Raw genomic sequence first — 57,671 nt, forward strand, 5'->3', positions numbered from 1 at the left:
CCATCATGATGCCTGTGATGCCCGTCTCGCCTGCAGCCAGTCGTCCGGCAATGTCCTCGACGACGCAGGCTTCCACGTTTTCGTCCTTGCCGGAATTGCCGTGCGCGGCATCGATGATCAGTCCATGCTCACTCGGACCTGATGCCTTGGAGTCATGCAACTCATGCATGGCCGATTTCACGGACTCAGAATCGTAGTTCGGACCGTGCGATGATCCACGCAGAATCAGATGGCAGTTGGGATTTCCCTTTGTCTCCGCAGCGATGACATGCCCGTCGATGTTGATGGAAAGGAAATGATGCTCCGCTGAGGCGGAATAGCAGGAATCCGCGGCGGCCTTCACATTGCCATCCGTTGAATTCTTGAAGCCTATGGGCATGGACAGCCCGCTCGCCAATTCGCGATGCACCTGACTTTCGGTATTTCGCGCACCGATCGCACCCCAACTGATTGCATCCGACAGGTATTGCGGCGTGATCGGATCAAGCCATTCAGTCGCAGCGGGGACCCCCTTCGAGACCACGTCAAGCAGAACCTTTCGCGCCATCCACATGCCCTTGCGGATATCGAAGGTGCCATCCAGATCAGGATCGTTGATCAATCCCTTCCATCCCACCGTGGTTCGTGGCTTCTCGAAATACACCCGCATCACAATCAGCAGACGGTCCTTGAGCTCACTATGCACCTTCGCCAGCCTTGAGGCGTATTCGGCTGCCGCTTTCGGATCATGAATCGAGCAGGGACCGACGATGACCAACAGCCTGTCGTCAACTCCGTTGAGCACGTCGCGAATCTCTTGCCTGGAACGAAGAACAAAGCGTGCCTCTGCCTGACCGAGTGGCAGCTCCTTGATGAATGCCCGTGGCGCTGGAATCGGATCGAGCTGACGTATGTTGATATCAACCGTTTCAGGGAACACCGCTTGGCGGCTCAATCGTGACTGCTCATCCTCAGAGCTATCGGGCCCGCGCAATTCTGCCATGTTCTCCTCCACAATACCTTGCTGCCGCTATACCGCCCGTCAAGCCTAGCGGACCATACACATTTTCGACGAATTTACGTCTATATTCTGGATATCGCAAACGATATTACGAGTTTTGCGGCAATTGAAAGTATAAGGGTCGAAGATTGGCTTTCCACCGTAGAGGAATACACCAAAAATTCGCTTGTATACTTCCAGATTGCCGCAAAACTCACAATTTGGATTTCCTGCACCCGATTATTGGGCCAAAGCACCCATCGGATCCCATGCCGGAAGCTTGATCGCCGGCTTCCTGAGCGCCTCCTGATACTCCGCAGGCAACATCGACTTTGGAACCGCTATCTCATACACGAATTCCGAGAACCATGGGTCATCCATCGTGAAATAGCCCTTGTCTGCAATCTTGCAGCCCCAGGAATTCTCAACGCGCCAACGACGCGTGGTCGTTCCGTCCTCGGCAACATCGACTCCGACGAAGGCCATGGCGTGGTTCATGGCGGAGTCGCCAAAGCGTACACGTTCCTCCTTGTCAAGGTCGAAGTCGAAGTCATAGACGCGTCCATATTCGAAGAGATCCGTCGCCCACGCGCCGTTCTTGCGATCCATCATCGGATGGCAGTCAGCGCCGAACCATACCGGGATGCCCTCCTCTGAGAGGATCTTGCGGGCGGCTTGCTTCATGAAATCGACGGAGACATTCAGATATTCGGTCGGATCGGCGCCAACGACATTGCCAAGATGCTCGATGGCGATCTTCTGACCCTTGGGATGCTCACTGCGAGGGTCGTCCACAAGACAGACGTAATCCTCGAGACCTGCATCGACGTAGCGCTTCCAGAACTCCTGAGGGGTGATCTCACCCGCACGGTGGAAGTTATCGTCCTTGTCGGTCCATTCCCAATCGAAGCTGGTTGGCGGCGTCCCCAGATTGATGGTGAGCAGACGGTGCCCTGCCTCGAGGGTGGTCGCCACAATCTCGTCAATGCTGTCGTTGCTCTCATACATATGGGCAACAGCCTGCCGCAGAATCGCGCGAAGATGCACATTCATCTCTGATGTGCTCTTTGACGATGCGGTCTCAGGGAAAAGATCCTTTGGTACCGCGCCGTACTTCTTGTATACATTCATGGCCATCGTCCATTGGCCGCCATCGCCCATGACTTCCTTGAGCAGGTGCTGCATCAACCTCGAATCGCTGGCCTCCCCGGCGCGAATCAGCTCAGCGGCATCCTGCAGGAAGTAGTTGATGCGTTCGAGCTTGTCATAGTACATCGCGTAATTCTGTGAAAATTCGAATTCCTTGAGATTCATCGACCTCTTGGCGATGAATCGCGCGACATTCAACGAGCTGAACAGCCAGCAACGTCCCGAACGCTCCTGCGAGGTGACTGAGCCGTTATCCACCGTGACCGAAAAGCGGCGCTGCAGCAGTCGTGACCGGTCATAGTTGCGGGCCACCTCACTGATTCCTGCATTCGTCACCGCATTCATGGCAACGCGGTTTGAGGCATTCCCATCAAAATCCTCGCGCATCCGTGCAAGCTGTTCTTGTCCAAGTGCCTGTAGATTCTCACCCATTACTCATACCCCTCTGCAATCCACGCCATTGATGCGTTTATCGACTTCTCCTATGCAATATCGCACTGTACTATTCGCCACAGAACTCTTGCTCGTGAGCGCAATCGCACGACCATTCCCAAGGTGTGTCCAGGCAGATCACCGCAGCCAGGCAGTGCAATGGATGTGCCCCTGCGAAGCCTTGCTCGCAGGGGCACATCCATGAAGTGCAATCAGCCTATGGTTTCATAGCATATTAACGATTGCTGCCTTGGACGGCCGGCATCGAATCGCTTGTGTTGTCGGCTTGTGCCTGGTCATTTCCGGGCTGACCCTGCGAAAGGGCCGACGATGGGACTGAAGGATCTGCTTCGCCATCCTGGTTGTCGGCACCGGTCGAAGATTTCGCAGAGGACTCGGATGACGACTGCGCATGCTCCTCCGAGAAATCGAAAGCGCCGAAGGACTTGGCAAAGATGGAGCGAAGATCATCGACACGAGCGGTTATGGTGGCTTCACGGTGCTGCAGCTTGGAGATGCTGGTCTTGAGACCCTTCAGCTCCTGCTCAGCCGCATGACGGCGATTCTCCACTTCGACCTGGGCATCCGCTGAAGCCTTGGTAAGAATCTGATCCGCCTGACGCTCAGCTTCCTCACGCTTGTGTGCAGCATAGGAATCGGCCTCTTCGCGAGCGCTCTTGGCCTGTCCAAGGAGCTCCTGCGTTTCCTTCTCGGTCTGGGCGCGACGCTCTTCAAGGTTCTTCAGCAATTCATTGACCTTTGCCGTGGCCTGATCCTGCTGCTGTGAGATGTCCTTGCGAATCTGCTGCACCTCAGCCGAAACCTTGGACAGTGTCTCCGCGCGGCTGACGACAGCCTCATCCGTGATCTGCTGAGCCTTGACATGAGCCGCATCGGTGATTTCACCGGCCTTGCGCTTCGCTTCGGTAAGATTTCGGGATACCTGCTCTCGAACGTCGGCAAGCTTCTTGTTGGCCTCCGCAAGAGCCTTCTGAATCTGATCGTTGGCTTCGCTCTTCAACTGGGTGATCTCCTGGTCGGCGACCTGACGCTGGTGCGCGGTTTCCTTGGTCGCCTCTGCTCGCATGGCAGCGATGTCACGCTCCTGCGAAGCCCTCTCGGCAGCCATGCGCTTCTCATGCTCCTCGCGCGAATTGCGCAATTCCAGTTCGACTGCCTGGCGCTGCTCGGACACCTTCTTGCTTGCCGTTGACTGAAGCTGATCTGCCTGCTGACTCGCGGTCGCCGTGACGGTTTGCGCCTTGTCCCTTGCCGAATCCAGCAGCGACTTCGCCTTTGACTCCGCCTCATCGAGGACGCGCTTGGCATCGATGTGAGCATTGTTGATGGTGGTATCGGACTGCTCCTGGGCCGATGTCCTGATCGTGTTGGCATCCTGCTTTGCGCGATTCAGCAGCTCAGTGCTGGTCTGTTCCGCCGAAGCCAGAAGCTGCTGGGCATTTGCGCCCAGCGATGCGAACGAATCCTTCGATACCGTTGACTTTCGAGCCTTTTCATCCTGAAGTTCCGCTTCGAGTTTCAAGACCCTCGTATCATAGGCCTTGATCTGCTCGCGTAGACGGACGATGTTCTGACGCATGTCAGAAAGCGCTCCATCAACCTTATCCTTGTCATAACCGCGCAATACAACGGGGAAACTATCGACCATCGAAACTCCTATTCAACGTAAACCGGCTCTGTACGTCAACCTCACCTCTTACGACTCTATATCCAATCGTGATGGAAAAGTCTGAGTGTCAATTATTTCACACACTCTCAGCGCAACATTCATCATATTCACAGATACATCTCAGACAATTACCACATCTCGGGCAGCTGGTTCACGATAATACCGTAGCGTCTCCTTCACCACGTCACGCCCTGCGGCAATCTGCTGTTCAAGCGGCAGACCGTAGAGGTTGTCGCCATGCTCGTTCACGAGTGGGAAACTCACGAACCCCGAGAGCACTTTCGCCTGATGCGATGTCCAGTTCAGGAGATGGTAGAACAATGAATTGCATACATACGTTCCAGCATCGGAACTCAGCGTGGCGGGGATGCCATGGGTCGAGAAGTCCTCGAGTATCGACCTCAGTGGCAGCCTCGTCCAATACGCTGCGGGGCCATCCTCGACGATTGGAATCTTTCTCGGCTCCACGTTGTCGGCATCCGGACGGGCTGCATCCATGAGATTCGTCGCGCAGCGCTCCAATGCAATGCCTCTTGCGGCATGCTTCAGTCCTGTGGCAATGACGATGTCGGGTCGATATCTGTCAATTCCCGCCTTCAACGTCGGCCACGCCTTCGTGAAGCTCACGGGAAGGAGCACGCTGTGAATGTCGATCGCACAATCGAAACCGACAGCCGCATCAAGGTCTGCATCAAGTTCTGTCGTTGGATTCGTCTCATCTTTCGATCCAAATCTCAATCCTTGAGATTCCAAAGCCTCAGGAACTTCGCGCGAAGGGTTGACGTCAACGCCCTCATACCGGTCAAATCCGGATACAATAACAGAAAATCGCTCCATGCACCCAGTGTAGACACAGTCCGTGCGCCTAACCACGGTTTCTTGAAGATTATGCCTTCGAGTCATCGTTCATCCAGACTCCAAGGCAATGCACCCCCAGGGACGCGACCTGCACCATGGAGGAAAACGATCCGAGTGAAGACTGCGAAGACTGCCTAGTCGCGCTGCTCGATAAGTGCAAGCATGCGACCTTCATGCGATTTGCCAGCGAGCGCTGAGCGGCGATGAGAATACCAGAGCGGATTCTCCAGCGTGCACAGACCATGACGCATGTCGGCGACTCGCTTCGAAAGGGAACTCGGCCCCTCCCCGTCATTGGAGCACAGATCGTCAAGCTCCTGATCATGCTCCAGATACTGCGTCGCGGCATTCACCCGAGACAGCGAAGACACAAGATCGTTCACTCCGGCATCGTGAAGCGCCATGGTTGCCGCACCAGCTATGTCGATGCCGCGTCCGCCAAAGCGGGTTTTCGTCGCCGTCCCGGGGAATTGCGCGTCGAACTCGGATGCAATCCCATCTCCGACCTCATAGCAGTCACCGCAGATGCACGGTCCAAGCGTTGCGACGATGTCTTCGACCTGCGCGCCGCGCGCCTTCATCCTTGCTACGGTCGCAGCGATGATTCCGCGCTGCAATCCCTTTCTACCGCAGTGCGCGGCAGCTATGATGCGGTGGCGCGGATCGGCCAGAAGGACTGGCAGACAGTCGGCTGCAAACATGCCAAGAGCCAGATCGAACTGCCCGGAGACCTGACCGTCCGCCTCGATGACCATGCCTGCGATGCCCTGCACGGATGCGTCCGCCTGATCGGGCGTCTCCCCGTCTCCGCCGACCGTGCCGCTGGCATCGAAGCCGAACTCAGCATTGCGCTCGCATGCCTCGTCAATGTCAATCGCATGACCGGAATGCACCTGGCTGACCAACGACAGCGGAGCATGCAGCGAAAGTGACAGCGCCTTGCGATTGGCAAGCACATGCTCTGGATCGTCGCCACCCTTGCCACCCAGATTGAGCTGAGCGAAGTCTCCGGATGAGACACCGCCAAGCCTCGTGGTATATGTCACGCGAATTCCGGGAGCCAGATCGATCGGTATGGTCACCGGAATGGGGTTGCCCGCCTCATCATGATCGTCGATGCGCGTATCGTCAAGGATCCGAGCCGATGCGTCCATTTCAGTGTGAGGGTTGAAGGATGATTCCTGCATTATTCATCTCCTTGCGCGCCTGTTCACCCAATTCCTGGCTCACGGGGACAGTCAGGTCGGTGAAGACGCGCACTCGTAGGCCATATTTTTGAGCATCGAGCGCGGTTTCCTTCACACAATGCGATTCCGCGATGCCCACGACATCGACGTCGGTCACGCCGCGCCGATCGAGCTCACCGTTCAATGTGTGCCCTGCCTTGCTCTGCTGGGCGAATTCCTCACGCGATGGTATCTGCGGACCGCCAAGGTCCTCGATGCCCTGAAAGCCTGAATACGCGGCCTCGTACTGGCCTTTCTTGAAATGATGTTCGATGCCGAGCGCGGCGATCAGCGGATGAAGATTTGCATTCGTGGTTCCTGCGACACCATGTCTCGGCCATGTATCGACAAAATCGGGCGTGTCCGAGAAATGGCTGCCCGGCTCTATGTGCCAGTCCTGCGTCGTGGCGATATAGCAGTAATCGTCGCGGTGAGCGCTCACAAAGTCGTGGATTGACTGCGCGACGGCATTGCCTCCCTCGACGCCGAGTTCACCCCCCTCACAGAAGGTTGGCTGCACATCGACGACGATCAGCGCCCGATGGCCTTGCGCTCCTTGATGCTGTTCATGGTGCAATAATGCGCCGAATGGTTCTTCCACAGTCATTGATCCTCCTGCCCGTGAGAAGCATCGCATGGTTTGCCAGCTTGCTATTGGCATAGCCTAGCAGCCCTGCATTGCAAAAGCCGCGGTTTCTTCTCAGCCGAGAATGGCAAGCTCATCATCGCTGAGCTCAAGCTGCCCGGCATGCAGCGAGTCAACGATGGTTTCTGGACGGTGAGCGCCGGGAATCACGAACATGTGATCGCCCTTGCTCAGTTCCCACGCGAGCACGACCTGCTGATAGCTGACACCGTGAGCCTTGGCGACCTTCTTGAACGGATCGAACATGCTCTCGTCCCTGGTCTTGCGGAAACCGCCGAGCGGACTCCAGCATACGAATGCGAGCCCGAGCTTTTCGGCATGCTCCAAGGTATCTTGGGTGCCGCGGCTGATGGGCGAATATTGGTTCTGCACAGCCACCAGCCTGTCTCCCAGGATTGTCCGTGCAAGGTCGATCTGCTCGATGTCCACATTGGAGATGCCTGCCGCCCTTGCCACGCCATCATCGATCAGCTGCCTGATTGCCTGGATGGACTCGCCATAGGGCACTTTTGGATCTGGACGGTGGAAATACAACAGATCGATGCTGTCTCTTCCCAGGGCCTGCGCTGACTGTCTGCCATTGCGCATCAAGGTTTCCGGACGCCCATCGACATCCCACGTCGGTCTGCCCTCGGTGAAGTTCCTGAAATGACCGACCTTGGTCGCCACCAGAACATCTTCACGCGGGCCACTCCAGGACTGCAGCGCCTGGCGCACGAGCTTTTCGCCGGTTTCCTCCTCGCCGCCAGATTCGTAATAGGCCCAGGCGGTATCTATGTGACGGCATCCCGCATCAAGCGCAGCATGAATGGTCTCTATCGCCCGTTCATGGCTGGGTTTGCCCTCGATCGTCAGCGGCATTTCCCCAAAACCAATGGCAGTGGTCCTGAACTGCCCGATTGTTCTGTGCAGTAGTTCCATCAGGAACCCCTTTCGACTCGACGATGGTCACTCCCACCCTACACGCTGCCGAAGTCGTTGAAGGCAGCCTATCTGCCGCCGAAGGAACCGCCTCCTGAACCACCGCCACCGCCCGCGAATCCACCACCGGAGAATCCGCCGCCGGAGGATGATGAAGGGGCAGCAGCATGAATCGTTGAACTGATTGATGAGAAGCTGGATGTCAGCTGGCTTCCGATGTCGCCGATGCCAGGGTTGAAGTCTGCTCCCGCTGGCATCCCCGGAGCCGCTTCGCCAAAACTGCCCGCCATATAGCCATAGGTCATGAATGTCCACGGTCTGAACGACCAATAGAGCATCGAGCCGGAAGCGTTCGAATCAAGCCATTGAGGGTCGCTCAGCTTCGGATTGGCACGCGCGAGCTGCTGCAATGCTTCGTTGCTGATGCCGAATGCCGCGGCATAGACGAGGTAACGGTCCCACAGAGCGAGGTCATCGACCCCACGGTCTTCGAAGGAGCTGAAATCGAGCAGGTATCGCTGCAGTCCCTGGATCTGACCGGCATATTCCTGACCGGTGTCATTGAGCACCGTGACCTTGCCATACATGACCGCGAAGATGGAGCACACGAGGAGCAAGAAGCCGCATAGGCTGGCGATGACGAAGGTTCCCCCACCAAGCGTCATTCCGGCTGCAAGCGTGCCGACCAGCGCGACGACGATGCCCAAGATTCCCAGGCCAATCGAACTTGAACGCGTCTGCGTGGCCCCGAGCAAAGCGAATTCTCCACTCACCGCATTGGTGAACTTCGCCTGTTCCGTATAGCCCGACTCCCACTTCTTGAAGCTTCGCTGCATCTGCTTCAGGTCGAATACCGGTGAATCGAGTCGTTGCGCCGCGCATTCCAAGAGGTGCAATGCAGCATCTTCCGATGAGCTGAGCTTAAGAGAGTCGCGATCATGCGAGCAGACTGGATGAATGACAATCGTCGATGTCGAAGCAAGATCTTTTTGGAGGCGTTTGTCGCCGCTCGAAACCGCACTCGAAATCTGCACTGAATCTGCCTGCGTCAAATCAATGGTGCCATACGCGGCGACCGAGCCTGGATAAATTGAAATGGCATGCTTGGATGCGAGCGACAGCACGCTTGCCGCCATTTGCCGCGAGGCCTTGTCCGAGGTTTTCCTGAGGACGATGTCATGCATGCCTGCTGCCGAGGCTGGGCTCATGTTCGGCGGTTCGCGCCAGTACTCCACATCGCCGTGATAGCGCGAGGCTCCATAGGTCTTGAAAGCGGCACGCACAGCGAAAATGCTGAGAATGATTGCAACGATGCCGCCAATGATCCAGGCGATTATCGTGAGTCTTGCCTTCGACCTCGCTGCGTCTCTTGCTTTCGTCTCCTGCTGGGTCTCATCATCGATGATGCTGTGCTTGGCATTGGAGCTGCTCGTTCGCGCAACGCCGCTGCTGGCCGAGGAATCGAACATCGCGACCAGATCGAGATGCTCGCCTGCACTCACATCCTGCGCCGTGAACTGCAAGGTGCCATCGCTTTTTCGCGATGTCTCGGATTGACCCGCGTAATGCAGCCATGCCCAGGAATTCTTCGATGAAACGCCCTCAGGGAAGCTGACGGTTGCATTGACCGTGCCGATTGGAATCTGATTGGCGTCGCCGAAAGGCTCCCACTGGAAGTTGGTCACATCCGGGTGAGCAGTCGAAACGCCGTGGAACGTCATCGTGATGTCAAAGACCATCGCCTTGGCAGAATCGGTTTCAGGAATGTTCCACCCGATCTCAACAGGATATTTGGAATCCTTGTCTGCACTTGAGGCATCATATTGTGTTGGATTGTCGGAATCGGAGACATTGGCGATATACCAATGATTTGCCTCGGTTGAATCCCAGTTGCTCGTAGAAGAGACATCATCGGGAGGAATGGGCTTGGTCTGCTTGTATGTGGTGCCGTCCGTGACATTGCGAACCGAAACGTCGGAAATCGAAGTCAGATTTTTCGGATTGATCGTATATTGCTGATACATCTGACGCCATGGCCTGGTATCGCCATCGTCATCTTCGCGCTCGTTCAGCTTCATGGACACGCGCTGCTCAATTTTCAGATCGCCGTTCTTCAGCACCTGCGTCTTGTAATCGAGCGAATTATATGAGAGAGGTGCTTCGTTGAGACTCGACACACCAATCCCCAGGAGCAGGGCGACTGCCACAGCCGCGATGATTATCGCCGCTCCAAGGCATAGAATGAACCGTCTCACATTCCACTCACGCTTCGAAGCCGGTGCTTCACCGGAGTCCGTGTGCAGAGATCGTTGAGTTGGTTGCATCACATGTTTCCCTTCGTGTGCGCAATATGGAGCAGCGTCGCTGCGGCAACGCGCAGATTTCACCGAATTTCCCAGAATTTCGAATTTCCCAGTGCGCAGTAATGCGCCATAATGCGCCGCAGTAAGCCGTTTGCTGGGCTTCGCTCGATCATAGGTGTGCGTGTGAATCGTTACGGCACTGCGCCAGGCATTCGAATACGAGCTGCCTGGGTGTCAGAACTTGACCTGCGGCACCGATCGATCCTGTTCGGCCACTGCAAAGAATTGCGCTTCCTTGAAGTGGAACATGCCCGCGATGATGTTGCTCGGCACCGACTGAATCTTGATGTTGAACTTCTGCACGACATCGTTATAGAACTGCCGCGCATAGGCGATTTTCTGCTCCAGCTGGCTCAGCTGATTCTGCAGGTCCATGAAGTTCTGATTCGCCTGCAATTGCGGGTATGCCTCGGCAGTCGCACGCAGATTCACCAGAGCATTGCTCAGCTGGTTCTCGGCCTGCGCGCGCTGCTCCGGATCGCCATGCTGCGCCGCTTCGACTGCCCCGGCCCTGGCTTCGGTGACCTTCTGAAACACTTGAGACTCGTGAGTCGCATAGCCCTTCACGGTCTCGACAAGGTTTGGCACCAGATCGGCGCGCTGCTTGAGCTGAACATCAATCTGGGCCCAGCCATTGGCAACGCGGTTTCGCAAGGCAATCAGGCCGTTATATACCCCAATCCCCCACAACACCAGCACGACGACAATAACGACTATCACGAGTACAGCGATAAGTAATCCGTTCATATCGTCCATTGTCTCATGGACCGCGAATCTTTCGACTGCAGCGCACGCTAGCATGGTGTGCAGGATACATCACGAAGGGACATACGCATATGGAAGATAACGGCATCCGCTCGGCAAGGGAACTGAACAAGCATCAGGTCAAGCAGCTTCGTGCGCTTGGCAATCACCTGAATCCGCTCATCATCATCGGCAAGAGCAACCTCACCGAGACGAGCATCAGGCAGGCGGACGAAACCCTGGAAAATCGTGAGCTCATCAAATGTTCGGTGCTGAACGGCTCAGACTTGACAGCCCGCGATGCCGCTGCCGAGCTTTCAGAAAAGCTAGGGGCCTCTGTGGTCCAGGTCATCGGCAACCGCTTCGTCATATACCGTGAAAGCCATCGCGATGACATCGAAAGAATAAAGCTCGTTCGTTGAAGATCTGCGTTGATCTTCGATTCTCAAGATTCTCAAGATTCTCGAGAGGGACCGCAAATTCCAAGCAGCTGAAATCCCGATGAGGCATCGGTGGCTGCGAAGGATGCGCCTGCAGCCCCAGCAGCCCCAGCAACGAAGCTCGCCACTCTCCGGCCGAGATATAGAACTGCCATGCAGCCCCGGGTCTTCCCTGGGTGCATGGCAGTCGTCTATTCAGCGATTAATGGACTCGTCCGCACATCAGTCCTCGAATGGCTCGAAATCCTTGCGAACTCTGCGGCGTGGTCGCTCAGTGCGCTCTTCGCGGTCTGCACGATACTCGTCATAGTGCTCGTCTGGAGCATAGTGAGGGACTTCGCGGCGTCCACGGTAGCCACCGCGACGGTCGTTGCGATCGTTGCGATCGCCACGATCATGCCGACGGTCATTGTGTTCGCTACGATCCGAACGGTCATCATGGCGGTCCCTGCGGTCGTATCCGCGATCGCCACGATCGCCACGATCGCCACGATCGGAGCGGTCAGAACGATCATCACGGTCATCGCGACGACGACGTGGGCGGTCATCGTTGCTGTAGCGTGAACGATATCCACCACGATCGCCACGGTCGCCACGACGATCGCTACGGTCAGAACGGCGGTCACCGCGATCGCCGTGTGACTGGCTGGCGCTCTCCTGGTTCTCGAATCCTGGGATGGCAAGCGAAATCTTGCCGCGGTCGTCAACGCCCTGAACGATGACCTCGACCGTGTCACCTTCCTTCAGCACGTCTTCGACGGCGTCGACGCGCTCACCGTTGGTGAGATTGCGAATCTGCGAGATGTGAAGCAGGCCATCGGTTCCTGGCGTCAGGTTGACGAAGGCGCCAAAGCTTGTGGTCTTCACGACCTTGCCGTTGAAGGTCTCTCCGGCTTCTGGAACGTGCGGATTGGCGATCTGATCGATCATTTCCTTGGCCTTGGCCGCGGCTTCGCCACCCTCGGAGGAGATATAGACCGTGCCGTCGTCCTCGATGGTGACGTCAGCTCCGGTGTCCTCCTGAATCTGGTTGATCATCTTGCCCTTCGGACCGATGACCTCGCCGATCTTCTCGACTGGAACGGTGGTGCTGATGATGCGAGGTGCGTATGGGCTCATCTCGGCCGGGCTGTCGATGCACTCATTGATGACCTCAAGGATGGTCGTGCGCGCTTCCTTGGCCTGCTGCAGGGCGGCTGCAAGAATGTCGGCAGGAATGCCGTCAAGCTTTGTGTCAAGCTGCAATGCGGTGATGAACTCGGAGGTTCCGGCAACCTTGAAGTCCATGTCGCCGAAGGCATCTTCCGCACCCAGGATATCGGTGAGGGTCTTGAAGATGTGCTTGCCATCGACATCACCGGAAACCAATCCCATGGCGATGCCGGCAACAGGAGCCTTCAGTGGAACGCCGGCTGCGAGCAGCGACAGCGTCGAAGCGCAGACGGAACCCATCGATGTCGATCCGTTGGAGCCGATGGCCTCGGATACCTGACGAATGGCATAGGGGAACTCTTCACGCGAGGGCAGCACGGGAACCAGTGCGCGCTCCGCAAGGGCGCCGTGACCGATCTCGCGGCGCTTCGGCGAACCGACGCGGCCGGTCTCACCGGTCGAATATGGAGGCATCTCGTAATTGTGCATGTAGCGCTTCGAGGTTGGGCCGGAAAGCGCGTCGACCTGCTGCTCCATCTTGAGCATGTTCAGCGTGCTGACCCCAAGAATCTGGGTCTCGCCACGCTGGAAGAGAGCCGATCCGTGAACGCGAGGAACGATGTCGACCTCGGCGGACAGGGTCCTGATGTCGCGAAGACCGCGGCCATCGATGCGGTAATCCTGCGTAAGGATGCGCTGACGAACGATCTGGCGCTGCAGTTCCTTGAATGCGTTGCCAAGTTCCTTGTCCTTCTCGGCATCCTCCATATCGGTGAATTCCGAAGCAAGGGCAGCGCGGACGCCCTCCTTGATCTCATGAATTCTATCCTGACGCGGAAGCTTGTCGGCGATGGAGAGCGCCTGATCCAAATCACCATGGGCGATTTGGTCGATGCGGTTGTACAGATCCTCAGTGTATTCAGGGAACAGAGGGAATTCCTTCGTCTCCTTGGCGACCTTGGACTTCAGCTCGTTCTGGGCTTCGCAGATTGCCTTGATGAAGGGCTTGGCCGCCTCAAGGCCCTGCGCGACGACATCCTCATCGGGCTTGATCTGGCCCTCGTCATAGATGAGCTTCCAGGCGTTCTTGCCTGCACCTGCCTCGATCATGGCGATGGCTACATCACCGTTGTCGATGACGCGACCTGCAACGACGATTTCGAACACTGCACGCTCACGCTCGCTCCAGCGTGGGAAGGCGACCCACTGGCCATCGATCAAAGCCAGGCGGACGCCGGAAACCGGTCCTTCGAAAGGCAGACCGGAAATCATCGTGGAAGCAGATGCGGCGTTGAGCGCGATCATGTCGTATGAGTCTTCAGGATTGACGGCCAATACGGTCTCGACTACCTGAACCTCGTTGCGCAGCGTGTGCGGGAACAGCGGGCGCAGAGGACGGTCAATGATTCGGCAGGCCAGAATGGCCTCCGAGGATGGACGGCCTTCACGGCGGAAGAACGAACCGGGAATCTTTCCGGCTGCGTACATCTTTTCTTCCACATCAACGGTGAGTGGGAAGAAATCGTAATTCTCCTTGGGGCTTGAACCAGCTGTCGTGGTTGAAAGCACCATCGAATCATCATCAAGATAGGCTGCCACTGCACCGTCGGCCTGCTGGGCGAGACGGCCAGTTTCAAAGCGCAACGTGCGCGTGCCAAATGAGCCATTATCAATAGCCGCTTCTGCGGCTTGTATTTCGGGACCCTCCACGGGTTCCTCCTTCACTATTTTTTTCATCAATTCGCTAGACAATCTAGCTAACAACCTAGCGCCATCTAGCGCTTCATCCATCTTGTGCATCCCGGACGCGGTATACCTGACCGCGCGCTCCTTGCTGGAGATACCTGCTGTGTCTGCATTATTCGTCATACCCTGAACCGTCTGGCCTTTTTCAAGCCATCGCGACTCATCCGTCTAACCACCTGCCGTGCTCAGCATCTACCGTATTCACATGTTCCGAATGCCGGTATGCAAAAGCGCCCGAGCTATATGCTCGGGCGGAAGTATTCAATTATCGACGCAATCCCAGACGGCCGATCAACGAACGGTAACGTTCGATGTCAACACGCTGGAGGTAATCGAGCAGACGACGACGGTCGCCAACCATGAGAAGCAGGCCACGACGTGAATGGTGGTCGTGCTTATGCTCCTTCAGGTGCTCGGTCAGGTCGCTGATGCGCTTGGTCAGCAACGCGATTTGAACCTCGGGAGAACCCGTATCACCTTCATGCGTCGCGTACTTGGTGACGATCTCTTGCTTTTCCTGTGCCGTAAGTGCCACGGCTCCTCCTTGATATTGCTGCGCGGTGCTGCGACCCAATGTCGAAGCGCTCTCTTTCCGCGGGCGGAACACGCCAAGACAAGAGTATACACTTACCCTGCTATTTCACCGCTTCATCTTTTCGCAGACTTACACGATGGTCAGAAGACCACCGAAGAGGACGATTCCCAACGCGACCAACTCAATGACGAAGAACAGAGCCATGGCGGACCAGCTGTGCGTGAGTGCATTGAGAGGCGAATCCTTGCGCACGATCACGAGAATCGCGACGAAGAGAAAGGCGAACGCCGCAGCCCCGAGCGCAGCCGAGATGACTCCAAGATTCGCGGCGTTGGCGAGATAGGCATATTTGCCGAAAACGACATAGGTGCCGTACCAGAATGACATCTTCAGGAGGCATAGACCTGAGATGAATTGCTCGGAGGACAGCGCAACGATGAATATCGTGCGCCACCACCATGACTTCGATTCCAGAACGCACATGGCAAGTGCGATCAGCGTCACCACAGTGACCATCCAACCGATCACCGCTATTCCTGGAGCCTCGATCATGTTGAGTCGGGATATGATGCCCTGCGTGTGGCGGAGCGCGATGTAGCGGCCATAGCCATACGGGGCGATGATGGCGACGAGGATCAGAGCTATGAAAGCAATCCAGCTCGCAGGATTGGACTGCCTGCGCTCAATATCCGCCAAAGATAGCCTTGAGTCGGGAATTTCACCTTTGCTCTTCTCACTCATATTCGCATGTGCCCGTTCGCTGCCCTGTGTCTGTTCGCTGCCCATTGTCACCAACCGTTTATGCATCACACATAAGTATAGAGGTTCATCAGCAAAGGCAAACCCTCGTTTCCCTCAAAGGGGCACCGAAGGGCACTGAGGATCACTGAAGGGGCGCTGAATTCAATCGATACTCCGGCTTTCTCCGCAGACTGGGTGAATATCATAGGCACATTATGCGAGATTCCGAGTTTTGCGGCAATTCCAAAGTATCAATGTCCGAAAACGTTGATATTTGATTGCCAGTAAGCCAAAAAGTGGGTGCGATACTTTGGAATTGCCGCAAAACTCGGAATCTCGTCGCAAATTGAGCGAATCGAAGCTCAGCGCCTGCGTAACAGGGTCACGATGGGCTCGGCCAAACCACAGAGCACACCGCCGATCACCCACGGAATCCAGAATGGCAGCGTCATACTTCCAATCTGCAATTCGCCACGTCCTCCAAACAGAGCAAGCAGGGCGATCACGGTTGCGGTGAACATGATGATGCTGCAGATTGAATTGACCATTGCCCTTTTCCTTTTTCTCTCTTCGAGGGCTTCTGCATCGTGCCCGCTCACCGCAGTCAAGTCATCCTCATCTTCCTTGGCGTTATATTCATTGATGTCGAGCAAGCCATAGGAGATTCCGTAATAGACGAATCCAAAAACCGCAGCTGCCACGCAGAGCAGCATGAAGGATTGCGTAAATGGATTGTCTTCGAGCACGAGGACTGCCACGCCCAGCAGTATCAAGGCGATGCCGCCAGCAACAGCGAAGCCAAGCCTTCTGGCAGCGTTCGAACGATCAGCATCAGAATAGAAATCCTCGACATAGGGATGTCTTCTTCTAAAGCCGCCATGCGCCAGACCGGCCGGGACAAGAAATGCCAGACCGAGAGCGACACCCGTGAACACACAGATCACCACAAGAAATTCAGAAAACGATGGGCTTGCGATCAGCCATCCGCCATCTTCAACGTCAAACAGTCTGCAGACTGCAACACCACAAAGAATCAGCGCCACTCCAGACGCAATCTTCAAGGCAAAGGATCTGCGTTCCAGATCGTATCCGGTAACGTCGGCGGGAAGAGTCGGCCCATCGGCACGAGACAGCGCGACGCTACCGGCACCTGTTCCAGGGCCATGCTCGTTTTCTGACTCCTCATGATGGCTGCGAGTCGATTGCCGAGGATCTGCAGCCGACTGACCTGGCCTGTTCACATCGCCAAGAACCAGGTCATCGAGCGTGCATCCAAAGAGATCGCAGATGACCAGCAGCTTATCCATCTCCGGATATGCCTTCTCGGACTCCCACTTGGAAATCGCCTGACGTGAAACACCCAGCAGCATTGCAAGCTGTTCCTGAGTCATGTTGCGCTGGGCACGCAAGGACTGCAGGTTGGTCTTGAAACTCATGTCTTCTCCTCATAACGGTGAAAAGCATGGAAAGCTTTTTCGTATATCCTCACCCTTGCAAAGAATCTGGCATATTGCCACCATCTTTGAGTTGCACCCGACATTGCAACCAAAATTCTCGCGCAACCTCCAGTTGCGTCACCGGTGCCGCTCTGCAAAGGCAACGGTTCACCACTGAACCTATCCGTATGCGAACCGATATCGTATCCATCCATTCTAAGGTTTCAAGCTCGACTAAGATACGAGCAAGATGGAACTTTTCGGACTCGATTGATTAGGAATTTATGAAAAACGCCGTAGAAAACACAGAAGAAGTCGGAACAGAAGCAATTATGGCCGCTCTTGAGCAGCTGCCGAAGGCGGAGCTGCATCTGCACATCGAAGGCACCCTGGAACCCGAGCTGGCACTTGAACTGGCGCAACGTAATGGAGTCGCACTCCCCTATGCAAGCCTTGAAGAGCTGAAAGGCAAGTATCAGTTCACGAATCTGCAGTCATTTCTTGACCTTTATTACGAGCTGATGGGAACGCTCAAAACCGCACAAGACTTTCGCGATCTCGCCTTGGCCTATTTCGCCAAAGTCAGCACGCAAGGCGTGAGACATGCCGAAATATTCTTCGATCCACAGGTGCACGTTGCCAACGGACTCGATGTAAACATGGTGATGGATGGATTGCTTGAGGGCATGCACATCGCCAAGGAACGCTATGGAATCACAAGCGGACTGATTTTGAGCATCGTACGCGATATGCCGCTCGAAACCGCCCAATCGGTAATCGATTCAGTAAAGAACAGAGCCTCGGACATACTCGGCATTGGTCTGGATTCCGCCGAAGTCGGCTATCCTCCACATCTGTTCACCAAGCAATTCCAAGAGGCCAAGGCGCTTGGCTGGCATCGGGTCGCCCACGCCGGCGAGGAAGGGCCTGCGTCATATGTGATCGATGCGCTCGACAACCTGCATGCGGAACGCATCGATCACGGCATTCACTCGGTCACCGACCCAGAGTTGCTGAAGCGCCTGGCATCAGAAAGAATCCCTCTCACCACCTGCCCACTTTCGAACAGGCGGCTCCAAGTCGTGGGCAGCCTTGACGAGCTGCCGCTGCGCAACATGATGGACCAGGGCGTGCTCATCAACGTCAATTCCGACGATCCTGCATACTTCGGTGGCTACATCGCCGATAACTACAAGGCACTTTCAGAAATCGGCTTCACACTTTCCGAGCTTGCAAGCTTCGCCGAGCACTCGATCGACGCCTCATTCATCGGCGATGACCAACGCAGGACCTTGCGCCAGCAGCTCGACGAATGGAAGACCAAGCATTCGAGTCTGCTCAAGGCTTAACCCATATACGGTCGGCACGCCTTCTCCTGACTCGTATATGCAGATTTCAATCCAGAATTCAGTCAGCTTCCAAGAAATTCCCAGCAGCATGCTTTTATCTGAAACCAACTTGGTTCTCAGGCATCGCATGCGGGCATGCCTCGACTGGGATTGATCCGGACCCGTCCGTCAGCCCACGGCCAAGACGACCGATGTGATTCGAAACGCCTGTCAAGGAGCCGGGAGGGAAGCCATGCGTCATACGAGTGACAGGACACATGCGCTGCGACGCCGCGCACTGGGAATGGCGTTGGCGGCCCTCATCGCCGTCTCGGCGGCAATCGATGTCGTCGTGCTCATTTTCAGACCAACCACCGAAAGCAGCCTGGCGACGAACGCCACGGATTCCACCGCGATCGGCAGTCCATCCGAAGACTCAGCGCAGTCCTCGCAATCCACGGATAGCTCCGCAAGCCCGAGCGCAAGCGCTTCCGAAAGCTCGGGCAGTTCCAGCAGCAGCAGCTCATCGAAGTATGCCGATGGGACGTACACAGGCGAACTGATCCAGACGAATCGTGGCGACGTCCAGGTGCGCATCACCGTCTCGAACGGAACGATCACGAATGTGACAGCCATAACATATCCGACGGAGACACAGCAATCGCAGACGATAAGCGCACAGGTGATTCCCACATATGAGTCCGAGGCAGAGAAGGCGCAAAGCGCCAGCATCCAACTCGTGAGTGGCGCGACGGAAACGTTCACCGGTTTCACCGGGTCTCTTCAGGACGCAATCAATCAGTCGATGGCAGGCAGCTCGACCAGCTCCTCACAGGGCCAATCATGATGCCCGCAGCGATGTTCGTCAGAGTCATCCACATGATGGACATCCCGTTCACGATAATGATCAAGCCATGGGACCGCAGATCGACATATAGGGAAGAAAGACGAGACAGAAGAGACGGAAGTGAAGGAAGTGAAGCACAGAGATGGCAAGGGGAGTCTTCGCCACATATCGAGTCGGTCGTATCAAGCATAGGAGAATTGCTGAACGATATCGATGAAAGGTTCTCGCCATATAGAGCCGATTCCCTCGTTTCCATGGCTCGTCGAGGAGACTGGAACGCATTGCTCTGCGACCCTGAATTCCATGAAGTCTATGCGCGGTCTGCCTTGGCGAGGCAAGTCACCCATGCATCCTTCGACGCCTTCGCCCAAGGCGCCTACGATCCGACTGGAATCGTAAAGGGGTGGGCGATAGAGAAGGCCTTTCGACGCTTTCTCAGACCGTTGACATACACGAGCGGCAACGGGTCCCAGCGTCCCTTTGCCGAAGCGGTCGCCTTGAACGGCGGTGGCGACATGCAGCTCGCCGTCGCCCAATGTTCGGATTTCAGATGGGACATCGGGATCGAGAGTCCTGTCGCCCCCGGTGAGCTCATCGCCCGATGCCATCTCCAGGATGGCGCCGTCGCCACGTCGGGGTTCAGCAAGCGCGGGCACCACATTGTGACCTCTCCGGAATTCGACGTTCATCCACTCTCTCAGGTCACGATCCTGTCGGAATCACTCACGGATGCCGACATGTGGTCGACCGCCTGCCTTTCCTCAGGAGAGCTCGGTGCCGTCGACATGGCTCGCCGCAATGGATTGACGATGCTGGCCATAAGACCGGATGCCAGACTCGTCGCATTTGAGCTACCGTCCCTGGCACATGGCACTCCCTGCTTCGAGGTGAGCGATTCCATGGATTCCGACCCATCCCATGCACGCATGTCCACATCCATCCGAAAGGAATGACACGATGCCAAGACGACTGCATCTGCCCATGACGATCACCTGGTTCACCGTCATATTCGTGGTTCCCATGCCCTTCGTACTGCTACTCAGCCGCGGCCTGCCGACACTCTATGAACCTTCGGCGCGGATCATTCTTGTGGGAGCCATCGCATACTGCTGGATGCTGTCGGCAATCTACATGAGCACTCGCCCGAGATGGCTTGACCGTCTCATCGGCCTGCCAAAGATCTACATGGTGCATGGCATTCTCAGCCTTCTGGCCATCATTCTCGCCTTCGCGCACAAGTCCCTGATGAATTCCTATGGCCTGATTGCCCTCACCGGAAATGCAGCCTTCTACATCCTTGCCTTCCTTGGCGTCTGGTCCTTGGTTTTCATGTCGGGCTGGCTGTCTTCCAGATTCTCGATTCTGGGGAATGCCCGGCGAGCCTTGGAACGCATATTCCACCATGAACTCAACGTCTGGCTTCATCGCATCAACGTCATCGCCGTCGTCCTGATCTTCGTCCATGTCAATCTCATCAGCTACATCAGGGCGATCACGCCTTTCATGGTTCTTTTCTATGCCGCTTCGGCGCTTGTCGCAATCGCGTATGCCTATGAAAAGCTCTATCAGAGATTCGGTTCATACCGAGGTGAAATCGAATCGGTGCAAGGAATCGCGCCCAACACCGTCGAGATCACCATGAAGGTTCACGGTCTTCGGGGCAGATGGGAGAACGGCGACTTCGCATTCATCCGTTTCCCGAGGGAGAGAAAGCTGCACGAGTTCCATCCTTTCTCCATCGTGAGCGTCCAGGGAAGGACCGACATCGTCAGCTTCGCCATCCGTGGTGACGGGGACTTCACTCGGACATTGGTCGCCAATGCCGCTCCCGGCATGCAATCTCGAATGATTCCGCCTTATGGCAGATATCAGCGTTTCATAGAGGAGCATTCCGCGAACAGACCGATTGTCATCTTTGCCGGTGGCATCGGAGTCACTCCCCTGGTGCCTGTCGCTATGAGCTATGGAAATCAGGGCAGACGGATGCACTTCATGTATGCCGCAAGGAGCGGCGATCAGCTGCTGTATGCGGATCAGATTCGACGATGGGCCCAGACGGAGAGCTGCGACGCGCAGCTCAAGGTCGGGCGCTTCTCTTCCGCTGAGATGAGGCATGCGATGGAAGACGATGCCCTGTATCTCATTGCAGGTCCTGCAACGATGCTCCGGTCCATACGGCGCATGCTGCTTGCCCATGGAGTGCGCTCGGACGACATCTGCTACGAACCATTCACCTGGTAAGTCCCCATGGAGCAAAGAATGGTGGCAGATCCCCATGACGCCGCTCCAATGATGCCGACTTGGAACGGCAGACACCTCGCGGCACCGTGCAACGAGCGATTCCTGCGACCATAGCGAGCTTTCAGCATGCGATAATCATTTCCGAGTATCGTACGGGATGAATATGCTGCAATCGATGTCGCAAACGACGAGAGGAAGATATGTCACAGTTCCTGGGTGTGGTGCAGGCCTGGCTTTCGAGCAATGCGAACCGAATCATCTTCCTTGCGATCGTTTTGGCCGCGACCGCGGCAATCGCATATGCGGCATCCAAGGCGCTATGGAGGCTGCTCGAGCATTCGCAGATTCCAAGTGCGACCTTCTTTGTCAACATCGTCATTGGCATCATCTGGATCATCGGAGCGATGATGGTGCTCGAGCCAGTGTTCGGCATCAATCCGACGACCTTGACGACCGCTCTTGGCGTTGGCGGCCTTGCCGTGTCGTTCGGCCTGAAGGATACGATTTCCAACATCGTCGGAGGATTCGGGCTTATGCTTGGCAAGGTCGTTCAGCCAGGAGACCTGATTTCCATTGCAGGAATCACCGGCACGGTCAAGGACGTGACATGGCGTCATACCATCGTGATCGACCGTGCCGGCGAAGAGATGTGGATACCCAATTCCCTGCTCAACACGTCATCGCTCGAGAAAATGACGTTGGCTGGCGAGGCTCTGACACGCGTCCCGTTCGTGACGAGAGGCGACGTGGACCCAGCAATCGTCGAACAGACCATCCTGGCCAAGGTCTCCCGCGTGACCAACGGATTGGTACTTCCCGACAAGCCAGCATTGGTCAAATTCCAAGGATTCGACGTGACTGGGATCAAAGGCGAGATATGGGTGTTCGCCAAGCCCGAGGTCCTGCCGTCAACATTGCAGGATCTGGTCACGCGTTCCATAGCGGGCGAGGACTTCCTTGCGGGCTGACACCCACGGCGACGTCGCATGCCTCGCCGCACCCTTCGCCGCATGCTTCGACGACCTCGGCCGTGCAGCGAAGGAAGACGGGCCTCAGACGGCGAGAAGCGTGGCTGCTCCGATGGACACTGCAGCGACGTTGTCGGCGCATGGAAAGATATCCAAATGTCTGTTTCCCAATGGTGGATTCACCGAAAGCTCCCTGCGCACCGACTCCTCAAGCAGATCCCAGGATCGGCACACTCCACCGCCAAGAACAAAGGTCGTGATGTCCAGCAGCCCCGCCTCCATCGACATTGCCTGGGCTATGGCTCTGCCTGCCTCCTCGAATATGAGCTTCGCATGAGCATTGCCGCCACGCGCCAGATCGGCGACATCCCTGGCGCTGCCTACGCAAGCCGACGAAATCTCGCTATACCTTCTTGCAATCGCGTTGCCAGATGCCACGGTTTCCAAATGCCCATGCCCGCCACAGGTGCAAGGCGCATTGCCAAACCCGGATATGTGCCCGATTTCACCCGCGGCGCCGGTCTCACCCTGGAACAGGGCATCATCCATCCAGAGGGCTCCGCCCACTCCTGTTCCGAGCATGATGGCGAGGACGTTGCTTCTTCCCCGCGCGTCACCTGTGGTCACCTCGCCTCGGACGAAAGCGTTGACGTCGTTGTCTATGGCGCAGGGAACGCCAAAGTGGTCGGCGATCACCTTCGTCACCGGAAAACCCGCCCAGCCACGGAAGGAATTGCTGGCGACGGTGACCATGCCCTTGCTTGGATCCACCATTCCCGCCGCACCGACCCCAACACCGCGCAATGACGCATCGGTGTCCTCCAACAGCCGTTCGACAAGGGCGATAGCCGCCGAGACCATGCTCGAACCACCCTCCTTCGCGGGAGTGCCTACCGAACCTTGCCTCAATATTCGATAATCGGGAGTGCATATGATTGCCTGCGTCTTCGTACCACCAACATCGATTCCAGCAAGTACCTCGCCCATCGACTGTCTCCTTATATGCTTACCGTTCAACTTCCATGACGTCACTGCACGAGACGCCATCGCTCGAGACGCCATCGCGCATGGCTCATGACGTCACCTCGCCATTCGCTCTCGTCTCTGCCGCTGCACGATGGGATTCGCAACAGGCACTGCATCCAGAAGCTTTCTTGTGTAGTCCGTCTTCGGGTGCGAAAGGGTGGATTGCGTCCTTCCCGACTCAACTATTCGCCCGGATTTCATGACATAGACGCGCTGGGTCATCTGCTGAACGACCGCCAGATCGTGAGAGATGAACAGACATGAGAAGTGGAGGTCATCACGAAGGGATCCAAGGAGGTCGAGGACGACCTGCTGCACGCTGACATCGAGCGCGCTGGTAGGCTCATCGGCTACGAGCAGCTTCGGCTTGAGAATCAAAGCCCTCGCTAGGCTCACGCGCTGACGCTGGCCACCCGACAGTTCCCTTGGAGCGCGGTCAAGCACCGTCGACGGCAGCTGGACCGCGTCGACCATCTCTGCCACCATCGCGCGCTTCTCATGTCGAGACAGACGCATGTGAACGTCCAATGGCTCAGAGATGCAGCGGAACACACTCATTCTCGAGTCAAGCGATGCGACCGGATCCTGCAGGACGACCCCCACGCTTGCTCGCAGATGACGCTTGGCCCTGCCACGGAGCTTCGCCGTATCGTGTTCGAAGAGACGGATCGAACCGCCGTTCAAGGCGTGCAAGCCGAGGATGGCCCGGGCCGCCGTGCTCTTCCCCGAACCTGATTCGCCCACAAGACCGACCGTCTCGGATTCGCCGACCGTGATATTGACATCCTGCAACGCCCTGACGGCCTGCTTGCCCTTGCCAAAGGTGATCTCCATATGGTCCGCCTGAACGATCGAACCATCTGGACGATCGACGACTGACGTTCGAGAGCTGTCCTTGCCCTCGACCTCGCTCTCGCCCTCGACGCGCAGACGCGGCACTGCGGACAGCAGAAGGCGTGTATACGAATGCTGCGGATGCAGCAGCACGTCATCGACCGAACCGGATTCGACGATCGTTCCATGATGCATCACGGCGACGCTGTCGGCGGCATCCGCGACGACGCCCATGTTATGGGTGATGAAGAGCACAGCCATGGAATTGCGCTTTGAAAGTTCCCTCAGCACATCGAGTATCTCTGCCTGCACGGTGACATCGAGGGCTGTGGTCGGCTCGTCGGCTATCAGGAGCTTTGGCCTGTTGGCTATCGCCATCGCGATGACCACGCGCTGGCGCTGACCGCCGGACATCTCGAAGGGATACGACTTCATTCGCTCCCGAGGATTGGGAATCCCAACCTGCTCGAGCAGCCCTTCGGCGCGTTCCAAGGCTTCCTTGGAATCCACCTTCGCATCATGGTTGCGAATGGTCCATGCAATCTGTTCGCCCACACGCATCAGAGGATTCAGAGCGGTGGCAGGCTCCTGGAACACTATGGACATCAATGAGCCACGGAATTCATTCATCTGTCTTTCGGAACAGTCAGAAAGCTCATGACCATCGACATTCATGCTTCCACTCACATTCGCAGACCCTGGCAGTAACCCCATGACGGACAGGGCCACGGTACTTTTGCCCGACCCGGATTCGCCGACTATCGCCAGCGTCTCACCCACGTGGACCTGAAGGTCGACACCACCTACCGCAGGAACCAGTCCCGCTTCCGTCGAAAAGGACACTCGAAGATCGGAAATCCGCAGCATGCAATCCCTCTCATCACCATTGCCGCGACCATGCACTTCGCTCATTATCTCCCCCTCACTTCGAACGCGTCTCGCAATCCGTCACCGACAGCATTGCACGCAAATACAACGAGAATGATTGACAAGCCAGGCGGAAGAATAAGCCACCATCTTCCGCTGTACATCGAGGTCAGACCGGAGCTGAGCATCCCTCCCCAATCGATCTGGGGAGGCTGCACGCCCAGACCCAGATATGACACGTAGGCGATCAGCAGAATGGCATCGGCGACCTGGAACGTTGCCGCCACGACTATCGTGCTCATCGCATTGGGAAGGATATGATGTCCTATCGCACGTCCATGGCTTCCCCCGAATGCCCGAAGCGTCGCAATCGAATCGGCCTCCTTGAGATGCAGGGTCTCTGCATGAAGCAGACGCGAGGGTACAAGCCAGGATGTGAATCCGATTATCAGAATGAGTCCGACGACGTTCGGCGTCACGATTGCAGATATCACCAGCAGCAGGAACAGTGCGGGAATAGCGATCCCCGCATCGACGAGTCTCATCATCGCACTTTCGACGATTCCTCCGACATATCCCGCTATCGCACCCCACAGCACTCCCAGGATCGTGGCCAGGATTCCAGCGGAGAGTCCGACGGTAAGGGAAATCGCGCCACCATACATCAGCCGCCCGAGTTCATCGTGGCCAACCGCATCCGTGCCGAGGATATGGTCGAGGCTTGGCGGAAGGTTGGCGCTGGCCAGATCGGTGACGGTCTGGTTGGTTCGATACACCAGCGGACCAATGAGCACGAACAGAACGAACACGATGATGATGCATGCACCGACCACGGCGACTCGATTGCGCATGAATCGACGAAGCAGCAGATGCTTCACCCGCCTGTCCTCTTGCGCGGCAGCAGCGCTTGTGGCACTCATTTCATGTCTCCCTTCACTCTCGGATCGATCAACAGCTGCGCGATGTCAGCGAGGAAGGTTCCGCATACGGTCGCTATCGAAATAACCAGCACGCAGCCAAGCAGCACCGGGAAATCCGATGATTGCGCCGCATTCCAGAACAGCAGGCCCATTCCCGGAAAGTTGAACAGCTGCTCGACCACCAGGGAACCTCCAAAAATAACAGGGATGTAATAGCCAAGCATGGCGACGACGGGGGTCAGCGAATTTCTCAGCACATGCCTCAGCAGAATCGCACGCGAAGGGGTACCGACTGCGCGGGCGGTTCTCACATAATCCTCCTGCAGATTCTCTACCGTCGCCGAACGCATGTACCTTGAGAAAACGGCCAGAGTCCCGGCGGCACCCGTGACCACAGGCAATACCATTGCCGCAGGGTTCTCGAAGATGACCGCAATGCCATCCCCCTGAGGTGCCTGTGAGGACAGCAGCGGGATGTCCTGCGAGAACAGCATGATCAGCAGGATGCCGAGGAAGAAGACAGGCGTCGAATACAGCACCAGTGCCACTGTCGTGGTGACGTAGTCAGCCGCCCGTCCCCGTCTCCATGATTGCCACATTCCCAGCGGGATCGCGATTACCAGTGCGAGGATCGTTGACATGATGGTGAGGATCAGCGTTTTTGGAAGGCGCTGTGCGATAAGCGTCGCAACCGGAGTGTTCAGCGTGTATGAGGTTCCAAGGTTGCCATGGATCAGCGTGCCCAGATACATGAAGTATTGCTGGAACAACGGCTGATCCAAGCCCTGCTGCCTATTGAATTCGGCTATCTGCGCCGCAGTGGCCTGCGCACCCAGAATGCCGCGGGCGGGTCCTCCGGGCAGGGCCCTGAGAAGGCAGAACACGACGACCGTCACGACGAAGACGACGAATATTGCCTGCAACAGCCGCCGGACTATATACCAGAATGTTTGCATGATATTTGCTGCTATCCTTCCCGGGCCTTCTCCCCTTGATGACTACTTGCTCCACGACCACCGAGCGGGGTGGAAGTTCGCCAGAGTGTCCTGGGGAGCCGTGATCCCCGACTTGATGACCGAGATCTGGTAATCAGGCTCAGGAAGCCATACGACTGGCAGCTCCTCCGCTCCAAGCTCGCTGTATGACTGAATCGCGCTGTTGTCCTTCGACTGAGTCGTCGCATCGATGGCGGCATCCATCGTTGCATCGGAATAGTTGCCGAAGTTCGATCCGCCACCGGTCTTGAACAGTGAGTCTCCAGTCGGATACGCCGGGAAGTACCAGCTGCCCATGGTCCCGAAGTACGACAGCTGCCAGGAGCAGATGGCCTCGGACGCGGTGCACTGAGGCGTCTGGGCAAGCACCGTGTTCACCGGGGCCTTCTTGATCTTGAACTCTATGCCGCTCTTCTTGAAGGACGATTGCAATGCCAGGAGTTCGTTGTCCGTGACCTCGGATCCCGATTGGGCAAGCACCTGCATCGAGAATCTCGTTCCGCTCTTTACTCCTTCGCCGCACTGGTCGCTTCCGGTCCCCGCGTTCTCACAGACCAGGATTCCATCGCTTCCCGCCTTCCAGCCATGCGCGGTGAGCAATGCCTTCGCCTTGGAGTTGGAGAATGGGTATGGGTTGCTCTTCTGCTTGGACGAGACGAACGACGATGAGCTGGATTGGGGAATCGGGCCATACCCCGCCGTGGCCATTCCTGAGAACACTGTGGAGATCAGACTTTTCTGATCGACGGATTTCTGAATCGCCTGTCGCGCATAGAGCTGCTTGAACACGGCTCCCATGGTCGGATTGTTGAAGTTGTATGGGAAGTAGGTTATCGCCCACCCATTCCATGGAACTACCTTGTATCCAAGCTGCGTGAACTGCGACTTGTTGGCGACGCTGGTCGGGCTGATGTAGCCATAGTCCACCTGCCCACTGCGCACGGCGTTCTCCTCAGCGGAGACGCTGGTGAACGGGAGGAGATTGACCGTCTTGATCTGTGCCTTCTCTCCACCGTCATATTTGGCGTTGGCGACAAGGGTTACGTTCCCCGAGGTGCTGAAGGTCTTGATCGTGTAAGGGCCAGACACCACCTTCCACAGCTTGTTGGTGGCGTAGCTGCTCACGGAGTCGGCCTGATCGTTGAGATAGGTCCAGACCTGCTTCGCTCCTGCGGTCGTGGTGTCATAGTCGCCGACCTTGCCGGAATCACTTGTCTTGTCCCACGCGTGCTGAGGCAGCGGCGTTATCATGCTCAGCTGGTTCGCCAACATCCATTCCGAGTTGTATGTGCGGTCGAAGGTAAGCGTGAAATGCGTATCGTCGATTATCTTCAGGCTCGTCCAATTGTCCGGAGCGAAGCCTTCGTTGTAGTTGGCCCAATCGGCCTTGTTCGCCTTGACGAGGTTGTACCAGAATTCGACGTCACGGGAGGTGATCGGTTCATTGTCGCTCCACGTGCGATCGGCAAGGGTGATCTCGGCGCTCTTGCCGTCGGACGCGAACTTCACATCGTTGGCGATGCTTGCGTCCTTATGCCAGGCCACCTTCCCCGTCGAACCGTCATAGGCGACCAGAGGCTCCCACAGGGATGCGGCAATCGATATGTTGTTGGTGTTCAGCTTGCCTGCCTTGCCGATGGGCAGGATCCAGTTGGGAGTGAAATCCGCGGGCAGGGCATAGTTTATTTCATCTTTCGAGGATGCTTCCTGGCTGGAACCGTTGCTCCCGCCACATCCGGACAGCAGCATTGCGAGAGCCGAGACAACGGCTGTCGCAATTGCAATTTTCTTGTTTCCCTTCATCTTTCATCCTTTTCTTCAGTCTGGGCTTAAGGATGAATTCAAGATATCGTCCATACAAATCGAACAGCACCCATTGCCGTAAATTGCAAGTTTCTACGGAATTGAAGAAACCAGCCACGCTTTTCACGGTTACAAAGAACTGTCATCATTGAAATATGACAAAAAGGCGAGCCGTGGTCAAGAACAGTTCGAAGCATATTCTCTTCCTGCTCGCAAGCGGGCAGGCCAACACAAGAACGGAGCTTGCCCATCTCACCGGATCGCCGCTCTCGACCATCTCGGACACCGTCCAGTCGCTCATCAGACAGGGTCTGGTGAGCGACGAGGGCTCCGTCTGCTTCAGCGGCGGAAGGCCGAGACAGGTTCTTGCGATTTCCCATAGCGACGAATTCGCCCTGGTCGCCGATATCGGCAGGCATCATGTCCGTGCTGGCATCGCAAGATACGGCGGTTCTACCGAACTCGTGCGAACCAGTCAGTTCGATACCTTCAAAGGGCCGGAACCTGGGTTGCAGGCTCTGGATTCCATCTTCGAATCAGTTCTTTCGCAGGCTTCGGGATCGTTCCGAAGCATAGGCATCGCACTTCCGTCACCGGTGAATCTAGATACAGGTTCGCCGAACCAGCCGGCTACCATGCCAGGTTGGGATGGATACCCAGTTCGTCGACATTTCGAAGAGCACTTTGGCGTTCCGGTCACCGTCGACAACGATGCCAATCTTCTGGCGGTGGGTGAGAGCTCATTCCGTCGGCTCTCGCATTCCAACCTCATTGCGGTCAAGGTGGGCACTGGCATCGGTGCGGGGGTGATAGTGGGAGGCAATCTCTATCATGGCGCATGGAATGAGGCAGGCGACATCACTCATGTCAGAGTCGTCGACTCGAATCCGCTGCGTTGCTCATGCGGACAGATGGGCTGCCTTGAAACGGTGGCTTCCGGATATGCCTTGGTGCGAACGCTGTCCGAGGCTGGGATAGCCGTCTCACAGACCATGGATGTCGTGGATCTCGCAAGGCGGGATGTCCCGGAAGTCGTGTCAGCACTGCGCCGGGCAGGGGCATACCTTGGTCAGGTTCTGGCCGTATCCGTCAATTTCTTCAATCCTGAGGCAGTCTACATTGGCGGCATCTTCTCGACTCTCAAGCCGTTCATATCCGCTGTCCAGCAGGAAATCAGACAACGCTGCCATCCGCTCGTGATGAAGGGCCTTGCCATCGAGCGGACGCAATCCGGCATCGATGCCGAATTCATCGGTGCCGGCGTCTTCGCGCTTCAGCAGGCGTTGCGCAACGACATGCAAACGTTCATGCGGCAATAATCATCCAAAAACAATCATCCAAAGACATGGGGGAACCATAGACAATGGAAAAACACAACATTCCTGAGATTGCCATCGCCGGACTTGGCATCGAAGCCAGCACATTCTCGCCGGCGAGAACCGACGCTGCTGCGTTTCATCCTCACCGTGGCGATGAGGTTTTTGACCTGTATCCATTCATGTCACCGGGAAGCCCTTTGCGGGAGGCGGCACATTGGCATCCTGCCCTGGTCGGCAAGGCCCTTCCTGGAGGAATCGTGACGCGCGAGGGCTTCGAGGAGCTCACGGCTGAAATGGTCCAGCGCCTTGAAGCCATGCCGCATCTTGATGGACTCTGGTTCGACATCCATGGTGCGATGACGGTGGAGGGTCTTGATGACGCGGAATCCGTGCTGCTCTCACGCATACGTGACTGCGTGGGGCCAGATACGCTCATTTCCACTTCCATGGACCTGCACGGCAATGTATCTCAACGCTTTGCCCACATGATTGACCTGATAACCTGCTATCGCATGGCTCCACACGAAGATGCCATGGACACCAAGGAACGCGCGGCGAGGAATCTCGTGGAACGACTCGAATCTGGCAAAGGCAGGCCAATCAAGGCATGGATACCAGTTCCCGTGCTGCTTCCCGGCGAGAAGACGTCCACCCGCATAGAGCCTGCAAAGTCTCTCTATGCACAGGTACCGCTCGTCGAACAGCAGGAGGGAATTCTGGATGCGGGCATCTGGATAGGCTATGCCTGGGCTGACGAGCCCCGAAACCATGCTGCGATCGTGGTCACCGGCGACGATGAGCGCACGGTATGCGAGCAGGCGGAACGACTTGCCAGCTCATTCTGGTCGGTTCACGATTCCTTCCAGTTCGTGGCACCGACAGGCACGCTTGAGGAATGCGTAGACAAGGGTCTGTCCAGTCAGGTCTCTCCATACTTCATCAGCGATTCCGGCGACAATCCCACCGCCGGAGGAGCGGGCGACGTGACATGGACGTTGCAACGCCTGCTCAACGACCCACGCATCATTGATGGCGACAAAACGACTCTGTATGCTTCGATTCCGGGACCACAGGCAGTGGAGACGGCGTTGCATGCCGGAGTGGGCGCGACCGTCACGGTCACGGCAGGCGCAGAGGTCGACAGCATCCACGAGGGACCGGTGACCTTTACGGGAACCGTCCATTCCATTCACGAAGGCGATGTCGACGCCCTTGTCGAAGTCGTCATCAAGGTCGGCAATCTATACGTGATCGTCACCGAGCTGCGCAAGCCGTACCATCATGAGAGTGACTTCACCGCCTTGGGTCTCAGCCCTCGGGAAGCGGGAATGGTCTTCGTGAAAATCGGCTATCTTGAGCCGGAGCTGTTCGAAATGGCTCGGGACTGGATCATGGCGCTGACTCCAGGTGGCGTCGATCAGGATCTGCTGCGTCTCGGGCACCACCGCATATCGCATCCGATGTATCCCTTCGACCAGGGTGATTTCACCCCCGATCTTCACGCGAGAATCATTCCCCCGTCGAATGAGGGCGATACGGTACATGGCGATGAGTGAATCCGCCACAGCTCGATACGAGCACATATTGCAAATCGCCGTCACGTCCTCGCATGGGGCCGCCATCGCATTGGCGAACGGAGCCGATGAGATAGAGCTATGCAGCGCCCTTGAACTTGGCGGCCTCACGCCGTCGGATGGCATGCTTCGCCGGTGCGTCGCCCTGGGCGTGCCAGTTCACGCTCTCATCCGTTCGCGTCCGGGCGATTTCCTATATTCCCAGGACGAGATGGACACCATGGGAGAAGAGATCCGTTCGGTTCTCAGATCGGGAGCTTCGGGAATCGTCATCGGTGCATTGGATGAGCACAGGCATCTCGACATTGAATCGTTGCGCACACTGATAGCCGTTGCCCATGAGTGCAAGCCCGATGTGACGGTGACCGTCAACCGAGCGATCGATCGAAGCGAGAGCCCTGCTGCAGAGGTCCGCCGTCTGGCGAGTTCCGGCCTTGACGTCAATCGGATTCTCACATCCGGTGGAGGCGCATCAGCCGCAGAGGGCATCGCCACCATCGCCTCCATGGCCCGTTCGCTGAGCGGCAGCACGATGACCATACTGTGTGGCGGAGGAGTTCAGGTCAAGGACATCGCCTCCATCATGGAGGCGGGAGCATGCTCGATTCACCTTTCCGCCAAACGTGGCATCCGGCAATCTTCACAGCACGGCGCCACCTATGTTTCCTTGGGATATGGCGACAAGCCCACCGCCATCGATCATTTCTCGACCGATGGCGGCATCGTCCATGATGCCCGCGTGTCGTTGGACTCATATCTGCATTCCCAGAACGCCTAGGCAGCCATCTCCCCAGATCTCACCAGATCTCACCAGTGTGATGCCAACGCTGCGCAAGGGCGGCACGGTCTCTGGCGCGGCCGAGTGAAGACCATGCCGGGGCGCATGGCTCATCGAAGGCCTGAGCCTCAGATGAGCCTAGGCGACGGCGAGCGCAGGAATCGCCTTGGGAACGATGCTCACGATGGATCCGCGTGCAAGCCCTCGAGGCAGATCTCCGGAAGGAACCTGAATGGTGATCGTCTGATCCTGACCGACATCGTCCGGTCTGCGCCGTCCACTCTCGTTTCCCTGCATACGCGCCTCGACGCGGACGATCGCTCCAAGAAAATGAATCGCGACGACCGTTGCCAGCGCTCCGGCCGACGAATCGTCTCTCTTTCCCTGAAGCTGACCGACGGATTCGACTTCCTGCATCAAGCTCACGCCTAAGGTCTCAGGCCTTGCAAGCACGGTGACGCTGTCGCCGTCAGATCCTGAAACTGAACCCGGAACCAGAGGAACGCGCTGTCCGAGCACCAGCGCCTCGCCTGCATTGGCCTGGAGTATTCCAGGCAGTCGATTGGTCAGACCGATGAATGTTGCGACGAACTCGGTCTTTGGCCGTTGATAAAGGTTGCGAGGAGCATCGATCTGTTCGATCCGCCCGTCATTCATCACGCCGATCCGATCGGCCACGGCAAGGGCCTCTTCCTGGTCGTGCGTGACGAAAAGCGTCGTCGTGCCCGTCTCCAGCTGTATGCGTCTGATCTCCTCTCGCAGTGAAACCCTGACCTTGGCATCAAGCGCCGAAAGGGGTTCATCAAGCAGCAGAACCCGAGGCGATATCGCAAGGGACCTCGCCAAGGCAACACGCTGCTGCTGACCGCCGGACATCTGGCTTGTGTACTTATTCGACTGATCCGACAGTCCGACGAGCTCAAGCATCTCGCCAGCCTTGCTGCGACGTTCCTTCTTGGAGATTCCGCGTATCTCCAATCCGAATTCCACATTCTGCAATGCCGTCATATGGGGGAAAAGCGAGTAAGCCTGGAACACCATCGCCATGTCCCTTTTATTCACCGGAACGGATGTGACATCGTGACCACCGACGAGAATCTGGCCCGAATCAATGTCTTCCAGACCTGCGAGCGCCCGCAGTGCAGTCGTCTTCCCACAGCCCGAACGTCCAAGCAGGACGACCATCTCTCCTGGCTTGATGTCAAGGTTGAAACCATCGAGAGCCTTGGCCTTGCCACCGAATGTCTTGCAGACATTGCGAAGCTGCACGCCACCGCCCGTGGAATTCGAATCGTTAAGCACGCTCAGGGCCTCGCGTATGGTTGCCGCCTCATGCCTGTGCTCTGGAACGGCGAACGCCCCTCGATTCGACGAGAACGACGTCTCCGTTTGCGTCTTGGTGTCCATGGGTGAATTGACCCCGCTATCTTTTACGGTCATGATGCATTCCTTCGATTTCTGATGGAATCAGCGATGATGTCAAGCACGACGAGCAGCACTATGCCGAACAGCAATGCAAGCAGTGCCATCGCCGTGGATATTTGAGAATTCGATTGTCCGAGCTGATAGAGCGCAACCTGGAGGTTGACTCTCCCGAGCAGCGATGCGACGGTATATTCGCCGAGAACGACGGCAAGCGAGATGAACGAGGCCGAGAGGATCGATTGCCAAAGATTTGGTATGAGCACCCGGAAGAACACCCTGCTCCAGGATGCGCCAAGGGAACGAGAGGCCTCGACGAGAGTGCGTAGATCGATGGATTTCATACCCACCGCAAGGGCACGATATGCGAAGGGCATCACCAGAATCACATATGCGAAGCAAAGCCATATCGGATTCGTGGAAAGCAGGTCTGCAGAAAGCCAGCGATAGATGGGTGCAAGGCCAACGACAAGAACGATCGCAGGAATCGTAAGGGGCAGGGTGCTGACCCATTCGACGACCGTCGCGAGCATAGGCGAATTCAAATAGGTCATTACCATGACCGGAAGCAGCAGAACAAGCATGATCGCCACGGTGATGAGACACAGCGCGAGCGAGATGCGGACTCCTTGCCAGAGCACCGTCATGTCGGTTCCAAGATCGTCACCATTGCCCGTGAAAATGGCATGCCAGGCAGAGAAGCTCCACTGACCGGAAAGCGGCTGCCGCACAGTGAACAGCAGCATCGCCAAGAGTGGGACAAGCAGAAACAGCAGCGTAAGCGCGATGATGACGAATTTGATGATATTTTGCTGCCTGAGCCTCCTGGCCCTCAGCCGAGGAACGTCGCGTCCCAACTTCTGTCTGTCATTCCTCCCTGTCGGTACCAAGGTGGCCGCCCCCGCGCCGCTCACGTCTCGCTCTGCCGCATGGTCCGATTCATTGCGCACAGGGCACGAGGATTTCTGTGCAATTGCATGTGCCACGGGTTTCACTGCCATCTTGCGAACCTCTTTTCCACCAGCCGACTTGCAACCATTGCAAGAGCGACGACTACGACCATGGCGAACGCCAGCACCTGAGCGAACCCCTGCTGGTTCGGATCCATCTCATTACGGATTGCGCCCTGAATCATCAGCGGCACCAGGAACGAACGCTGTGAAAAGAGCGCAGCCGCAGTCGCATACGCCGAAAACGCATTGGCGAACAAGAGCAGGAACGAGCTCAGGAGCCGCGGCAGCAGAATCGGGAATGCGACCTTCGTCCAGTATTGCCACGTGTTTCCACCCAGGGATTCAGTCGCCTCTCTCCACTGCGGCTTTATCGAGTCCACCGCCGGAAGGAATGTGATGATCATAAGCGGAATCTGAAAGTAGCTATACACCGTGATGACGCCTGGCAGGCTTGACAGCCAGTTCGGATTGACGGTGACATGGAAGAACTGATGAAGCATGATGGTGACGATGCCATTGATGCCGATGGTCGCAATGAATGCGAATGCGAGCATGACTCCGCCGAACTGCGCAAGCACAGAGGAGGTGGCGACGATGATACGTCTCAGCGCTCCATTTGGCCGCGAGCCTATGACAAGCGCATAGGATGCGAGCGCGCCGACCACCGCACCCACGATCGCGGAGGTCACGGAGACTGCAATCGAAATGCCGAAGGCCTGCATGGTGTTGGCTTCGGCCAATTTCCGAAGATTGTTGACGGTGAATGCACCTGTCGGCGACCTGAAGGCGCCGACGATGACGATGACCGTCGGCAGCAGAAGGAACACGGCGACGTAGGCGAAGAATGGCAGCGTCACCGCTGCCGTGCGCGCATTTGAACGATGCAGCAATGAGGTCCCAATGCCACCAGACCGCGCAGGCTTGTCTTGCCTTCGCGGTCTGGCAGGTGATGTGGAACTCGTTGAAGAAAATCCACTCATGATTGCTCAGTTACCGATCGTCTTGTCCCAGTTGTTCTGCAACCATGTGGTGATTCTCGTGGAATCGTCATTGGTATAGGAGATTGCCTTGCCGGTGAGTTGTGGCTGGTCGGCCAGGATCGTCTTGTTGACCGTTCCATCCTTCTTCATCTGCGTCAGGAGCACTGGTGTGGAGCCGCCCTTGAGCCAGAGATTCTGAGCCTGTGCGGAATAGAGGAACTCCTCCCACAGACGTGCAGCGGCTGGATGAGGCGCCTGCTTGTTGATCGCCTGGTTGTAGTACGAGACGACCTGTGCCTTCGGGAACGTCTTGTATTCCCAGTCGATGCCCTTGGCCTTGAGACTCTTCTGGTAGGACTCCTGGTTGTATGTCCAGTCAAACACGACACCAGTCTGTCCGGAATCGATCGTCGCATCGGTAACATCGACCTGTGTGAGGTTGCCTGCGGTTTCCAGCTTCTTGAAGAAAGCGAGACCTGGCTTGAGATTGGTGAGCGTGCCTCCGGACAGCGCATTTGCCATGAGGAAGCCGTTGAACGCAGCGCCCGCCTCGGCTGGCTTGCCGTTCAGGGCGACAGTCCCGGCGAACTTGGACTTCAACAGGTCGCTCAGCTTGGTGATGCTGCCGTATTTGGTCTTGTTCCAGCCCACTGACATGATTCCCGTATACCCTGCGGTATACAGTCCCGATTTCTCCTTCAGGCTGGAATCGATCGAGCTCCAGGCCTTGACCTTATATGGCGCAAAGTACTTCGTGCTCGTAGCGGCGACTGCCAGACCCACGTCAACCGTGTCAGGAGCGGCATCGGTTCCCGCATTCGTCTTGATGGCGTCGATCTCCTCTTTCGAGGAGGCATTCGGATTGGCCTCGTTGACCTTGATCTTGGGATACTTCTTCTTGAACGCTGCAATGACCTCGCCATAGTTTGACCAGTCATGAGGCAGAGCGATGACGTTCAGACTGCCTTCGGCCTCTGCCGCCTTTTCAAGGGCTGACATCGACCCGAAATCACTCAAGGATGTAGCTGTTGAGGCTTCTGCATTCGAACTCGTCGATGAACTGGTCGTTCCACTTGCCGAAGCCGTACCGCACGCAGCAAGGCTGCTCACACTGAGCAGAGCTGCAATTGAAACCGTCATAATCTTGCGAAGCGATGACACGGTAATCCTTTCATATGAGGAATTCCCGGACGGCATCCGTACACAACGGACTCTTCATATTCAACCCTGTGACCGCCCGAGCCTGATTCCTGCACCGATTTGTGCTTCTCACGAACCACGACATCCCACGGTAGGGTCGAAAGGTAAACCCATGCACGCATGAAGATGAACGGAGCATGATTCCTCTGCGAATTTTCATGTCACCATGATGTTGCAGTCGCATCCTCGGCATCACAGACGCGCCATCGCAGCCTCAACATCACAAGCCTTAACATCACAGACGACTTGCATCCCGATGCCCGGCAGTGGGCATCAGGATGCAGTGAGCTAGCGGAGAATTCCCTCGATCAGCATGGTGATCAGCTTCGAGTATTCGACTCCTGTGGCCTCCCAAGCCTTTGGATACATCGAAATCGAGGTGAAGCCAGGCATTGTGTTGATTTCGTTGACCATCACGGAGCCGTCTGGCCTGACGAAGGTGTCGACCCTGCTCAGACCCATGCCGTCAACCGCGTCGAAGGCCTTTCCGGCGACGGAACGCACCCGCTGAAGCACATCCTGTGGAAGATTCGCGGGAACTTCGACATGCGATGCCGATTCATCCATGTACTTGCTGTCGAAATCATAGAAGGCATCGTCATCGCCTTTGCTGCGCGAGTCAAGCACGACCTCGCCCGGCAGACTTGTGCGCGTCGCTTCGGAAGGGACGTCGCGCAAGACGGCGCATTCGATCTCACGGCCGTCGATGCCTTCTTCGACAAGTACCTTCCAGTCGTGGTGCGAGGCTTCGAAGACAGCTGCCGCAAGCCGCTTCGCCGCATCCTCGTCCGAAGCGTCGGAGCCTTCGACCTTGGTCACTCCAAAGCTCGACCCAGCCCTTGAAGGCTTGACGAACAGAGGGTAATGCAATCCTGCCTCCCGGACCTGGGCAAGCATGGAATCGGCACTGTTCCCGAACTGTGAATCTGCATCGAATGTACGGGCGTCGAAGGTAACCCAGGGCGCGACGTCTATTCCCGCGGCGCGGAGCAGGATCTTGGTGAAATGCTTGTCCATGCACACCGAGGATGCGAGCACGCCGCAGCCGACATAAGGCACGTTCATCATCTCAAAGAGGCCCTGAACCGTCCCATCCTCGCCATAGGGTCCGTGCAACACCGGGAACACCGCATCGACATGGCCGAGCGTGCATACCATATTGTGCTTGCCGGGATCGATGTCGCTCATGCTCACGAAGTTGGTGCCGTAGCCGTTGGCGGGATTCTTCAGATCGTCATGCTCGCCGGCGAAGAAACCATCCGAACCAAGTGCAGGATCGAGCAGCACCGGCCTTGACCTCTTCGTGATCTCGACGCTTGGAAGATTCGAATCCCCTAGCTTCCAGCCCTTGGGATCCTCTCCGTCGACAATCCACTGACCTTTCCTGGTAATCCCGACAGGAATCACATCGTAGCGATCCGTATCGATTGCGCGCAGGACGCTTGCCGCCGAAATGCAAGAAATAGGATGCTCGTCAGCCACGCCTCCGTACAGCACAACAATGCGTTTCTTCGCCATGTCTCTCCTTCACACCGATAATCCCAAAACTCACATCAGTCCAACGATCCGCCAGTCAAAGCTCGCATTGATCCTGACCTCGCCTTGGCTGGTTCTATCACATTTCGGATGAGCCAAGCAGTTCCGAAAGCATATCTGCACATGAAATTCCATTGTTGAGCACATCGCTCATCGCGGATGCCAACGGGGTATTCACGCCGAGCTTCCTGCCCAGCGCGAGCATCGCATCGGTCGTCGGAACGCCTTCGGCGACCCCATTGCTCAGCTTGGTGGCCTCATCGACTCCCATGCCCTTGCCAAGGTTGAAGCCAAAGGTATAGTTCCTGCTCAACGGGGAACCGCAGGTGGCAACCATGTCTCCGACTCCCGCAAGTCCGGAGAAGGTCGCGGCGATGGCGCCCTGGGCCCTGCCGAGAGCCGACATCTCGGCGAGGCCACTCGTCTGGACCATTGCAACGGTATTCTCACCGTATCCGGCGCCACGGCACATGCCCACCGCAAGCGCGACCACATTCTTCAACGATCCGCACAGTTCCAGCCCGACGACGTCCTGAGAGGTATAGGCCTTGAAATAGGCGGTGGTACAGGCATGGGCGACTGTACGAGCGGCATCGAGATTGGCCGAGGCGATAACCGTCGCAGTGGGCTTTCGATCGGCGACCTCCTTGCTCAGATTCGGTCCCGATACCGCTGCGAACCTGTCTTCGGGAAGTTGCAAGGCCTCACGAACGACCATGTCCATGCGCTTGCCCGTCGAGCGTTCGATACCCTTCATCAGGGAGACGACGATCGCCCGATCGGGAATGAACTGTGTGAATTCCTGCAAGGCGACACGGGCGAATTGCGCCGCGATTGCAACGACTATTATGTCTGCATTCTCGACGGCGGCCCTTCGATTCCCGGTGGCCGTCATCGTGTCAGGCAGTTTCTCGACACTGGGAAGCCGGGAGGCATTACGGTGGTTGTCCTGAATGTCAGACACGATGTTCGGCTCCTTCGCCCACATCATGACCTCATTGCCGGCATCAGCCATAACCCTGCCGAAAGTGGTTCCCCAAGCTCCTGCTCCCAGAACGGTTATATGCAAAATCCTCTCCTTACCTTGAGCCCGATCGGCGGATTCGCCTTGCGTGATCCTTCTCGCCAGAGCCCGATGTTCCATGCGCATGGATGCATCGGGCTTTTACTCATTCGATGGTATACCTCTTATCGACTTTCGGGCGGGGTTTGCGTGACATGGTGGGATAATCCCACAATCCCTCCTCGGGAGGCTCCTCGCCACGAATCTCCTGCATGACGATTTCCATGCGCTCTCGTAGACGCTGTGATAGTTCGACTATCGCAGCCTTTGGCGGTTCGCTCCCCCAGGAATCCATGTCCTTCAGGAGATCCGCATAGTCAAGTGGACGGTCATAGCGCATGACCACATTCTTTCGCGGCCAAGGCCACCAGTGGTTTATTGATGCAGCACCCCATGTGACGGCAGGAAACAGCGGAATCTGCCTGCCCAGACGTCTTGAGGCTTCGAGAGCGATGAATCCAATCCCTGGCTTGAGCGTCATCGGCCACTTCAATGGATCTCGGGTCACGGTACCTTCGGGCCAGATTGTCAGCGGACGCCCGGATGTGAGGATATTCACCGACTCCTCTTCGATCAGCTTCGCCTTGCCTGTTCGTCTGGGGACGGGCTGCATGCCGACAAGCTGGAACCATCGTCCGATTATCGGCCACCTAGCCATTTCGGCCTTGGCCATATATCTTGGCCTGCGGCCCATATGGAATAGCGACATCATCGGCACGAATACATCGAACTGAGTGGCATGCGTGGCCGCGGTAATGAATACGCCACTTTCGGGAACTCGTTCCAATCCCCATGCCTTCACCTTGCAACTTGCGCGAATCACAAGAGACACTCCCGCCAAGAGGCGGTCCGTCGACCTTGGATTCTGCGCATCGATCTCGATCATGTTCGGTCGACGCTCTCCGGTCGGATAGTACCGAGTCGGATCGATGAGCCTGTGATTCTTGGATAAGTGTGCAACTTGCGCATCAGACAGCGCCTTGACCGCCGAACGCGGTGAGGGTTTTCCCTTTGAGACCATATTCCTATTGTCCATCAGACCCTGACAGACTCATTGCCGGCGACACGGCGAGATTGTGAGTTTTGCGGCAATTGCGAAGTATAAATCGCGATTTTTGGCTTATTGCCGTGCGCGTTTCAAGCTTCTTAAGCCCTGCTACTTTGGAATTGCCGCAAAACTCACAATCTCGGTCTGCAATCAGGAAATTTGAGCGCCAAGCGCTGCCAATTTATCTCGGAAGTCCTCATATCCGCGGTCAATCAGAGAAATTCCATGCACCGTCGAAGGGCCGCTTGCAGTCAGAGCAGCAATAAGGTGGCTGAAGCCGCCGCGCAAGTCAGGAACGTCGATATCCTGCCCCTTGAGTGGCGTCGGTCCGAAGATGACCGCAGAATGCTTGAAGTTGCGCTGACGGAAGCGGCATGGAAGCGATCCAAGGCATTCACGGTACAGCTGAATGGTGGCTCCCATCGAAACGAGGGGCTTCGTGAAACCGAAACGGTTCTCATAGACCGTCTCATGCACGATGCTCAAGCCCTTGGCCTGCGTCAGGGCAACGACCAGCGGCTGCTGCCAGTCAGTCATGAATCCTGGATGCACGTCAGTCTCAATGGCCACCGGCTTCAGATCGCCACCCGGATGCCAGAAGCGAATGCCGTTGTCACGAACATCGAATTCACCGCCGATCTTGCGGAACACATTCAGGAAGGTCATCATCTCGGGCTGACTGGCACCTTCGACGAAGATATCGCCACGCGTTGCAAGCGCAGCGGAAGCCCAGCTGGCGGCCTCAATGCGATCAGGCAGTGAGTTGTGCGTGAATCCCTTGAGAGACTTGACGCCCTCGATTCGAATCGTGCGATCCACATCGACGGAAATCTGAGCGCCCATCTTCTGCAGAACGGCCACGAGGTCCATGATCTCGGGCTCTGTCGCAGCACCCGAAAGCTCGGTCTTGCCTTCTGCAAGAACGGCTGCAAGCAAAGTCTGCTCGGTTGCTCCGACCGATGGATAGGGCAGGTGAATCTTCGCGCCGTGCAGACCATCGGGAGCCGTGATATGTATGCCGGCCTCGTGCTCCTTGTCCACAGTCGCTCCAAGACGACGCAAGGTCTCAAGATGGAAGTCGATCGGTCGGCTGCCGATCCGGCACCCTCCGAGGGCCGGAATGAATGCCTCACCCAATCGGTGCAGCAGGGGACCGGAGAAAAGAATAGGAATGCGCGACGATCCCGATAGCGTGTCCACATCGGCGACGTCGGCGAGTTCGACGTGCGATGCATCAATGGAGACCACACCATCCCTGGCCTGCACGTCGACGCTGACTCCGTGAAGGCGCAAAAGATCAGAGACCACCTGCACGTCACGGATCTCAGGAACGTTCTTCAGAACAGACACGCCTGGTGCCAGCAACGCGGCGACCATGGCCTTGCTGACGAAATTCTTGGCGCCTCGAACCTTGATGGTTCCTTCAAGAGGACTGCCCCCAACAACTCGCAACACATCATCTTCCGGCTTGACACTGGTCAACGTCGACTCCTCTTCTATTTCATTTACCCCATAAGTCTGCCACACACGATGTGGTGAGCGCGTGAAATGTGCCTGAAGCCAAAACGGTATTCACAGTTTGCACAACATGCCGTATCACCGGGGGCATGCAACCGCCGGCAATGCCTGTGAAACCTGGCTGGGAGACCTTTCCCGTCCGTCCCAGCTGAGAACCGCTGCATCTTCTAGACGCCCAGCGGAATAGCTCAGCAGGATATCTCAGCGGGATATCTCAGCAGCCAGCTTCGGATTCCACATGGACGCCGTCGCAGCCTGTACGGCATCGGCGCCATTGCTCCGGTACCGTTCGTAATCTCCCGCATCGCTGACTCCGCCGACCCCGATGATCGAGAAGTCATACTCGCCGCGCCTGCGAATGGAACTGAGCCTGGCCACCATCTCGAGCCCTGCCTGAAGAATCGCATGCCCGCACACACCGCTGCGATCCCGCCCGGCACCGGGGAGCGCCTGTCTTCCTTGAGCATCGACCAGGCGCGCCGAAATCGTGTTGATGGCGACGATGCCCTGCACGCTTCCGCGTCCGACGGTCACGTCAAGCATATGCTTCAATGTGTCGTCATCGGGGACATAGGCGAGCTTGATCATAAGCGGCACGTCTCCGATCTCATTTTTCACCGACTCGCATATCTCACCGACCAGATCGGGGTTGTCGCAAAGCAAGCGGCCCGGACCTTCGTTGGGGCAACTCGTGTTCATCTCAAGCAGTTTCGCGCCGGTTTCCATAACCAGCTTTGCGGCAGTCACATGGTCATCGACATATTCCGCTGTGCTCATATCGGACGTGCGCGAACCTTGGAAGCTTGGAATCAGCAGCTGTCCCTTTCCTGAGTGCTCCATCGCCAGCTGCATGTCAGGCTGCCACACATCTGGATCCTGCGAAGGCACGCCGAATGAGTTCGAGATGGAAAGCGGCTGTTCATACCTGGTATCGGCGATGAGCCCCGCTTCGGTCTCAGGCGACCCTGCAGAGATGAAGCCAGTGGGTGTCTTGGCATGAACCGCCAATACGTTAGGAAAGGGGTTGCACGCCCACGCCCGTGAACGCACCGTCTTATAGGTGCACATATCGAAGCCGAGACGGAAAGCCGCGTCGGTGAAATGGCTGTTGAGCAATGGCCCGGCCGGAATCCCAAACGGTTTCCTCACTTCGAAACCGAGGAATGACGACAGCTTCGATTCGCCTTCTCGATTCCCATCAAGAACCCTGTCGTTCGAATCCTCTCGCTGCAACGCCTGCGCATATGCGCCGAAAGGCCCGCGTCGATAGTTCTCCTCATAACTGAGATTCACGTCATACATCGGAGTTTCGAGCCTTCGACCCATTTCATTGCACCTTTCGAAGCCATCATTCACGTTTTGAGAACTTCGTCAAGTATAAATCACTCCAAAACCTTGAATCGGCAACACAATTCCAACGATTCCTGGCAGTCTATACCTGACGAAGCGCTCAGAACCTGAAGTCTGCTATCCGCGTGCGCTTAAGGGACCCGCCCAGTCGATGCTTTCCTCATGTGCGGACTTGACCTGCTCTTCCGGAAGGTGCCTTGCAGGCAGAGTCTTCGGCTTGAACGGGAACTTCACGGCGCGCATCTTCTCGTAGGCGGTGATGTCCGCTTCATGCTGCAGGGTGAGATCGATGTCATCGAAGCCATTCATCAGTCTCCAGCACGTATAGTCATCGACTTGGAAAGGCAAGGTCACATCAGCGCATTGGACGGTGCGGGACTGCAAATCGACGGTGATGCTGCGTCCAGGCTCCTCTTCGAGAAGCTTCCATAGCAATTCTATGGATTCCATGGGCATGATCGCCGCCAGAACGCCGTTCTTTGCGGTGTTGCCATAGAAGATGTCAGCGAAGCGAGGAGCGATGATCACCCGGAAACCGTAATCGTGCAATGCCCATACGGCATGCTCTCGCGATGATCCGATGCCGAAGTCCGGTCCGGTGACGAGCACCTTTCCATCTGCATATTCCTTCTGGTTCAGGATGAACGAGGGGTCGCGCCTCCAGGCGTAGAACAGGGCATCCTCGAATCCGGACTTGGTCACGCGCTTCAGGAATACGGCAGGGATGATCTGATCCGTATCCACGTTCGAGCGCCTCAATGGCACTCCTGTTCCCGTGATTACCGTGAGCTTTTCCATGAACGGCTTCCTTCACATGGTCTGATGTGTGATGAGTGATGAGTGATGTGTCTTTGCAGTTATAGGTCCGCTGGACTGCTGATCGTTCCACGAATCGCAGTCGCCGCAGCGACGATTGGCGAAGCGAGATGCGTGCGGCTCCCCTTGCCCTGACGCCCTTCGAAATTGCGGTTGGACGTCGAGATCGCCCGCTCGCCGGGAACCAGCTTGTCGGCATTCATGCCCAGGCACATCGAACATCCCGCGTTGCGCCATTCGGCACCGAACTCCTTGAATACCTTATCCAGACCTTCGTGCTCTGCCTGCAAACGTACACGAGACGATGCGGGGACCACAAGGACACGATGGATGTTTTTCGCCTTGTGATTACCCTTCATGATGTGAGCCGCGGCGCGAAGGTCCTCGATGCGGCCATTCGTGCAGGAACCGATGAACACGGTGTCGACGGCTATCGACTTGATGGGGGTTCCAGGCTTCAGACCCATATACGCCAACGCACTCGTCGTGGCACGCCGCTTGTCCGCATCGGCAATCTTGTCTGGAACGGGAACGGCATCGTTGATGGGCAGGCCCTGCCCGGGATTGGTGCCCCACGTCACGAATGGTGAGAGGTCATCCGCGTTGAGATCGACGACCTTGTCGAAGACCGCATCCTCGTCTGTCTTCAGCGTCTTCCAGTACTCTACCGCCCTATCCCACATCTCACCTTCCGGAGCATGAGGGCGGCCCTGCAGATAGTCGAAGGTGGTCTGGTCAGGCGCGATCATTCCAGCTCGCGCGCCCGCCTCGATGGACATGTTGCAGATGGTCATCCTTGCTTCCATCGAGAGGGCTCTGATGGCACTGCCACGGTATTCAATGACATGGCCCTGGCCGCCGCCGGTACCGATCTTCGCGATAATGGCCAGAATGATGTCCTTGGACGAAACCCCTTGAGGCAGCTCCCCGTCCACGTTCACCGCCATGGTTTTGAAAGGCTTCAGGCTCAGGGTCTGCGTGGCCATGACATGCTCGACCTCGGACGTCCCGATGCCGAATGCCAAGGCGCCGAATGCGCCGTGAGTCGAGGTGTGCGAATCGCCGCAGACAATCGTCATTCCCGGCTGCGTAAGACCAAGCTGAGGTCCCACCTGATGGACGATGCCCTGGTCCGCGTCGCCCAAAGGATGCAGCCGCACGCCGAAGTCCTTGCAGTTACTTTCGAGCGTGGAAATCTGCTTCGCCGAGGTCTTGTCCGCGATCGGCTGGTCAATATCGACGGTGGGCGTGTTATGGTCCTCGGTGGCGATGGTCAGATCAAGCCTGCGCAATCCACGGCCTGCCAGACGCAGCCCTTCGAAGGCCTGCGGACTCGTCACCTCATGCATCAGCTGAAGGTCGATGTATATAAGGTCCGGCGACCCTTGCTCCCCCTTGCGAACCAAGTGGTCGGCCCATACTTTCTCAGCCAAAGTCGTTCCCATCTCAACCACCTATCCTGCGCCTATCCTGCATTGCTTCATATGCACGCGCATCACGCTCAATGCTCATGTCTATCTCCCGAGTATGGAACGTGCTCCAAAAAATGGACTTTTGCATTTCACATACTGAGATGGCATAATCCAAATATGACTTCTCCATCAGCTGACCCCAAAGAAAAAGAACCTAACGACTATGCCTCTCCCTCAGTCTCCACCGAGAGTTCCAGAACCATCGAAAGTTCCAGAACCATCGAGAGTTCCGAGAACGAAGGCGAAGCCATTCATTCGGGAGTCGGCGTTCTGGACAAGACGGTTCGAATTCTTGATGCCCTGGAGTCTGGTCCGGCAACACTGGGTCAGCTGGTTACCTCGACCGGTCTCGCACGCCCGACCGCACATCGTCTGGCAATAGCGCTTGAGCGCCACCGTTTCGTATTGCGTGACGCCCATGGCCGATTCGTCCTCGGTTCGCGATTCGCCGAGCTTGCCGCCGCTGCGGGCGAAGATCGTCTGCTCACTGCAGCCGGACCGATTCTGCAGACGCTCCTTGACCGGACCGGCGAATCGGCGCAGATCTTCCGCCGTCAGGGCGAGCAGCGCGTCTGCATTTCGGCAGTCGAGCGTAGCAGCGGCCTGCGCGATTCCATCCCCGTCGGAGCGATGCTTTCGATGGAGGCCGGCTCCGCAGCTCAGATCCTTCTTGCGTGGGAAGACAGCGACCGCATCCATCGCGGACTTCGTCATGCACGATTCACTGCCGCAAAGCTTGCGACAGTGCGCAAACGAGGTTGGGCCGAATCATCCAGCGAGCGCGAGCAGGGAGTCTCTTCGATATCTGCGCCAATACGCAATGCCAGCGGCAACGTCATCGCCGCAATCTCGATCTCTGGCCCGACCCAGCGTCTGACATCCACGCCTGGGCGTCATTTTGCGCCATTGGTCATGGCAGCAGGCAAGTATCTCAGCGACAGCCTCATCAAGGCCTCGAACAACAACTGATCCGCCCTCTGACCTTGTCGAGCGATCGTCCCCGTCCACCCAAGTCACGACGGTCTTGCTCGACCATCGAAATCCGGCTATTGCTTTCGTCCGGCAGCGCGCAGCGAAGCGAAAAGCGCTGCGATCGTAGCGGCGGCGCCCGCCAGGAAACCTGGTTTGCGCAGCAGATTCACGGCGTCTCCCGTCGATGTAGGGATATGGCTCATGGCAAAGGTATAGACACGGTGAGAACGAGGCTTGCCGACCAGGTCGCCGAACTCCAGGAGCTGCGTCCGTGGATTGTCCGGATGCCGAATGTCGAATTCAAACATTCTGGCGGCGCGCTTGCGCGGAACCGGGCCATAGGAACCGAAACCACAGGTGGGCGTGGCCCCCAGCATGATTCCCCCATCGGTGCCGACAAATCCATTTCTGTGGTCATGTCCTGCGAACACTGCAGCGTACCCCTGCGACCGCTTCATAATGTCAAATTCCCCACAATCCCTGTCAGGACAGCTGATGCCCTCTCCAAGGTAGCTCCCTGGCAGGGTCTTCGAAGGATCGAGAACATAGCACTGCCGGTCATAACCTCTGTATCCCTGAACGGCGTAGGCTGTCGTGGACGGCACCTCTTTCAGCAATGAATAGAACTGGGGCAGCGGAATATGCTGAAAGACCGTGGATTTCACACCTATGGAGCGAGGAACCTGCTGCAGGAATCGCAGACTCTCGACACTCGGATTGCCGTATCCACCCTCCTTCGCATAGTCTCCTGAATTCAGCAGGACGATTCCGATCACATTGCTGTGCCCATCCACGTCGCTCACGGGCAGTGCAAAAGTGCCGGGCTCGCAGGCATAGGCAATCTGATCTGGAAGACCGGCGCCAGCCAGAGAACGCGGTCGCTCAGGCTGTGCAACCGTTGATTCCGGATTCAGGCATCCTGGAAATTCGCGGTACAGCGCATCCATCTGCGCCGTACCCAGGCCGCATTGGAAATCGTGATTGCCATAGGTCACAGCGAATGGAATGCCGCGGTCGATGACCGGCGCGAGGAACTGCTGCATGCTTCTACGCACCATGTCGCGAGTGCGGGCGATGTCCCGCTTGCGTTCGGCATCCTCCAGATTCGCCGCATCGGCGTCCAGTCCACCTGAAGCACTGCCAGGATTCTGAGTGTCGTATTCGCCCTGCTGCATCTGCGATGCTCCCTGGATCGCATTGCCCACCCATGAACTCACGCTGCGCCCTGCCGCATATACCCCATCCCATGCCGTCGACCATCGACGCTTGCGGAAAGTCCGAGAATATGCCGCGTCATAACCAGCTATCTGATTGCCTGAAAACACAACGAGATCGGGCCGTGCAGCATCGCATGCGGCCTCAATCAGGCTCACGGTATCGGGAGAGATCGTCGGCCCGTCCTGGATGTCTGCAAGCTGCAGCACTCTGAACTTGCCGGAATTATGAAACTGCAAGCGTCCGAGTCTCGCAGAAATCGACACCGGAACCCTTCCATCATTCTGCTCAACGGCTTTGGCATGAGCACCCGAGAGACGATCTTCAATCATGTTTCCACACTACTTCACTTCGGACAGCCATGCGAATATGAATTCCAAGAACCCGATCGACCACGATTCCGTGATTCACGCTCTCTGCATGCCTTCGTGCATGCATGTCGCGGCAATTGCCCGCATCACGCAGAGTTTTGTGACGTGGACCGGCGGCCAGCTGCCCGTATTGCAAGTTTTTGGCACTTGCCAAGGTATAGACCCATGAAATCGTTGCAATGTGGACAGCCAACATGCCGTTTTCATGCCCTGCTACTCTACGGAGTGCCAAAAACTTGTTAACTGGACGATTCACTGGACGATTCAAGGCGGCACGGAAAGCACGATGCGCGCATCACCATGGTGATGCGCGCATGAATGTGTCACTGAAACGAAGCCGTCGCAGCCAGACTGGCTGGGAGCAGAAGCCTCGAATCAGAAAGTGATTACGAAACGGTAGTCTTTCCCGCTCAGCACACTGCTGATGTACTCGTCCAAATCTGCCTTGGTGAAGTTCACCCCAATGTCATGAAAGCCGCGAGCGGCCTTGGTCTTCAACTCGTATGCGGGAACTTCAGAGACATTCGCCCTGAAACTCTTGTCTTCGGCGCTGATGCTTCTCGCCAGCTGCCACTTCTGTACCTTGTTTGACTGAATTCTCATACCTGTATGCATTATTTATGTCTTTTCTCATCCACTATCTATCGATGCAATCGTGCATCTATATATAATCTGAATAATTGTTCCAACAAACCTCAGTGTCGGTCCCTCCGGCACATCCCTCTGCTATCAGCCCCGACTATACACTCATTTGTTCATCATGGGAATAATCGATGTGAAATCGCACCGTAGCGAGGATGAATTCCCTCTGAACGGCTGATCGTTTCACGCTAGAAGCGCAGAGCCGTGTTGATGCTGGACAGACAGACGCTTCCGTCTAGCATTGTCTGGGTAAGAAGATGTCAGTCAATTGAGAGAGGTGCATGTTTGCATGACCGAGAATACAGCCGAAAACGCATCGGGTAGCAACCAGAAGAAGGTTAACGGAGTGCCACTGAACAATGCTCCGGTCCCCTCGAATCCTGAAGTGCCGACAGTGAAGCACTCGAAGAAGGACACTCCAATAGAGACGCCCGCCACCGCAAATCAAGTCAACTATGATGTTCCACCTGCAGATCAGGATGCAGCAAACCAGAATTGATCGCAAGGACGATTTATTCATGCTGCGTCAGCCGCTGATGGAATGCATCTGGCATACGAACCTGATGCACCCTACGCACGAGCAGCTAGATTCGGTTTCAAAGCCAACGAGCATCGTTGCCATAATATGATCGGATCCGATCCGATACAGGCGACGTCACCGATGAGTCCCGAATGACTTCACCGGATGAACAGTCCGAAGCGCCATCTGCCGTATGACCGGCAGATGGCGCTTCCTTTCATATGGTCGAAACTTCCATCTCGCCAGATGCATGAATCCACAGGTCTGGGCACATGGATATCGTGCTGGTATGCGGAGAGAGTTCAGAGAATCGGCGATTCAGTTCACGGGAAAAATACGCAGCGCCTCACACCACTCCGTCTCCCCGCGGCTCGTCGGCTGGTCAGTCGTCGTCGGTGCGGCCGCAGGGTTCGTCGCAAGCGTTTTCCGATTGATTCTGCAGACCATGTTGCATGCGGTCATGCATCTTTACAGGTACGTGATTCCGGGCCGCCCCTGGATCGTCGCCATGGAAATCGTCATCTTCATCGCTTTTGGATGGTGCATAGCGGCTCTGATCCGCTCCGACCCTCTCATCAAGGGATCGGGCATCCCCGACGTGGAGAAGCGCCTGCGCTCTTCGGCTCCTTTGCATTTTCCCTGGTTCCGTGTGCTGTGGAAGAAGATCGTCGGAGGAATCCTAGCCATTGGACCCGGAGCGTTTGCAGGCAGGGAAGGCCCAAGCATACAGATGGGTGCATGCGTAGGCATGGGCTTCTCAGCCATCACCATGACAACGAGAACATACAGGCGTGAACTGGTCGCCGCCGGAGCCGCCGCAGGTCTTTCCGCGGCGTTCAATGCTCCGATCGCCGCGGTTCTCTTCGTCACCGAGGAGATATACAGCCGTTTCACCTTGAATATCGGGCTGGCATCATTGGCCGCTGCTCTGAGCGCGAATGCCGTGTCAAGCAGCATCTTTGGGATTGAACCGGTATTTTCACTGCCCCATGTCATCAAGCCGCCAATCTCATCGTATTGGTCCATCGGTGCGCTCGCCGTGTTGCTGGGCATGCTCGCATGGGCATATGAGTGGACACTGCTGCGTTCCAGCAAGGCATACGATCTTCTTCATCTTCCACTCGCGGTTCGCACCTTCGTTCCGCTGCTTCTGACCATTCCCGTTGGTCTTCTTGCCCCTGACCTGCTGGGTGGAGGCAATGCGACGGTCACCTCGATCGGAAACTCGCACCATGCCCTATGGGTTCTGCTCGTTTTCTTGGCTGTGAGATTCGGCATTTCCCAGATCACCTATGGCTCAGGCAGTCCAGGAGGCATATTCCTGCCCATTCTCACCCTGGGCGCGCTGGCAGGTGCCTCATGGGGCGCCTTCCTGAATGTGCAGCAGCTGTGGTCCGGAGGGACCGATGCGGCGACGCTCATGATCATCGTAGGCATGAGCGGCCTTTTCGGCGCAGTGAGCAAGGCCCCGCTGACCGCAATCATTCTCGTCACCGAGATGACCTCGTACGACCTTCTGATGCCGCTTGGCTTTGCGACCTTGATTTCGTATCTTGTCTATGACGCGATGGGTGGCAAGCCCATCTATGATGCGCTCGGAAAACCTGTGGATTCAGCCACGCTTCGTCCCTCTGACTGATTTTTGGCTGGGGAAGCCAGCGCAGGGAACGGATGACAGACGGGCAAACCGACGCTGACTTGCATATCATACAAAGGAATGAGTGTAAATCACCCCGGCGAAGGATTCGCGCCGGACACCGGTCGTTTACAATCAAGACCATGGATTGGTACCAGATTGGCTTTTGGATTGGATTGGCGGTCACGGCGACGGGATTCGTTGTTCTTGCCCTGGCAGGAATGAGCTTCAGACTCAGAGCCTATAGAAACCTGCCCGCATGGGATGGAGCGACGAGACCACTGCTCAAATGGGGGCTGCTCATCCTGTTCATCGGATTGCTTGTGTTCGCTCCGATGCTCTATCACCTCTATACGGCTGCATCCTGATTCAGCGGCAGATCCGCATCAGTGCTTTTCGATGCCTTTGAGCCAGCTCTGGAAGAGCATACCGACCATTCCGGGCTGCTCCAGGTGGATGTTGTGGCCCGCTCGGGGAATGCATGCGTACGTGCCCTCATGCAAGGTCTCATAGAGGTGGAAGGCATCCCGATACCCCACCATCGTGTCGTGCTGCGCAGTTACGATCGTTACGGGCTCGCGATACTCCCTGAGATAGCTCTCCGGCGCATGGGCCAGTGAGGGATGTTCCATCACAGCCTGCACGTTTGGATTGTCCGCGTTGATCGCAAGACCTGGATAGACATAGCGACGGAAGGCCTCGAAGCTCTCTGCGCTGTGGACGATCGCCGTGGTCTCGTACGCTTCACGCTCGTCTTTCGTCGCAGTGCCAGGAAGCTCAGACACCTGGTATGCGGCCTTCGTCGCCAGGCTTCTCTTCTCTTGGACAGCAATGGTTTCCGGAGCCAGCAGAAAGAGGCCGATGATCTGGCTGCCATACCTTGCAGCGAGCGCCGATGCCAGCAGGCAGCCGAACGAGTAGCCTACGACGGCGAACTGCCGCCCATGGAATTCACGGTCGAGATACTCGACAAGCTTTTCCAGCACATCCTGTGCACCTCGGATTTCCGTGTCTGCGCCCTTCGCCCCCAATCCGGGAAGATCGATGTAGTAGCGCTGCCACTGACCCTTGTCTGCCAGAAAGTCCTCGAATGGCAGGAGCGAGCGGTGATCCAAAGGAAATCCATGCAGCATCACCAGGGGCAGGCCTTCGCCAATCTTGTGCACGAACATATCATTCCCTCCAACTGCATATAACCGACTCGATACGTCACAACATTCAACATCAGCGTTCAGACACAGGCCATCGCCCTGGCATTCTCCGGCTCTTCGGGAAGGTAACTGTTGACGCACAACGATGAAATTGATTGATCCGAACAAGATGAATCGCCCTGTGACCCATAAGGTGAGATAGTTCGACTCACATGATGAAAGAGTCCGGTACCCGACCGTCACCAAGGCTGGCACAATGCGATTGCCCGCTCGAGTGAAAATGCGCGCGACTTGAAACAAAGCTTCACGGGAGAAGCCGGCACAGTAGGCCATAGTGAATGTAATACATTGAAGAAAATCATCAGAGAGCTGGGGTACCTGGACTCGAACCAAGAACAACTGAACCAGAATCAGCCGTGTTGCCAATTACACCATACCCCAATATGAGCGTTCCACTCACAAACGTGGATGATACGCCTACGTACCCCCAACCGGATTTGAACCGGTGTTACCGCCGTGAGAGGGCGATGTCCTAGGCCGCTAGACGATGGGGGCGTATTCCATAATCATTCAATTATCCGCTGGCCCATCACACAGCCGATGCGACACCGACAAGCAAAAAGCACAGCGGATAAAAAATATACATGCTCAGAGATGATTTTGCAAGCCACGCAATCTTGCGAGTGTCACATCCTTGCCGATGATTTCCATCGATTCGAAGAGCGGAGGCGAAACGCGTCTGCCTGAAACGGCGACGCGAATGGGACCGAAGGCAAGTCGTGGCTTGTATCCGCCCTCGTCGACCAATGTCTTGGTGAGCAATTCGTGCAGGGAATCCGTCTTCCAGGCTTCGGCATCCAGTGCTTCCAAGGCATCGATCGCCTTGGCAAGGACCTCGCCCGCGCTTTCCTTCAGCTGCTTGCGTGCATCCGCCTCTGGTTCGATGTAGCCAACCTTGCTGAGCAGACTCGAGACCATGCCGGAGACCTCACCCAGCAGTCGCACGCGCGTCTGGACCAAAGGAGCCGCAGCCTGAAGAACCATCCGTTCGCGATCGGTGAGCGCATCCCATGAATCGGCTGAAACCACATCGTCACGATGCAGGTAGGGAATTGAACGGTCGAGGAAGTCCTGAGGATCGAGCATGCGAATATGCTCAGCATTGATGGCTATGGCCTTGTCAATGTCGAAGTGCGCAGGATTTGCCTTCACATCTCGCACATCGAAATGCCTGACCATCTCATCCATCGAGAATACATCCTGCTCGGCGCCGATTGACCAGCCAAGCAAGGCCAGGTAGTTCAGCAGACCTTCGCGGATGAATCCATGCTCGCGATGCAGGAACAGATTAGACTCGGGATCGCGCTTGGAAAGCTTCTTCTTGCCCTGCCCCATGACGTATGGCATATGCCCGAAAAGAGGCATCTCCTTGGCTATGCCAAGCTTCATCAGATACTGATAGAGCACGATCTGACGTGGCGTGGAACTGAGCAGGTCTTCGCCACGAAGCACGACGTTGATGTTCATCATCGCATCATCGACTGGATTGGTGAGCGTATACAGCGGATCGCCGTTCGGGCGCACGATCACATAGTCTGGAACCGAACCAGCCTTGAACTCGATCCGGCCACGAATCAGGTCATCAAATGCAATGTCTTCTTCAGGCATGCGAATGCGCAATGCAGGCTTGCGCCCTTCATCGCGGAAGGCCTGGCGCTGCTCGTCGCTCAGTGTGCGATCATAGCCGTCATAGCCAAATGCCTTCGGACGCCCGTTGGCAACGTTTCGCGCCTCGATCTCTTCCGAAGTCGAATAGGATTCGTAGGCGTAGCCAGCCTTGAGCAGTTTCTGCGCGACGTCGGCATAGATATCGCCGCGCTCGGATTGCAGATACGGTCCGTTCGGGCCGCCAACGTTGACGCCCTCGTCCCAGTCGATGCCCAGCCAATCCAAGGCCTCAAGAATCTGGTTGAAGCTTTCCTCGGTATCGCGCGCAGCATCGGTATCCTCGATGCGAAACACGAAGGTTCCATGCGTATGGCGCGCCTCGGCCCAGTTGAACAGCGCGGTTCGCACCATGCCAACATGCGGCGTGCCTGTCGGCGAAGGGCAGAAACGCACTCTCACATGTTCGGGAAGCGCGACTTTTCCATCATTTGTATCATCAGTCATGCGTCCCATTGTGCCGCGGCAACGGGACTGGACCATATGCAAACACGCAGAGCCTGAAGCCTGGGTCATTTGTCAGGCAGCATTGCGGCAAAGGCAGCTTCCTTGACACAGTTCCCTTCGAATGCTCCCAAAACCGGGACCGAAACAAGGCACACTGAAAACTAGGAAGCCGTGCCTTCTCCGGCCGCGCGATCCTTGTTGTACATTTCTGGAATGAATCGTCTCTGGTCATGCAGTCGTGGCCAAATAACGATATGGCCCTGTTCCTGCGACTTCGGGACATCGATGACTCGTTGGTTGCTTGAACCGCGGAACTGCAGCAGCAGGTTCTTCTCTGACTGGATGAAGCGGCCATCGACCAGGATATCGAGGTATGAAAGCAGCTCGGCCTTGTCCGGAGTCTCCTCCGGGCGCTGCAGTTCCTCCCATGTATATCCCGTCCAGGACCAGATATCCTTGTCATGACCGAACCGGGCGCGAATCTTTCGTGCCAGGGGGTTGAGAATCGGCGTATTCAGGAATGGCTCACCACCCAGGAACGTGATGCCCTGCACATATGGCAGAGCCAGATCCGCCATTATCCGATCCTCGAGCGCGGCGGTATATGGCTTTCCTGCACGGAAATCCCAGATCGAGGAGTTCCAGCAGCCCTCACAGTGGAATGGGCAGCCGCTGACATAGATCGAACAACGGATGCCCTCGCCATCGGTCACCACGAATCGCTTGTAGTCGGCGACGATCCGCTGGCTCATCTTCCGGCCATCCCATTGCCCGGCCTTGGGATTGTTGCTGCTTGCGCATGGCACACCAGGACCGCGCCCGGACTCGCCGCGAGCGAAGTCGCGGCTTCCGGGCACCGCATGACGGAAGGCGTGTCCCGGCTTATCGGTGAATGAAGTTGTGAATGTGTCCATCGCGTTCACTCCGCGTCTTCCCACCATTCCTTGGTCGTGCCGTCCTTAAGCACGACATGCCCCGTCTCTCCCGCCATATGCTTGGCGCGATGGGCAATTTCCTCATGCCGTCCATGAACCATCGGACGCTGGACGGGATTGCCAAGGTACCCGCAGGTGCGCTTTGTCACATTGCACTTGTTCGGGTCGCTGTTGCCGCATTCGGGGCATTTGAACCCGTCTTCGGTAGGCTCGAAGTCACCTTCGAAGCCACATTCGAAGCAATGGTCGATCGGGGTGTTCGTGCCCAGATAGCCGATGCCGATGCTTGCCGCGTAATTCCATACGGCTTCAAGGGCCTTCGGATTCTGCTGCAGGGTCGGGAACTCGCAGTAGTTGATGAACCCGCCTGAGGCAAGGTATGGGAAGTCACGCTCATAGTCGAGCTTCTCCATGGGAGTTGGGCTCAGCCAGACCGGATAGTGGAAGCTGTTGGTATAGAAGTCGTGGTCGGTCACGCCTTCGACGACTCCGAACTTATCCTTGTCAAGCCGTGCAAAACGGTCGGTAAGGCTCTCCGCAGGCGTTGAATAGACGGAATAGTGATACCGTTCCGCCCTTTCCCACTGCTGGCACAGCTGGTTCAGACGCCGAACGATGCTCAGCGCGAATTCCTTGCCTTCGGGATCCCAGGAATGGTTCTTCATCCAGTCCTTGCCATAGAAGACGGCCGTTGCCTCATACAGACCGATATAGCCCAGTGATATCGTGCTGCGGCCGTTGCGGAAGAGGGTATCGATGTTATCGCCAGGCTTGAGTCGACCGAATGCGCCGTATTCGAAAAGCGTCGGAGCATTGATCGGAGTTGCCTGCTTGCAGCGCATGATGCGGAACTGCAGAGCATGGTGGGCGGTGTTAAGACGTTCGTCGAATATCTTCCAGAAACGATTCTTGTCTCCGTGCGATTCCAAGGCAATTCGAGGAATGTTGACGGTGACCACACCAAGATTCATGCGGCCGTCCTCAACGTCCTTCCCTGTCTTGGGATCCTTCCAACCCTGCAGGAAGCTTCGGCATCCCATGGGGGCCTTGAAGGATCCTGTTATCTTCACGATGTTCTCGTAGAAGACCACGTCTGGATACATGCGCTTCGTCGAGCATTCGAGCGCGAGCTGCTTCAAATCGTAATTGGGATCGCTCTCGTCCTCATTCACTCCGTGCTTGATGGTGTAGACCAGCTTCGGGAAGATGGCCGTGTGCCGTTCCTTGCCAAGGCCGCGAATCCGGACGAGGAATATGGCGCGCTGAATCTCGCGTGCGAACCAGGAAAGCCCCAGTCCAAATCCAACGGTGACGAATGGTGTCTGCCCATTGCTGACACGGTTGGAATTGATCTGATATTCCATGGTCTGCATGGCATCATAGATGCTTTTCCTGGTCAGGATCTTCGCATAGATCTCACGCGCCTGTTCAATGTGAGAGGCGTTCCTGTCAAATGCAACATCCGCAGGAAGTGGTGCCCTGTCTTCGAAATGCAGCGACTTCGGCTCGCGGGCCTTGAGGTTGTCGATGATCGTGTCGGCGACCTCGTCAGACATGTTGTCGGGCATGACCATGCGAGCCATATCGTGGTTCTTGTTGTAGTCAAGCTTCGCATAAGGCACAAGCATCTCATCGCAACGATTCACGGTCTGCCCGCCATACTGGCTTCCTGCGATGTCCTTGATTATCTGCGTGATCTGCGTCGTCGCCGTGCCTATGGACTTTGGCGAATCCATCATCGCGTTGCCCAGAGCGAAGCCGTGCGCCAGCATGTCGCCGAAATCAGGCAGCGAGCAGTTGGTCATGGGAGTGAAGGGGGAATAGTCGGCATCGTGAAAGTGGATGTCTCCCTTGAGATGTGCGTTGGATACCTCTTTGGGCAGCATCTTGAGCGCGGATGCCTTGCTGACGGCGCCTGCAAGGAGGTCTCGCTGCGTGGCATAGACGTTGCTGTCCTTGTTCGCATTCTCCCGCACTATGCTTTCATCACGGCTGGTGAGCTTCTTGACTGCCTCATTCACATCGGTGGCCTGCGAACGCTGGATGTCACGGTCGAGGCGATACGTCGTGTATGACCGGGCGATGTCATAGAGATGCTCGTTGACAAGGGCATGCTCCACAAGATTCTGAATGTCCTCTAT

48 protein-coding genes and 2 tRNA genes (2 of these 50 cut by a window edge) are annotated in these 57,671 nt (G+C 56.7%); 13 read left to right on the forward strand and 37 right to left on the reverse strand.

The window, feature by feature from the left end:
* From QN062_RS04955 to QN062_RS04995, 9 genes are all read right to left on the reverse strand, one after another.
* Window positions 1-982, reverse strand: partial view of a 3-deoxy-7-phosphoheptulonate synthase gene (locus QN062_RS04955; RefSeq protein WP_369342476.1) — the 5' portion only. The gene continues 158 nt to the left of window position 1, outside the view; the window shows 982 of its 1,140 coding nt (coding positions 1-982); the start codon lies at window positions 980-982; its stop codon lies off the left edge, out of view.
* A 237-nt stretch (window positions 983-1,219) separates the two neighbouring features.
* A complete protein-coding gene (locus QN062_RS04960) occupies window positions 1,220-2,560 on the reverse strand; it encodes a C1 family peptidase (RefSeq protein ID WP_369342477.1) in 1,341 nt (446 codons plus the stop codon).
* Window positions 2,561-2,795: 235 nt separating this feature from the next.
* Window positions 2,796-4,229: a DivIVA domain-containing protein gene (locus QN062_RS04965; RefSeq protein WP_369342478.1), complete on the reverse strand. Its 1,434-nt coding sequence runs from the start codon at window positions 4,227-4,229 to the stop codon at window positions 2,796-2,798.
* A gap of 141 nt (window positions 4,230-4,370) precedes the next feature.
* Window positions 4,371-5,087, reverse strand: coding sequence for a pyroglutamyl-peptidase I (locus QN062_RS04970; RefSeq protein ID WP_369340748.1), 717 nt, complete (start codon window positions 5,085-5,087; stop codon window positions 4,371-4,373).
* 155 nt (window positions 5,088-5,242) lie between these two features.
* Entirely contained in the window at window positions 5,243-6,295 is a 1,053-nt protein-coding gene (locus tag QN062_RS04975) for a polyphenol oxidase family protein (protein WP_394854687.1), read from the reverse strand.
* On the reverse strand, window positions 6,264-6,941 hold the full coding sequence (locus QN062_RS04980; protein WP_369340749.1) for an isochorismatase family protein: 678 nt from the start codon (window positions 6,939-6,941) through the stop codon (window positions 6,264-6,266). The genes QN062_RS04975 and QN062_RS04980 overlap by 32 nt, the downstream gene beginning before the upstream one ends.
* Window positions 6,942-7,034: 93 nt before the next feature.
* Window positions 7,035-7,901 carry an aldo/keto reductase gene (locus tag QN062_RS04985; protein WP_369340750.1) on the reverse strand — a complete coding sequence of 289 codons (867 nt, stop codon included), beginning with the start codon at window positions 7,899-7,901 and terminating at the stop codon, window positions 7,035-7,037.
* 68 nt (window positions 7,902-7,969) lie between these two features.
* Window positions 7,970-10,225 (reverse strand): DUF2207 family protein, encoded by a 2,256-nt coding sequence (locus QN062_RS04990; protein WP_369342550.1) that lies wholly within the window; start codon window positions 10,223-10,225, stop codon window positions 7,970-7,972.
* A 213-nt stretch (window positions 10,226-10,438) separates the two neighbouring features.
* Window positions 10,439-11,011: a LemA family protein gene (locus QN062_RS04995; protein WP_369340751.1), complete on the reverse strand. Its 573-nt coding sequence runs from the start codon at window positions 11,009-11,011 to the stop codon at window positions 10,439-10,441.
* Window positions 11,012-11,100: 89 nt separating this feature from the next.
* On the opposite strand from QN062_RS04995, the gene QN062_RS05000 reads away from it, so the two are divergent.
* Complete coding sequence (locus tag QN062_RS05000) at window positions 11,101-11,430, forward strand: YhbY family RNA-binding protein (protein ID WP_369340752.1); 330 nt, start codon at window positions 11,101-11,103, stop codon at window positions 11,428-11,430.
* Window positions 11,431-11,670: 240 nt separating this feature from the next.
* On the opposite strand, the gene QN062_RS05005 is transcribed toward QN062_RS05000, so the two are convergent.
* The 4 genes from QN062_RS05005 to QN062_RS05020 form a co-directional block, all read right to left on the reverse strand.
* Window positions 11,671-14,310 (reverse strand): polyribonucleotide nucleotidyltransferase, encoded by a 2,640-nt coding sequence (locus QN062_RS05005; protein WP_369340753.1) that lies wholly within the window; start codon window positions 14,308-14,310, stop codon window positions 11,671-11,673.
* Between the two features lie 301 nt (window positions 14,311-14,611).
* Complete coding sequence (rpsO, locus tag QN062_RS05010; protein WP_369340754.1) at window positions 14,612-14,881, reverse strand: 30S ribosomal protein S15; 270 nt, start codon at window positions 14,879-14,881, stop codon at window positions 14,612-14,614.
* Between the two features lie 129 nt (window positions 14,882-15,010).
* Window positions 15,011-15,622, reverse strand: coding sequence for a hypothetical protein (locus QN062_RS05015; protein WP_369340755.1), 612 nt, complete (start codon window positions 15,620-15,622; stop codon window positions 15,011-15,013).
* A gap of 362 nt (window positions 15,623-15,984) precedes the next feature.
* Window positions 15,985-17,058 (reverse strand): helix-turn-helix transcriptional regulator, encoded by a 1,074-nt coding sequence (locus QN062_RS05020; protein WP_369340756.1) that lies wholly within the window; start codon window positions 17,056-17,058, stop codon window positions 15,985-15,987.
* Between the two features lie 332 nt (window positions 17,059-17,390).
* Here QN062_RS05020 and QN062_RS05025 point away from each other — a divergent pair, with 332 nt between their 5' ends.
* The 5 genes from QN062_RS05025 (at window position 17,391) to QN062_RS05045 (ending at window position 22,442) form a co-directional block, all read left to right on the forward strand.
* Window positions 17,391-18,407, forward strand: coding sequence for an adenosine deaminase (locus tag QN062_RS05025; RefSeq protein ID WP_369340757.1), 1,017 nt, complete (start codon window positions 17,391-17,393; stop codon window positions 18,405-18,407).
* A 232-nt stretch (window positions 18,408-18,639) separates the two neighbouring features.
* On the forward strand, window positions 18,640-19,233 hold the full coding sequence (locus QN062_RS05030) for an FMN-binding protein (protein ID WP_369340758.1): 594 nt from the start codon (window positions 18,640-18,642) through the stop codon (window positions 19,231-19,233).
* A gap of 197 nt (window positions 19,234-19,430) precedes the next feature.
* Window positions 19,431-20,186 carry an FAD:protein FMN transferase gene (locus QN062_RS05035; RefSeq protein WP_369340759.1) on the forward strand — a complete coding sequence of 252 codons (756 nt, stop codon included), beginning with the start codon at window positions 19,431-19,433 and terminating at the stop codon, window positions 20,184-20,186.
* Window positions 20,187-20,190: 4 nt separating this feature from the next.
* Window positions 20,191-21,474 carry a ferric reductase gene (locus tag QN062_RS05040; RefSeq protein WP_369340760.1) on the forward strand — a complete coding sequence of 428 codons (1,284 nt, stop codon included), beginning with the start codon at window positions 20,191-20,193 and terminating at the stop codon, window positions 21,472-21,474.
* Between the two features lie 200 nt (window positions 21,475-21,674).
* Window positions 21,675-22,442: a mechanosensitive ion channel family protein gene (locus QN062_RS05045; protein ID WP_369340761.1), complete on the forward strand. Its 768-nt coding sequence runs from the start codon at window positions 21,675-21,677 to the stop codon at window positions 22,440-22,442.
* 84 nt (window positions 22,443-22,526) lie between these two features.
* Here QN062_RS05045 and QN062_RS05050 read toward each other — a convergent pair whose 3' ends face one another.
* The 5 genes from QN062_RS05050 to QN062_RS05070 form a co-directional block, all read right to left on the reverse strand.
* Complete coding sequence (locus tag QN062_RS05050) at window positions 22,527-23,429, reverse strand: ROK family protein (protein ID WP_369340762.1); 903 nt, start codon at window positions 23,427-23,429, stop codon at window positions 22,527-22,529.
* A 93-nt stretch (window positions 23,430-23,522) separates the two neighbouring features.
* On the reverse strand, window positions 23,523-25,214 hold the full coding sequence (locus QN062_RS05055) for a dipeptide ABC transporter ATP-binding protein (RefSeq protein WP_369340763.1): 1,692 nt from the start codon (window positions 25,212-25,214) through the stop codon (window positions 23,523-23,525).
* On the reverse strand, window positions 25,214-26,089 hold the full coding sequence (locus QN062_RS05060; protein WP_369340764.1) for an ABC transporter permease: 876 nt from the start codon (window positions 26,087-26,089) through the stop codon (window positions 25,214-25,216). Before QN062_RS05060 ends, QN062_RS05055 begins: the two co-directional genes overlap by 1 nt.
* A complete protein-coding gene (locus QN062_RS05065; RefSeq protein ID WP_369340765.1) occupies window positions 26,086-27,045 on the reverse strand; it encodes an ABC transporter permease in 960 nt (319 codons plus the stop codon). The genes QN062_RS05060 and QN062_RS05065 overlap by 4 nt, the downstream gene beginning before the upstream one ends.
* A gap of 42 nt (window positions 27,046-27,087) precedes the next feature.
* Window positions 27,088-28,887, reverse strand: a complete 1,800-nt coding sequence (locus QN062_RS05070) for a peptide ABC transporter substrate-binding protein (protein ID WP_369340766.1) — start codon at window positions 28,885-28,887, stop codon at window positions 27,088-27,090.
* Window positions 28,888-29,042: 155 nt separating this feature from the next.
* On the opposite strand from QN062_RS05070, the gene QN062_RS05075 reads away from it, so the two are divergent.
* Genes QN062_RS05075 through QN062_RS05085 form a run of 3 tightly spaced genes read left to right on the forward strand, consistent with a single transcriptional unit; the run spans window position 29,043 to window position 32,558 of the window.
* A complete protein-coding gene (locus tag QN062_RS05075; protein WP_369340767.1) occupies window positions 29,043-30,206 on the forward strand; it encodes an ROK family protein in 1,164 nt (387 codons plus the stop codon).
* 44 nt (window positions 30,207-30,250) lie between these two features.
* Complete coding sequence (locus QN062_RS05080; protein WP_369340768.1) at window positions 30,251-31,762, forward strand: M81 family metallopeptidase; 1,512 nt, start codon at window positions 30,251-30,253, stop codon at window positions 31,760-31,762.
* Entirely contained in the window at window positions 31,749-32,558 is an 810-nt protein-coding gene (locus QN062_RS05085) for a copper homeostasis protein CutC (RefSeq protein WP_369340769.1), read from the forward strand. Before QN062_RS05080 ends, QN062_RS05085 begins: the two co-directional genes overlap by 14 nt.
* Before the next feature lie 138 nt (window positions 32,559-32,696).
* On the opposite strand, the gene QN062_RS05090 is transcribed toward QN062_RS05085, so the two are convergent.
* From QN062_RS05090 to leuC, 11 genes are all read right to left on the reverse strand, one after another.
* Window positions 32,697-33,965 carry an ABC transporter ATP-binding protein gene (locus QN062_RS05090; RefSeq protein WP_394854741.1) on the reverse strand — a complete coding sequence of 423 codons (1,269 nt, stop codon included), beginning with the start codon at window positions 33,963-33,965 and terminating at the stop codon, window positions 32,697-32,699.
* Between the two features lie 29 nt (window positions 33,966-33,994).
* Window positions 33,995-34,981 carry an ABC transporter permease gene (locus QN062_RS05095; RefSeq protein WP_369340771.1) on the reverse strand — a complete coding sequence of 329 codons (987 nt, stop codon included), beginning with the start codon at window positions 34,979-34,981 and terminating at the stop codon, window positions 33,995-33,997.
* Window positions 34,972-35,913: an ABC transporter permease gene (locus QN062_RS05100; RefSeq protein WP_369340772.1), complete on the reverse strand. Its 942-nt coding sequence runs from the start codon at window positions 35,911-35,913 to the stop codon at window positions 34,972-34,974. The genes QN062_RS05095 and QN062_RS05100 overlap by 10 nt, the downstream gene beginning before the upstream one ends.
* Before the next feature lie 6 nt (window positions 35,914-35,919).
* On the reverse strand, window positions 35,920-37,074 hold the full coding sequence (locus tag QN062_RS05105; RefSeq protein ID WP_369340773.1) for an ABC transporter substrate-binding protein: 1,155 nt from the start codon (window positions 37,072-37,074) through the stop codon (window positions 35,920-35,922).
* Window positions 37,075-37,401: 327 nt separating this feature from the next.
* Window positions 37,402-38,631 carry a D-alanine--D-alanine ligase family protein gene (locus QN062_RS05110; RefSeq protein WP_369340774.1) on the reverse strand — a complete coding sequence of 410 codons (1,230 nt, stop codon included), beginning with the start codon at window positions 38,629-38,631 and terminating at the stop codon, window positions 37,402-37,404.
* A gap of 97 nt (window positions 38,632-38,728) precedes the next feature.
* Window positions 38,729-39,718, reverse strand: a complete 990-nt coding sequence (locus QN062_RS05115) for an NAD(P)H-dependent glycerol-3-phosphate dehydrogenase (protein WP_369340775.1) — start codon at window positions 39,716-39,718, stop codon at window positions 38,729-38,731.
* A 100-nt stretch (window positions 39,719-39,818) separates the two neighbouring features.
* A complete protein-coding gene (locus tag QN062_RS05120) occupies window positions 39,819-40,733 on the reverse strand; it encodes a lysophospholipid acyltransferase family protein (protein ID WP_369342551.1) in 915 nt (304 codons plus the stop codon).
* 177 nt (window positions 40,734-40,910) lie between these two features.
* Entirely contained in the window at window positions 40,911-42,242 is a 1,332-nt protein-coding gene (gene murA, locus QN062_RS05125) for a UDP-N-acetylglucosamine 1-carboxyvinyltransferase (protein ID WP_369340776.1), read from the reverse strand.
* 237 nt (window positions 42,243-42,479) lie between these two features.
* Window positions 42,480-43,604, reverse strand: a complete 1,125-nt coding sequence (locus QN062_RS05130) for a tRNA-dihydrouridine synthase (RefSeq protein ID WP_369340777.1) — start codon at window positions 43,602-43,604, stop codon at window positions 42,480-42,482.
* Window positions 43,605-43,745: 141 nt separating this feature from the next.
* On the reverse strand, window positions 43,746-44,426 hold the full coding sequence (leuD, locus tag QN062_RS05135) for a 3-isopropylmalate dehydratase small subunit (protein WP_369340778.1): 681 nt from the start codon (window positions 44,424-44,426) through the stop codon (window positions 43,746-43,748).
* Between the two features lie 59 nt (window positions 44,427-44,485).
* Window positions 44,486-45,889 (reverse strand): 3-isopropylmalate dehydratase large subunit, encoded by a 1,404-nt coding sequence (leuC, locus tag QN062_RS05140; RefSeq protein WP_369340779.1) that lies wholly within the window; start codon window positions 45,887-45,889, stop codon window positions 44,486-44,488.
* Window positions 45,890-46,033: 144 nt separating this feature from the next.
* Between leuC and QN062_RS05145 the strand changes: the two genes are divergently transcribed.
* Window positions 46,034-46,885 (forward strand): IclR family transcriptional regulator, encoded by an 852-nt coding sequence (locus QN062_RS05145; RefSeq protein ID WP_369340780.1) that lies wholly within the window; start codon window positions 46,034-46,036, stop codon window positions 46,883-46,885.
* Window positions 46,886-46,962: 77 nt separating this feature from the next.
* On the opposite strand, the gene QN062_RS05150 is transcribed toward QN062_RS05145, so the two are convergent.
* Complete coding sequence (locus QN062_RS05150; protein WP_369340781.1) at window positions 46,963-48,435, reverse strand: serine/threonine protein phosphatase; 1,473 nt, start codon at window positions 48,433-48,435, stop codon at window positions 46,963-46,965.
* 414 nt (window positions 48,436-48,849) lie between these two features.
* Entirely contained in the window at window positions 48,850-49,077 is a 228-nt protein-coding gene (locus QN062_RS05155) for a hypothetical protein (protein ID WP_369340782.1), read from the reverse strand.
* Between the two features lie 328 nt (window positions 49,078-49,405).
* Here QN062_RS05155 and QN062_RS05160 point away from each other — a divergent pair, with 328 nt between their 5' ends.
* The 3 genes from QN062_RS05160 to QN062_RS05170 all read left to right on the forward strand — a co-directional run bounded on the left by QN062_RS05160 (window position 49,406) and on the right by QN062_RS05170 (window position 51,640).
* Window positions 49,406-49,615 carry a hypothetical protein gene (locus QN062_RS05160; protein ID WP_369340783.1) on the forward strand — a complete coding sequence of 70 codons (210 nt, stop codon included), beginning with the start codon at window positions 49,406-49,408 and terminating at the stop codon, window positions 49,613-49,615.
* Window positions 49,616-49,925: 310 nt separating this feature from the next.
* Complete coding sequence (locus tag QN062_RS05165) at window positions 49,926-51,275, forward strand: ClC family H(+)/Cl(-) exchange transporter (protein ID WP_369340784.1); 1,350 nt, start codon at window positions 49,926-49,928, stop codon at window positions 51,273-51,275.
* A gap of 140 nt (window positions 51,276-51,415) precedes the next feature.
* On the forward strand, window positions 51,416-51,640 hold the full coding sequence (locus QN062_RS05170) for a hypothetical protein (protein ID WP_369340785.1): 225 nt from the start codon (window positions 51,416-51,418) through the stop codon (window positions 51,638-51,640).
* Between the two features lie 18 nt (window positions 51,641-51,658).
* Here QN062_RS05170 and QN062_RS05175 read toward each other — a convergent pair whose 3' ends face one another.
* From QN062_RS05175 to nrdD, 6 genes are all read right to left on the reverse strand, one after another.
* Complete coding sequence (locus tag QN062_RS05175; RefSeq protein WP_369340786.1) at window positions 51,659-52,444, reverse strand: alpha/beta fold hydrolase; 786 nt, start codon at window positions 52,442-52,444, stop codon at window positions 51,659-51,661.
* Window positions 52,445-52,792: 348 nt separating this feature from the next.
* Window positions 52,793-52,864: transfer RNA gene (locus QN062_RS05180), tRNA-Gln, on the reverse strand.
* 41 nt (window positions 52,865-52,905) lie between these two features.
* Window positions 52,906-52,978: transfer RNA gene (locus tag QN062_RS05185), tRNA-Glu, on the reverse strand.
* Window positions 52,979-53,071: 93 nt separating this feature from the next.
* Entirely contained in the window at window positions 53,072-54,595 is a 1,524-nt protein-coding gene (gltX, locus tag QN062_RS05190; protein ID WP_369340787.1) for a glutamate--tRNA ligase, read from the reverse strand.
* Between the two features lie 161 nt (window positions 54,596-54,756).
* Window positions 54,757-55,509, reverse strand: a complete 753-nt coding sequence (nrdG, locus tag QN062_RS05195) for an anaerobic ribonucleoside-triphosphate reductase activating protein (protein WP_369340788.1) — start codon at window positions 55,507-55,509, stop codon at window positions 54,757-54,759.
* A 5-nt stretch (window positions 55,510-55,514) separates the two neighbouring features.
* Window positions 55,515-57,671: the 3' portion of an anaerobic ribonucleoside-triphosphate reductase gene (gene nrdD / locus QN062_RS05200; protein ID WP_369340789.1), read on the reverse strand. Its footprint extends 255 nt past the window's final position; 2,157 of the gene's 2,412 nt are visible here — the last part of the coding sequence; its start codon lies beyond the right edge, outside the window — the gene reads right to left on this strand; the stop codon is at window positions 55,515-55,517.

It is taken from the genome of Bifidobacterium sp. WK012_4_13 (assembly GCF_041080835.1).
GTDB classification, from domain to species: Bacteria; Actinomycetota; Actinomycetes; order Actinomycetales; family Bifidobacteriaceae; genus Bombiscardovia; species Bombiscardovia fermentum.

Bases quoted from the DNA above. Each gene is read 5' to 3' on its own strand.
- QN062_RS04960 (WP_369342477.1), bottom strand. From the start codon at position 2,560: ATGGGTGAGAATCTACAGGCACTTGGACAAGAACAGCTTGCACGGATG.
- QN062_RS04965 (WP_369342478.1), bottom strand. From the start codon at position 4,229: ATGGTCGATAGTTTCCCCGTTGTATTGCGCGGTTATGACAAGGATAAG.
- QN062_RS04970 (WP_369340748.1), bottom strand. From the start codon at position 5,087: ATGGAGCGATTTTCTGTTATTGTATCCGGATTTGACCGGTATGAGGGC.
- QN062_RS04975 (WP_394854687.1), bottom strand. From the start codon at position 6,295: ATGCAGGAATCATCCTTCAACCCTCACACTGAAATGGACGCATCGGCT.
- QN062_RS04980 (WP_369340749.1), bottom strand. From the start codon at position 6,941: ATGACTGTGGAAGAACCATTCGGCGCATTATTGCACCATGAACAGCAT.
- QN062_RS04985 (WP_369340750.1), bottom strand. From the start codon at position 7,901: ATGGAACTACTGCACAGAACAATCGGGCAGTTCAGGACCACTGCCATT.
- QN062_RS04990 (WP_369342550.1), bottom strand. From the start codon at position 10,225: ATGCAACCAACTCAACGATCTCTGCACACGGACTCCGGTGAAGCACCG.
- QN062_RS04995 (WP_369340751.1), bottom strand. From the start codon at position 11,011: ATGAACGGATTACTTATCGCTGTACTCGTGATAGTCGTTATTGTCGTC.
- QN062_RS05000 (WP_369340752.1), top strand. From the start codon at position 11,101: ATGGAAGATAACGGCATCCGCTCGGCAAGGGAACTGAACAAGCATCAG.
- QN062_RS05015 (WP_369340755.1), bottom strand. From the start codon at position 15,622: ATGAGTGAGAAGAGCAAAGGTGAAATTCCCGACTCAAGGCTATCTTTG.
- QN062_RS05020 (WP_369340756.1), bottom strand. From the start codon at position 17,058: ATGAGTTTCAAGACCAACCTGCAGTCCTTGCGTGCCCAGCGCAACATG.
- QN062_RS05025 (WP_369340757.1), top strand. From the start codon at position 17,391: ATGGCCGCTCTTGAGCAGCTGCCGAAGGCGGAGCTGCATCTGCACATC.
- QN062_RS05030 (WP_369340758.1), top strand. From the start codon at position 18,640: ATGCGTCATACGAGTGACAGGACACATGCGCTGCGACGCCGCGCACTG.
- QN062_RS05040 (WP_369340760.1), top strand. From the start codon at position 20,191: ATGCCAAGACGACTGCATCTGCCCATGACGATCACCTGGTTCACCGTC.
- QN062_RS05045 (WP_369340761.1), top strand. From the start codon at position 21,675: ATGTCACAGTTCCTGGGTGTGGTGCAGGCCTGGCTTTCGAGCAATGCG.
- QN062_RS05050 (WP_369340762.1), bottom strand. From the start codon at position 23,429: ATGGGCGAGGTACTTGCTGGAATCGATGTTGGTGGTACGAAGACGCAG.
- QN062_RS05055 (WP_369340763.1), bottom strand. From the start codon at position 25,214: ATGAGCGAAGTGCATGGTCGCGGCAATGGTGATGAGAGGGATTGCATG.
- QN062_RS05060 (WP_369340764.1), bottom strand. From the start codon at position 26,089: ATGAGTGCCACAAGCGCTGCTGCCGCGCAAGAGGACAGGCGGGTGAAG.
- QN062_RS05065 (WP_369340765.1), bottom strand. From the start codon at position 27,045: ATGCAAACATTCTGGTATATAGTCCGGCGGCTGTTGCAGGCAATATTC.
- QN062_RS05070 (WP_369340766.1), bottom strand. From the start codon at position 28,887: ATGAAGGGAAACAAGAAAATTGCAATTGCGACAGCCGTTGTCTCGGCT.
- QN062_RS05075 (WP_369340767.1), top strand. From the start codon at position 29,043: ATGACAAAAAGGCGAGCCGTGGTCAAGAACAGTTCGAAGCATATTCTC.
- QN062_RS05080 (WP_369340768.1), top strand. From the start codon at position 30,251: ATGGAAAAACACAACATTCCTGAGATTGCCATCGCCGGACTTGGCATC.
- QN062_RS05085 (WP_369340769.1), top strand. From the start codon at position 31,749: ATGGCGATGAGTGAATCCGCCACAGCTCGATACGAGCACATATTGCAA.
- QN062_RS05090 (WP_394854741.1), bottom strand. From the start codon at position 33,965: ATGGACACCAAGACGCAAACGGAGACGTCGTTCTCGTCGAATCGAGGG.
- QN062_RS05095 (WP_369340771.1), bottom strand. From the start codon at position 34,981: ATGGCAGTGAAACCCGTGGCACATGCAATTGCACAGAAATCCTCGTGC.
- QN062_RS05100 (WP_369340772.1), bottom strand. From the start codon at position 35,913: ATGAGTGGATTTTCTTCAACGAGTTCCACATCACCTGCCAGACCGCGA.
- QN062_RS05110 (WP_369340774.1), bottom strand. From the start codon at position 38,631: ATGGCGAAGAAACGCATTGTTGTGCTGTACGGAGGCGTGGCTGACGAG.
- QN062_RS05120 (WP_369342551.1), bottom strand. From the start codon at position 40,733: ATGGTCTCAAAGGGAAAACCCTCACCGCGTTCGGCGGTCAAGGCGCTG.
- QN062_RS05130 (WP_369340777.1), bottom strand. From the start codon at position 43,604: ATGGGTCGAAGGCTCGAAACTCCGATGTATGACGTGAATCTCAGTTAT.
- leuD (WP_369340778.1), bottom strand. From the start codon at position 44,426: ATGGAAAAGCTCACGGTAATCACGGGAACAGGAGTGCCATTGAGGCGC.
- leuC (WP_369340779.1), bottom strand. From the start codon at position 45,889: ATGGGAACGACTTTGGCTGAGAAAGTATGGGCCGACCACTTGGTTCGC.
- QN062_RS05145 (WP_369340780.1), top strand. From the start codon at position 46,034: ATGACTTCTCCATCAGCTGACCCCAAAGAAAAAGAACCTAACGACTAT.
- QN062_RS05150 (WP_369340781.1), bottom strand. From the start codon at position 48,435: ATGATTGAAGATCGTCTCTCGGGTGCTCATGCCAAAGCCGTTGAGCAG.
- QN062_RS05155 (WP_369340782.1), bottom strand. From the start codon at position 49,077: ATGAGAATTCAGTCAAACAAGGTACAGAAGTGGCAGCTGGCGAGAAGC.
- QN062_RS05160 (WP_369340783.1), top strand. From the start codon at position 49,406: ATGACCGAGAATACAGCCGAAAACGCATCGGGTAGCAACCAGAAGAAG.
- QN062_RS05165 (WP_369340784.1), top strand. From the start codon at position 49,926: ATGCGGAGAGAGTTCAGAGAATCGGCGATTCAGTTCACGGGAAAAATA.
- QN062_RS05170 (WP_369340785.1), top strand. From the start codon at position 51,416: ATGGATTGGTACCAGATTGGCTTTTGGATTGGATTGGCGGTCACGGCG.
- QN062_RS05175 (WP_369340786.1), bottom strand. From the start codon at position 52,444: ATGTTCGTGCACAAGATTGGCGAAGGCCTGCCCCTGGTGATGCTGCAT.
- gltX (WP_369340787.1), bottom strand. From the start codon at position 54,595: ATGACTGATGATACAAATGATGGAAAAGTCGCGCTTCCCGAACATGTG.
- nrdG (WP_369340788.1), bottom strand. From the start codon at position 55,509: ATGGACACATTCACAACTTCATTCACCGATAAGCCGGGACACGCCTTC.